We start from the raw sequence: 57,671 nt of genomic DNA on the forward strand, positions 1-57,671 counted from the left end.
GTTGCGGCGGTTGTGCGCGGGCACGCTTCGGCGTGGTCGAGTTTTCCAAAGGCCTCGATACTCCTACCCCGCGCATAACTGCCACCCCAGCCTGTAGGAGGGCTGATGGCAGTTCCTGTTTACTGTCTTTGGAATTTGAAAATGAAAAATCTTCACCCCGATCCACCCTACGAAAAACCAATCCCCCACCCCAAAAACCGCTTCATGGCCCTCACCAGCAACTGCACCGACATGCCCACGCTGTTCGTCGATACCCACGCGCCGCTCGATGTTTTATATGACGCCGCCAGCTATCGAATTCGCGCGGTGACGCAGGTGCTTGAGAACATGTCGATGCGCGGTTCGGTTGAGTGTGAGTCGTTCATTCTTAGTGATTTTGCGTTGCTGTGTGCCATTCCTTTGCGGGATGGGTGTGATGTGCTGGATGTGATTGGGCGGAGGTTGAGGGCCCGGCCTTCGGAATAGCGTCCAGTTGCTTCTGTGGCGATGGGGTTCCCCTCGCCGCAGACGTTAGTTGGAGATAAACCGGTCTTGAGTCTTGATGAAGCGGTCAAATGCCACTGAGTTGTAAACTTCCAAACACCCATAAAACACCATTTTTTGGTTCAAGTGCTTGCTGTTTGAAGATGTCTGGTTGTAGGCCGTTAATATGTAGTCAGTTGTTTCTTTGTAGGGGTCGTGCAGTACCTGAAGCGTGTCTTCATTTTGAAGAATGGTGTGCATTCCTTTGCCCATGAAGGAGAAGGCGCCAGCCCGTCAGGCCGATGTCTTTCTCTAATGCTGACTTTTCATTGAATGGCTTCAAGATGCAGTGACTTAGACCATAGTTCTTTAACGATTGACGCGCTTCTTCGGTGTGTTGTTCGTTAGAAACGACGAAGCCTGAATACAGTAGGCATAAAAAAGAAATGGCTGGAATACGCATTGGTTTTTCGACTTCCTGTCGGACGTTGAGATCAGTGTAGCGCCAGGGCGTTGGTAAGTATCTTCCGTTACCGACCGAGGATTGGGGGGGCAGGAGTCACAGGATGGCAGGTTTTGGATCTGCTTCGCAGCCCAACGGGGGCAAGCGCCCTCACCACAGGGTTTGTGGGGCTGCAAGTGCCCGCTCAGCCGCGAACCCCTGACGTTCGCCTCGGTACAAGGTAAACTTCCCGGCCTTCGCAGGAGCAATCATGAATTATCGTCACGCCTTCCATGCCGGCAATCACGCCGATGTGTTCAAACACCTGACTCTGACCCGCATCATCGCCCTGATGTCGCGCAAGGAGCAGCCGTTTGCCTATCTCGACACTCACGCCGGCATTGGTCTGTATGACCTGCAGGGTGATCAGGCGAGCCGTACCGGTGAGTACCTGGAAGGTATTGCGCGTCTGTGGGATCAGCCGGATCTGCCAGCGCTGACCGCCGACTACATGAAAGTGCTGCACGACATGAACCCGGATGGCCAGTTGCGCTATTACCCGGGGTCGCCGGAGTTGGCGCGGCGGCTGACGCGGCCGCAGGATCGGGTGATGCTCAACGAGAAGCACCCCGAAGATGGTTTGCTGCTCAAGGACAACATGGCCGGTGATCGTCGGGTGAAGGTACATCTGGGCGAAGGCTGGCATGTGCCGCGGGCGATGTTGCCGGTGCAGGAGAAGCGGGCGGTGATGTTGATTGATCCGCCGTTCGAGCAGCTCGATGAGATGCAGCGTTGCGCGGCGTCGCTGAAAGAGGCGATTGGCCGGATGCGGCAGACGGTGGCAGCGATCTGGTACCCGGTGAAGGATCAGCGCATGTTGCGACGTTTTTATCAGGATCTGGCGGGCACGGGCGCGCCGAAGTTGTTGCGTGTGGAGTTGCTGGTGCATCCGCTGGATACGCCGAACAGTTTGAATGGCTCTGGATTGGCGATTGCCAATCCGCCGTGGGGCCTGGAAGAGGAATTGCGTGAGTTGCTGCCGTGGTTGTCCAAGAAGCTTGGGCAGACCCAGGGCGGGTGGCAGATGGATTGGTTGATTGCTGAGAGTTGATGGCTGATCAGATGGATTGATGGCGTCTGATCGGACGCCTTCGCGGGCAAGCCTCGCTCCTACAGGGATCGATATCTGAGCACAATTTTGTGATCGACATAAATCCTGTAGGAGCGAGGCTTGCCCGCGAAGCTTTTCAGAGCCCGAGAGTTAGATCGGGCAGGTAACGCCCGTACCACCAATCCCGCAATACCCTTCAGGGTTCTTCGCAAGGTACTGCTGGTGATACGCTTCGGCGAAGTAGAACGTCGGCGCTTCATCGATTTCAGTGGTGATTTCGCCTTTCCCGGCCTTGGTCAACTCAGCCTGGAACACGTCCTTGCTGTGTTTGGCGGCGGCCAGTTGCGTCGGGTTGGTCGCATAGATCACCGAGCGGTACTGAGTGCCGATGTCGTTGCCCTGACGCATGCCTTGCGTCGGGTTATGCAATTCCCAGAACATTTTCAGCAGTTCTTCGTAGCTGACTTTGGCCGGTTCGTAGACCACCAGCACCACTTCGCTGTGGCCGGTCAGGCCCGAACAAACTTCTTCATAGGTCGGGTTCGGGGTAAAACCGCCGGCATAACCCACCGCCGTGCTGACCACGCCTTCACGTTGCCAGAACTTGCGTTCCGCGCCCCAGAAGCAGCCCAGGCCGAAGATCGCGAAATCCACGTCCATCGCGAACGGACCCAGCAGTGGGGCGTCGTGGACGAAGTGTTTTTCCGGCACGGTCATCGGGGTTTCACGGCCGGGCAGAGCTTGTTCTTTGGTAGGGAGCACGTTTTTGTTCACCAGGATTTCCGAGCGCAAGACCATCATCAGTCCCCTCAGTCAGGTTGAATTTAAATTGTCAGACACGCAGTTTGCCCAATGCCGGCCGGTTACGCACTACCCCTATGCGAGCGTGCCTGCTTGCGATAGCGGCGGGACATTAAACATTGATGGCGACTGACACACCGCTATCGCGAGCAGGCACGCTCCCACCGGGGATTACGGTGTTCCACAGGGATTTTGCGGTGTGCTGTCAGACGAGCGGCCCGCGTGGGTAGCGCTTGAGCTTTTCGATCAGCTCGGCGCCGGGGATGGGGCGGTCGAACAGGTAGCCCTGGCCGACATCGCAGCGGTGGCGACGCAAGAACGCAAGCTGCTCGGCCGTCTCGATCCCTTCCGCCACGACCTTGAGTTTCAGGTTATGGGCCATGGCGATCACCGCGGAGGTGATTTCCATGTCGTCCTGGTTGTCCGGGATTTCGTGGATGAAGCTTCGGTCGATCTTGATGATGTCGATCGGGAATTTTTTCAGGTAGCTGAGCGACGAGTAACCGGTGCCGAAATCGTCCATGGCCAGGGTCAGGCCCAGGCGCTTGAGTTGATCGAGCTGCAAGTGGGTGTCTTCGGTGGCTTCCAGCAGCAGGCCTTCGGTCAGTTCCAGCTCCAGCAGGTTCCCCGGCAGCGCTTCTTCCTTGAGGATGTTGGCGATGGACGCCACCAGGTCCGGGTCGGAGAACTGCTTGGGCGACAAGTTGATCGCCACTTGAAGATTGCCCAGGCCGGCGGCGGTCAGGTCTTTGCTCATGCGGCAGGCCTGGCGGGCGATCCATTTGCCGATCGGGATGATCAGGCCGGTTTCTTCGGCAACGCTGATGAACTGGTCCGGGCGGATCATGCCCTTTTCCGGGTGGTTCCAGCGCAGCAGCGCTTCCATGCCCAGCAGGCGACCACTGCGCAGGCACAGTTTGGGCTGATAGAACACGTCCAGCTCATTCTGGGTCAGGGCGCGGCGCAGGTTGTTTTCCACGAACAGCTTGTAGCTGGCCTCGGCGTTCAGTGCTTCGGTGAACACCTGGACCTGGTGTTTGCCATTGGCCTTGGCCTTGTGCAGCGCCAGGCCGGCGTTGCGCATTAATGTCTGTGGATCGCGACCGTGCAGCGGCGCGCAGGCCAGGCCCACGGAGCCGGTGACGCTGATCAACTGGTTATCGACGAACATCGGCTTGTCGAGGGTCGCCAGCAATTGGTTGGCGACGTGCTGCCCCATCGCGAGGTCGGTGTTGTCCAGCAGCACGGCGAATTCGTTACTGGCGAATCGCGCCAGGCTGCCGCTCGGGCTCAGGCTGTTGCGCAGGCGCCGGGCCAGGCTGATCAGCAGTTTGTCGCCGGTCTGGTGGCCGAGGCTGTCGTTGATGCGCTTGAAGTTGTCGATGTCCACCAGGAGCAGGCTGATCGGCGTATCGCTGTCCCGGGCGAAGCGTTCGTCGAGGTTGCGGATGAACGCCGGGCGGTTGCCAAGGTTGGTCAGGTTGTCGGTGTAGGCCAGGCGCTCGATGCGCTGCTGGGCGAGCTTGGTCTGGGTGATGTCTTCGTAGATGCCGATGTAATGCGTCAGCTCGCGGTTGTCGCCGTAGACCTTGGAAATCGACAACTGGCCCCAGTAGGGTTCGAGGTTTTTACGGCGGCTTTTGAACTCGCCCTGCCAGCTGTTGCTCTTGGCCAGCGCCGAGGGCGCGTCGAACAGCAGTTCGCTGAGGTTCTCCAACGCAGGCAGTTCCGATAGCCGCTGGCCGTGGACTTCCTCGGTGGTGTACTGGGTGATCGCCGTGAAACTTGGGTTTACGTACTCCACCACGCCATCGCAATTGACCAGCAGAAAGGCGTTGGCGCTTTGCTCCACCGCACGCTGGAACAGGTGCAGGGCGCTGGTGGCGGTGCGGCGGTTGTGGTTGTTGATGACTTGGGCGAACTGATCCGCCAGCTCGCCGGCAAAGGCGATTTCATCCGACTGCCAGGCACGGGTCGCGCCAGTCTGTTCCAGGCACAGCACGCCGACCACTTGGCCGTCGACGCGGATACTGGCGTCGAGCATGGCGTTCACATCGCGCGGGCGCAGGTGTTCGGCCATTTCCCGGGTACGCGGATCGCGAATGGCGTTGTGCGCATCGATGGCGCGGCTGCCGTGCAAGGCGTCGAGGTAATCCGGGAAGCCGCTGACGTCGATCGGTTCCGGCAGCTGATATTCCCCGGAGGTGCGGTGATAGGCCGAGATCGGCACCAGCAGCGAGCCTTCGAGGTTCCACAGGCTGGCGCAGTCGATTTCATAGATGTCGCAAGCGCTGCGGGTAATCAGTTCGGCGGCTTCTTGCAGGGAATTGTTGGTGCTGTAGCGCTGGCGGGTCAGCAGCAGGATCAAGTCTTGCTGGGCGCGGACCCGATCCAGATGCTGCAGTTGTTCCAACTGGGCGCGCTGATTGAGCTCCAGGGCGATTTGCAGGCGCGAGTTCTGGGTTTCCAGGTCCAGCGACGGCAGCAGCGGTTCACCCTCGAACAAGCCGTCCACGACCATCAGGTAACCGCGCAGAAGGTGTCGATTGTGTTGTCGGTAGGCTTCGCCCAGTTCGAGCAGGCTCAAGGAGCCTTTGGCGGTGTGCAGGTTGTAGCGGATCAGGTAATGCGGGCTCTCTCTGAGTTGCTGCTGAATCGCGTCGTGCAGTTGATAGCGCGCTTCAGGCTCCATCAGGCTGGCATAAGGCGAGTCGACCAAGGCACAAAGCTCCACGGCCGGCAGACCAAATTGTCGTTCGCAATTGGGATCGAGAAACAGGAGTGCCCAGCTAGCTTCATTCAGCCGTTCGAAACGCAGCATGCCGAGCCGCGAGGGCACAGGCAATTGCGTCACTACCTCGGCCACCATACGGCTGGCGGCATCAGGTTGGCTTTTCATTGAGGGAAACTCGCTTCGAATGTGCTGATCGCGCCGGGCTCTCGCCCTCTTTACTGTTGCCTGCGGCAAGGTTGCATCATTGCGACACTGACTGACAAGAGACATGAAGGCCAAGTGCTATAAGAATATGTCGGCAGGGGCGAGGATTTCTCCAGCCAGGGCCGAAAACTAATGTATTTGGCCTTCATTTTCCTTAGTGCAGCGGGATGTTGATCGATTGCAGGCGCCGGCCGTTCCGGTCGTGGTAACTGACCTGAATCTGCTCCCGATCCACCACCAGATGAGCAAAGTTGTCTTCGCTGACCACCTTGCTGGTCAGTTCATGTCGATAATCTCCCGCTGCGGTACGTGCCAGCGCCTGGTTCAGAATGAAGGTGGACTCGGAGGCATAGGGCAGCAATTTACTGTTGCACAGTGGGGACGAGACGATGGTGTGCACGTCGAAGTCCGGATCCTCGCTGTGGGTCAGGCGGCTGGTCAGTGAGCCGTGGACATCGCCGGAAACGAAGATGACGTTCTTGATGCGATGCGTGCGAATCGTCTCCAGCAACCGCAGGCGTTGTTCCGGGAAGGCTTTCCAGGCGTCATCGCCGTTGAGTTTGCGGTCGGGGTAGAACATCACGCTGGTGACCACGAACTTGACCCGGGCCGGGCTGTGGATCAGCCATTTGCACAGTGCCTGTTCCTGCTCATCGTCGAGGATGCGTCGATCATTGGGCGACAAGTTACGACGGGTTCGGCTGTCGGTGACAAACCATTCAATATCGCCTTCGGCGAACTGATACCAATACTGTTCCAACTTTCGGCTTACTTGACCGTTGGGTAATAAGTCATGCGCCGGACTGTGGCTGGCTTGGTATATCTCATAGGCTGCCATGGCGTTCTTATATAAATAGGCATCGGCCTTGCTTTCGTTGGTGGGCCAGTTGTCTTCTATTTCATGATCGTCGAGGATCATGTAAGTCGAGGTGTTGGACATTAATCGGGCGATGTTCGGTTGGGAAAACGCCGCGCGATATTTACTGAGTATTTCCTTGTATTCCCGGTCGGGAGCAATAACGTTCAGATCATCGACGTAAATTTGATCACCCGTCATTAACATCGCGCTGATGGGCGGCTCGGCCTGCTGCACAAGTTCGGTGATCGAGGCAAAAATACGGTCGCCCAGATGAGGTGCCGAAGGGATGCCTGCGGTCATGCGCAGGTAGCGGCATGAGCCGACGATGTACGCCCTCGGTGTGTTGGCCTTGCTGGACAGGGTGCGAAATCGATAAATCTCCCGTGGCCATTGCAGCGGCAGTTCCTGAACGGTCTCCACGGTGTGCACCGGGCTCATGGGGCTGAACCATCCGGCCTGGTATTCATAGTCGGTATCGGTGGCGAGGTTGTTGAGTGCAATCACATCGGACATATCGCGCAAGATCGACAGTTTGGCCAAGACACCTTGCGACCAACGCTCTTCCCCCGCGCGCCGATAACGAATGCCGGCAAATACCAGCGAGTTGTCTTGACGTTCTCCCCGCAAAAAAATACGTACGTGATTAGTTGTAGTGTGGCCAATAATAGGGCCGACAGTTGGTTTAAACATGTTCGAATCCGTTCGAAATAACGTTAACTAAGCAAATGAGATTTTCAGTATTTAAAAGAAAATGCTGTCGAACTAAGCCTAGTTATTAAACGGCAAAAAATATCGAGCGAAAGCCGCCATGAGTTGTGGGCGGTGTAAGCCACGGCTGTAGGAAATTACTTTGTTCAAGGCAAAAAAAGCCCCGCCAAATTGGCGGGGTTGAGGTACGAGCGTGGCGCTCGGAAAACATGGAACGCGACGGGCCCTCCGATGAAGGAGGGCCGGCCGGTGTTACAGCAGGATGGTACGGATGTCCGCCAGCAGGCTGCTCAGACGCTGGGTGAAGCGTGCAGCAGCAGCGCCGTTGATCACGCGGTGATCGTAGGACAGCGACAGTGGCAGCATCAGTTTCGGCTGGAAGGCTTTGCCGTCCCAGACTGGCTGGATGGTTGCCTTGGAAACACCGAGGATCGCCACTTCCGGCGCGTTGACGATCGGCGTGAAGCCGGTGCCGCCAATGTGGCCGAGGCTGGAAATGGTGAAGCAGGCGCCTTGCATGTCGTCAGCGGTGAGCTTTTTGTCGCGGGCTTTGGCGGCCAGCGCAGCGGCTTCGGCTGCCAGTTGCAACAGGCTCTTCTGGTCGACGTTCTTGATGACCGGTACCAGCAGGCCTTCAGGGGTGTCGACGGCGAAGCCGATGTTCACGTACTTCTTGCGGATGATCGCCTTGCCGCTTGGCGCCAGCGAACTGTTGAAGTCCGGCAGTTCCTTGAGCAGGTGCGCGCACGACTTGAGCAGCAGCGGCAGGATGGTCAGCTTGACGCCGGCCTTCTCTGCGACGGCTTTCTGAGCGATGCGGAACGCTTCCAGGTCGGTGATATCAGCCGAATCGAACTGAGTCACGTGCGGGATGTTCAGCCAGCTGCGGTGCAGGCTCGACGCGCCGATTTGCATCAGGCGAGTCATCGGCACTTCTTCGGTTTCACCGAAGCGGCTGAAGTCCACGACCGGAATCGGCGGGATACCCGCGCCGCCGGTTGCGCCGGCAGCAGCGGCCGGTGCTTCCTTGGCCTTCTGCATCATCGCTTTGACGTAAACCTGCACGTCTTCTTTGAGGATGCGACCGTGCGGGCCACTGGCGCCGACGGCGCTCAGCTCGACGCCGAATTCACGGGCCAGTTGGCGTACAGCCGGGCCAGCGTGAACCTTGGCGCCCGGCTTGGCCGGTGCGGCAGGTGCCGGAGCAGCAGGTGCTGCGGCGGCCGGAGCAGGAGCAGGAGCGCTCGGTGCAGCAGCGGCTGGAGCCGGAGCAGCGGCCGGCGCAGCGCCTTTGACTTTCAGCTTCAGAATCAGGTCGCCAGTACCGACTTCGTCATCCAGCTTGATGGAAACGCTTTCCACCACGCCAGCGGCGGGCGATGGAATTTCCATGCTCGCCTTGTCGGATTCCAGTGTGATCAGCGACTGGTCGGCGGTGACGGTGTCGCCGGCCTTGACCAGTACTTCGATGATCTTGGCCTTGCCCGACGAACCGATGTCCGGGACATGAATGTCCTGGACGCTATCGGCAACCGGTGCGGCCGGGGCCGCAGCGGCTGGCGCCGGAGCAGCGGCAGCAGGCGCAGCAGCCTGGGCTGGCGCGGCAGCAGCAGGGGCCGCAGCACCCGCCACTTCCAGATCCAGAATCAGGTCACCCGTACCGACTTCGTCGTTGAGCTTGACGCTGATGGCCTTGACCACGCCAGCGGCAGGCGATGGGATTTCCATGCTGGCCTTGTCGGATTCCAGGGTGATCAGCGACTGATCAGCCTCGACGGTGTCGCCGACCTTGACCTGGATCTCGATGATCTGGGCCTTGCCCGCCGAACCGATATCCGGCACGTGCACTTGCTGAACCGAAGCGGCAGCAGGCGCGGCTGCTGGCGCTGGAGCAGCGGCGGCGGCAGGCGCAGCAGCCGGTTTCTCTTCAGCTTTTTCAGCCGGCGCAGCGGCAGCCGCAGGGGCCGCAGCAGAGGCACCTTCGACTTCCAGCTCCAGCAGTTCGTCGCCTTCTTTCAGGCGATCGCCCAGCTTCACTTTCAAACTTTTGACGATGCCGGCCTTGGGAGCAGGGACTTCCATGCTCGCCTTGTCCGATTCCAGCGTCAGGATGCTCTGTTCGGCTTCGATACGGTCGCCGACCTTCACAAACAGTTCAATTACTTCACCTTCACCGCTGCCGATGTCAGGTACGCGAATGAGTTCGCTCACAGAGTGTCTCCTCAGCAGTCCAGTGGGTTGCGTTTTTCCGGGTTGATCCCGAACTTGGCGATGGCCTCGGCCACCACTTTAGGTTCGATGTCACCACGGTCAGCCAAGGCTTCCAGGGCTGCCAACACCACGAAATGACGGTCGACTTCGAAGAAGTGACGCAGCTTCTTGCGGCTGTCACTGCGGCCGAAACCGTCGGTGCCCAGGACTTTGAATTCCTTGGACGGGACCCACTGACGAATTTGCTCAGCGAACAGCTTCATGTAGTCGGTAGACGCGATGACCGGACCTTTACGGCCGTTCAGGCACTCTTCGACATAGCTCAGTTTAGGCTTCTGGCCCGGATGCAGACGGTTGGTGCGCTCGACGGCCAGGCCATCGCGACGCAGTTCGTTGAAGCTGGTAACGCTCCAGACGTCGGCGGCAACGTTGAACTCTTCACGCAGAATTTTCGCCGCTTCACGGACTTCACGCAGGATGGTGCCGGAGCCCATCAGCTGAACGTGGTGCGCCGCTTCGCGGGTGTCTTCTTCGAGCAGGTACATGCCCTTGATGATGCCTTCCTCGACACCGGCCGGCATGGCTGGCTGCTGATAGGACTCATTCATCACGGTGATGTAGTAGAAAACGTCCTGCTGCTCTTCGGTCATCTTCTTCATGCCGTCCTGGATGATCACCGCCAGCTCGTAGCCGTAGGTTGGATCAAAGGTGCGGCAGTTCGGGATGGTGGCAGCCAGGATGTGGCTGTGACCGTCTTCGTGTTGCAGGCCTTCGCCGTTCAGCGTGGTCCGGCCGGCGGTGCCGCCGATCAGGAAGCCACGGGTACGGCTGTCGCCTGCAGCCCAAGCCAGGTCGCCGATGCGCTGGAAGCCGAACATCGAATAGAAGATGTAGAACGGCAGCATTGGCTGGTTGTGGCTGGAGTACGAAGTACCGGCTGCAATGAAGGAGCTCATGGCGCCCGCTTCGTTGATGCCTTCTTCGAGGATCTGGCCCTTCTTGTCTTCCTTGTAGAACATCACCTGGTCTTTATCGACTGGCTCGTAGAGCTGGCCGACGGACGAGTAGATGCCCAACTGACGGAACATGCCTTCCATACCGAAGGTACGGGCTTCGTCCGGGATGATCGGGACGATGCGCGGGCCGATTTCCTTGTCCTTGACCAGCTGCGCGAGGATCCGCACGAAGGCCATGGTGGTGGAGATTTCACGGTCGCCCGAGCCATCAAGAATCGCCTTGAGGGTATCGAGTGACGGCGTCGGCACGCTGAAGCTTTGCGCGCGGCGCTGAGGCACGAAACCGCCCAATGCAGTGCGGCGCTCGCTCAGGTAGCGGGCTTCGGCGCTGTTTGGCTCTGGCTTGAAGAACGGCAGGTTTTCCAGCTCTTCGTCGCGAACCGGAATGTCGAAACGATCGCGGAACAGCTTCAGGCTTTCAACATCAACCTTCTTGGTGTTGTGCGCGGTGTTTTTCGCTTCGCCGGCACCGGTGCCATAACCCTTGATGGTCTTGGCGAGGATGACGGTCGGTTGTTCTTTGTGGTTGACCGCTTCGTGGTACGCCGCGTAGACCTTGTACGGGTCGTGGCCGCCACGGTTGAGTTTCCAGATCTCGTCGTCGGACAGATCAGCAACCATCGCCTTGAGTTCTGGCGAGTTGAAGAAGTGTTCACGCACGAACGCGCCGTCTTTGGCTTTGTAGTTCTGGTACTCGCCGTCGATGACTTCGTCCATGCGACGTTGCAGGATACCGTCGACGTCTTTGGCCAGCAGTGGGTCCCAGAAACGGCCCCAGATGACCTTGGTCACGTTCCACTGAGCACCGCGGAACACGCCTTCGAGTTCCTGGATGATCTTGCCGTTGCCGCGAACCGGGCCGTCGAGGCGCTGCAGGTTGCAGTTGATGACAAAGATCAGGTTGTCGAGCTTCTCGCGGCCAGCCAGCGAGATCGCGCCCAGGGATTCTGGCTCGTCGCACTCGCCGTCGCCCAGGAAGCACCAGACTTTCTGCTTGCCTTCAGGGATGAAACCACGTGCTTCCAGGTACTTCATGAAACGTGCCTGGTAGATCGCCTGGATCGGGCCCAGACCCATGGATACGGTCGGGAACTGCCAGAAATCAGGCATCAGCCAAGGGTGCGGATAGGAAGACAGGCCTTGACCATCGACTTCCTGGCGGAAGTTGTTCATCTGGTCTTCGGTGATGCGGCCTTCCATGAACGCACGGGCGTAAACGCCTGGCGAGGTGTGGCCCTGGAAGTAGATCAGGTCGCCGCCGTGTTCATCGGTCGGGGCCTGGAAGAAATAGTTGAAGCCGATGTCATACAGGGTGGCGCTGGAGGCGAAGCTGGAGATGTGACCGCCCAGGTCCGAATCTTTCAGGTTCGTGCGCATTACCATGGCCATCGCGTTCCAGCGTACCAGCGAGCGAATGCGGCGTTCCATGAACAGGTCGCCAGGCATGCGTGCTTCGTGGGTAACGGGAATGGTGTTGCGGTATGGCGTGGTGATGGCGTAAGGCAACTGCGAACCGCTGCGGGTTGCGAGTTCGCCCATACGGGTCATCAGATAGTGAGCGCGGTCTTCGCCTTCTTTGTCGAGAACCGATTCCAGGGCGTCCAGCCATTCCTGGGTTTCGACGGGATCGAGGTCTTGCATGGCTTGCTCCAGGGCGGAAAGGCTTCCAGAATCGGTTGCCTGAGTTTGCGACTGGCCTTGTGGGCAGACGATATAAATTCTTGGATTGCCGAGTGGTAGGTTCCGGCGGCGTGTAGTTTTACTACAAATCATCGGGCATTTCAGCTATCTGGATGTATATACGAGTAGTAAAACTACAGATGAGCGGCTTGTGGCCTCCGGCTGCGTTGTGAGAATAATCGTTAAGGTTGGTCTTTTGCCAACCGAAAAAGGTGAAAGCTTGATGCTGTCTGCCAAAAATAAAGAAATTTCAGCTATTTCTAACCTTTGTTCGACAGTCGATCACGTAGTGCGTTTTGAAAAATCACTACATGCCGCCCTCTACACGCCGATCAAGGATAGACCATGAGCCTCCCTCCGCTTGCCGAACTGCCCGGCATTCTCCTGCCGTTTGTCACCCGCGCCGAGCAGTCGTTCCGTACCGCCGTTGCCGAGTTGGAAGATGACCATGGCTTGTCTGCCTGGACAGCTGAGCGCTGGGCGCAATTCGCCCGCGTCACCGCCGCCAGCGATTTCGTGACCGAACAGAGTGTGCGTGACCCCTTGATGTTGCTGGCGCTGGTGCAGTCCGGCGAACTGGACCGCAGCTTCGCCCCCGGCGAGTTGTGCGGGCAGATCGCGGCAGCGGTGAATGCGGCCGAAACCGATGACGAGCTTGGTCGCGCCTTGCGCCGTCAGCGCACCCGTCAGCAAGTGCGGATCATCTGGCGCGACCTGACTCGTCAGGCTGATCTGGTCCAGACCTGCCGCGACCTCTCGGACATGGCCGATGCGAGTATCGATCAGGCCTATCAGTGGTTGTACTTGCGGCATTGCCAGCAGTTCGGCGTGCCCACCGGCCGGCGCAGCGGCGAGCCGCAGCAGATGGTCATCCTCGGCATGGGCAAGCTCGGCGCGGTGGAGCTCAACCTGTCATCGGACATCGACCTGATCTTCGCCTACCCCGAGGGTGGCGAAACCGTCGGCGTGAAACGCTCGCTGGATAACCAGGAATTCTTCATTCGTCTCGGCCAGCGCCTGATCAAGGCGCTGGACCCGATGACCGTCGACGGTTTTGTATTCCGGGTCGACATGCGTCTGCGGCCTTACGGCTCGGCCGGTGCCCTGGTGTTGAGCTTCAACGCGCTGGAGCAGTATTACCAGGACCAGGGCCGCGACTGGGAACGCTACGCGATGATCAAGTCGCGGGTGGTGGCTGGCGATCAAGTGGCCGGCGCGCAACTGCAAGAGATGCTGCGCCCGTTCGTTTACCGGCGTTACCTCGACTTCTCGGCGATCGAAGCGCTGCGCACCATGAAGCAGCTGATCCAGCAGGAAGTGCGGCGCAAAGGCATGGCCGACAACATCAAGCTCGGCTCGGGCGGCATCCGCGAAGTGGAGTTTATCGCCCAGGCGTTCCAGCTGATCCACGGCGGTCGCGACCTGAGCCTGCAGCAACGCCCTCTATTAAAAGTACTGAGCACCCTGGAAGGTCAGGGTTACCTGCCGCCGGCGGTGATCAGCGAGCTGCGCGAAGGCTATGAATTCCTGCGGTACACCGAGCACGCGATCCAGGCGATTGCCGACCGCCAGACCCAGATGCTGCCGGACGGTGCGCAGGATCAGGCGCGCATTGCCTTTATGTTGGGCTTCGCTGACTGGGAGGCTTTCCATGCGCAGCTTATGTATTGGCGAGGCCGCGTGGCCTGGCACTTTGGACAAGTGATCGCCGATCCCGATGAAGAGGAAGGCACCGAAAGCGAAGTGGTGGTCGGCGGCGAATGGCTGCCGCTGTGGGAAGAGGCCCAGGATGAAGAAGCCGCCTGCCGCCAGTTGGAAGAGGGCGGTTTTGCCGATGCCACCAAGGCACTGAAAGCGTTGGCCGGTTTGCGCAGCAGCCCGCAGTTGCGCGCGATGCAGCGTCTGGGGCGCGAACGCCTCGATGCATTTATTCCGCGTTTGCTGGCTCAGGCGGTCGAGCATGCCAATCCGGATCTGGTACTTGAGCGCGTGCTGCCGCTGGTTGAAGCGGTGGCCCGTCGCTCGGCGTATCTGGTGCTGCTGACCGAGAACCCCGGCGCCCTGCGACGTTTGCTGACCTTGTGCGCGGCAAGCCCATGGATCGCCGAGCAGATCACCCGCTTCCCGCTGCTGCTCGACGAATTGCTCAATGAAGGTCGATTGTTCAAGCCCCCCCTGGCGCCGGAACTGGCCGCCGAGTTGCGCGAGCGCCTGACGCGGATTCCCGAAGACGACCTCGAACAGCAAATGGAAGCCCTGCGCCATTTCAAACTGGCGCACCGCTTGCGGGTCGCCGCTTCGGAAATCGCCGGCAGCCTGCCGTTGATGAAAGTCAGCGATTACCTGACCTGGCTGGCTGAAGCGATCCTCGCACAAGTACTGGCCCTGGCCTGGCGCCAGACCGTGGCCAAATATGGCACGCCACTGCGCACCGACGGCACGTTGTGCGATCCGGGCTTCATTATTGTCGGTTATGGGAAAGTCGGCGGACTGGAATTGGGGCATGGTTCGGACCTTGACCTGGTGTTCATCCATGACGGTGATCCGCAGGCGGAAACCGACGGAGCGAAACCTATCGACGGCGCGCAGTTTTTCACCCGGTTGGGGCAGCGGATCATTCATTTGATTACCACCCAGACCAACTCCGGCCAGCTGTATGAAGTCGATATGCGCCTGCGACCTTCCGGCGCCTCGGGGTTGCTGGTGAGTTCGGTCGGGGCGTTTGCCCGCTACCAGGAAAACGAAGCCTGGACCTGGGAACATCAGGCACTGGTGCGGGCCCGGGTGCTGGTGGGCAGCCAGGATGTCGGCCAGGCATTCGAGAAGGTGCGCGCGACGATATTGGGCAAACACCGGGACCTGGCGACCTTGCGTCAGGAGGTGAGCGAGATGCGCGCCAAGATGCGCGATAACCTCGGTAGCAAGAGCACCGCAGCCGGCACGGCGGCAAATGCCTTCGAGGCCACGGCGCCATTCGATCTCAAGCAGGACGCCGGAGGTATCGTCGATATTGAATTTATGGTGCAATACGCGGCCCTGGCGTGGTCCGAAACACACCCGCCATTGCTGCGCTGGACGGATAACATCCGCATTCTGGAAGAGCTGGAACACGAAGGGCTGATGCCTGCCGAAGACGCCAGCCTGCTACGCGAGGCCTACAAGGCCTACCGTTCCGCCGCCCACCGGCAGGCCTTGCAGAAGGACCCCGGGGTGATACCGGGTGACCAGTTTGTCGATGAGCGTCGGCAGGTATTGCGGATCTGGCGTGAACTAGGGTTAAGCTGAAACGCGCGAGTTGAAGCAACAAGATTCAAATGTGGGAGCGAGCCTGCTCGCGAAGGCGGGGTGTCAGTCGCCATCGATGCTGGATGTGACGGCCCCTTCGCGAGCAGGCTCGCTCCCACAGTAGATCTGCTTTGTATCGCAGAACGATGCACACCAAATCCCAATGTGGGAGCGAGCCTGCTCGCGATAGCGGAGTGACAGTCGACAGCAATGTTGAAGGTGATGACCCATCGCAAGCCGACAGGCTCCCGCAGTGATTCTCGAGGCGGGGAGGCGTATGCCTCCCCGGTTCGTTTATGGAAACCACATGAAAATTCTGATCGTTGGGCCCAGTTGGGTCGGTGACATGGTGATGGCGCAGACACTGTTTCAGTGTCTCAAGCAACGCCACCCGCAATGCGAAATCGACGTCCTGGCCCCCGAATGGAGCCGGCCGATCCTGGAGCGCATGCCCGAAGTCCGTCAGGCCTTGAGCTTTCCGCTCGGCCATGGCGCCTTGGAGCTGGCGACGCGTCGGCGCATCGGCAAATCCCTGGCCGGCCAGTACGATCAGGCGATCCTGCTGCCGAACTCCTTGAAGTCGGCGCTGGTGCCGTTCTTCGCCGGCATCCCGAAACGCACCGGCTGGCGCGGCGAGTTCCGCTACGGCCTGCTTAATGACGTGCGCACGCTGGATAAAGAACGTTATCCGCTGATGATCGAGCGCTTCATGGCGCTGGCATTTGAGCGCGGTGCCGAACTGCCGACACCGTATCCACGGCCAAGCCTGCAGATCGACCCGGTCACCCGCGAGGCGGCGCTGGCCAAGTTCGGCCTGACCCTCGACCGCCCGGTGTTGGCCCTGTGCCCAGGTGCAGAGTTCGGCGAATCCAAGCGCTGGCCGTCCGAGCATTACGCCAAGGTCGCCGAAGCGAAGATCCGCGAAGGCTGGCAAGTCTGGCTGTTCGGTTCGAAAAACGATCACGCGGTCGGCGAGGACATCCGCGCGCGGCTGATTCCCGGCCTGCGCGAAGAGTCGGTCAACCTCAGCGGCGGCACCTCCCTGGCCGAAGCCATCGACCTGATGTCCTGCGCCGATTCGGTGGTGTCCAACGACTCCGGCCTGATGCACGTCGCCGCTGCGCTCAACCGCCCGCTGGTGGCCGTCTACGGTTCGACATCGCCGGGCTTCACGCCACCCTTGGCCGAGCACGTCGAGATTGTGCGCCTGGGCCTCGAATGCAGCCCGTGCTTCGATCGCACCTGCCGCTTCGGTCATTACAACTGCCTGCGCCAGCTCATGCCGCAAGCGGTGAACGAAGCCTTGCAGCGGTTGCAGGGCACTGTGGTCGAGGTCAAATAGCTTGCGCGTTCTGTTGATCAAGACATCTTCGCTGGGCGACGTGATTCACGCGTTGCCCGCGTTGACCGACGCGGCGCGGGCGATCCCCGGCATCACGTTCGACTGGGTGGTGGAAGAAGGCTTCGCCGAGATCCCGACCTGGCACCCGGCCGTGGGCAAGGTGATCCCGGTGGCGATCCGTCGCTGGCGCAAGAACCTCTGGCAAACCCTCAAGAGTGGCGAGTGGAAGCGCTTCAAACAAAGCGTTCGCGCCACCCGATACGATCTGGTGATTGATGCCCAGGGCCTGCTCAAAAGCGCCTGGTTGACGCGCTATGTCAAAGCGCCGGTCGCCGGGCTCGACAAGGACTCGGCGCGCGAGCCCATCGCCGCACGTTTCTATTCCCGTCGCCTGGCCGTGGGCCGTGGACAACACGCGGTAGAACGGGTGCGTCAATTGTTCGCTCTGGCCTTGGGCTACGACCTGCCCAAAGGCCTGGGCGATTACGGCTTGAACGTCGAGCGCCTGGTGGAACTGCCGCGCAAGAACCCCTATGTGCTGTTCCTGCACGGCACCACGTGGGACACCAAGCACTGGCCGGAAGCCTATTGGCGCGAACTGGCCGAGCGCGTTGGCTATCTCGGTGTTGCCGTGAAGCTGCCGTGGGGCAATCCGGTCGAGAAGGCCCGGGCCGAACGCATCGCCACCGGGTTCCGGCATGTCGAAGTGCTGCCCAAACTGAACCTGGCCGGTGTCGGCAAAGTGTTGGCTGGTGCTCAAGCCTGCGTGGCCGTGGACACCGGCCTCGGTCATCTGGCCGCCGCGCTCGACGTACCGACCCTGTCGCTGTTCGGTCCGACCAACCCGGGCCTGACCGGTGCCTACGGCAAGGCGCAGATTCACATCGCCAGCGATTTCCCCTGCGCGCCGTGCCTGCAAAAGAAATGTACGTATCAACCGACGGCCGAAGATGCCCGTCAGTTCGACCTGAAACGCGAGTGGCCCCTGTGCTTCACGCGTCTGAATCCCGAGCGTGTCGCGACCCGACTGAGCACGTTGTTACTGGCTGAGGAGCTGCGCTGATGCAATTGGCATTCGTCTTGTACAAGTACTTTCCGTTCGGGGGGTTGCAGCGCGATTTCATGCGCATCGCCCTGGAGTGCCAACAGCGCGGCCATCAGATTCGCGTCTACACGCTGATCTGGGAAGGCGATGTCCCGCCGGGTTTCGAAGTGCTGGTGGCGCCGGTCAAGGCGTTCTTCAATCATCGCCGTAATGAAAAGCTCAGCGAGTGGATGGAAGCGGACCTGGCCAAGCGTCCTGTGGACCGTCTGATCGGCTTCAACAAGATGCCGGGCCTGGACGTTTACTACGCCGCCGATGGTTGCTTTGAAGACAAGGCGCAGAACCTGCGCAACTCGCTGTACCGTCGTTGGGGCCGCTACCGGCACTTCGCCGAGTACGAGCGCGCGGTGTTCGCCAAGGACGCCAAGACGGAAGTGCTGATGATTTCCGAAGTCCAGCAGCCGCTGTTCATCAAACATTACGACACACCGCTGGAACGCTTCCATTTGCTGCCGCCGGGGATCTCCCAGGACCGGCGCGCACCCGCCAATGCCGCCGAAATCCGAGCCGATTTCCGTCGCGAATTCAACCTCAAGGACGATGAGCTGCTGCTGGTGCAGATCGGCTCCGGGTTCAAGACCAAGGGGGTGGATCGCAGCCTCAAGGCGCTGGCCGCGTTGCCCGCTGATCTGAAGAAACGCACCCGGCTGTTTGTAATTGGCCAGGATGACCCCAAATTATTCCAGATGCAGAGCGCCACTTTGGGGCTCGGCGACAACGTGACGTTCCTCAAGGGGCGCAGCGATATCCCACGTTTCCTGCTGGGTGCCGACCTGCTGATTCATCCGGCGTATAACGAAAACACCGGGACTGTGTTGCTCGAAGCCCTGGTGGCCGGGTTGCCGGTATTGGTGAGCGCGGTCTGTGGTTACGCCCATTACATCGCCGAGGCCGACGCCGGCCTGGTGTTGGACGAACCGTTCGATCAGGCGCAGCTGACCCAGTACCTGACCGGCATGTTGAACGACGCTCAAGCACGGGCGGCCTGGAGCCGCAACGGTCTGGCCTTCGCTGAGACGGCCGACCTCTACAGCATGCCGCAGCACGCGGCCGATGTGATTCTGGCGGAGCACGCTTAATGAAGTTGATGCTGGCTGAACCGTTCAAGAGCCTTTGGGCCGGACGCGATGCGTTCACCGAAGTGGAAGGCTTGCAGGGCGAGGTTTACCGTGAACTGGAAGCGCGCCGGACCTTGCGCACTGAAGTGAACGGCAATGGCTTTTTCGTGAAGATCCACCGTGGCATCGGCTGGGGCGAGATCTTCAAGAACCTGCTGACGGCCAAGCTGCCGGTACTCGGCGCGGGTCAGGAGTGGAAGGCCATTCAGCGCCTCAAAGAAGTCGGCGTACCGACTATGACCGCCGTCGCTTATGGCGAAAAGGGCAGCAACCCGGCGGATCAACACTCGTTTATCGTCACCGAAGAACTGGCGCCCACCGTCAGCCTCGAAGACTTCAGCATCGACTGGATCAAGAACCCGCCCGAGCCCAGACTCAAACGCGCGCTGATCGCCGAAGTCGCGCGCATGACCGGCATGATGCACCGCGCCGGGGTCAACCACCGCGACTGCTACATCTGCCACTTCCTGCTGCACACCGATAAACCGGTGACGGCTGAAGACTTCAAGCTCTCGGTGATCGACCTGCACCGCGCCCAGACCCGGCCGGCCATTACCCAGCGCTGGCGCAACAAGGATCTGGCGGCGTTGTACTTTTCGGCCCTGGACATCGGCCTGACCCAACGCGACAAATTGCGATTCCTCAAAGGCTACTTCCAGCAGCCATTGCGCCAGATTCTGGCTGAAGAAGCGTCGCTGCTCGCCTGGCTTGAAGGCAAAGCCAACAAACTTTACGACCGTAAACAGCGATACGGGGATGCGCTCTGATGCCCGGTTGGAAGCTGGAACCTGCTTACAGCGATCTGACGGAAGATTTTGGCAGCCTGGAAGCAGTGTTTGCGCTTCAGGGTGAACGCCTGACCCGCGACCCGTTGTCCGAGGTCATCCGCGTCAATCGCAACGGCGTCAATTATTACGTCAAGCGCTACGTGGGTGCCGGCAAAGGCCTGCGCCGCTACCTGGGCAAACCCCGGGTCAAGGCCGAATGGCAGAACCTCAAGCGCTTCGCCAAGTGGGGCATTCCGACCGCTGAAGTGGTTGCCTGGGGGCTGGAGCGGCGAGGCGCGGCGTATGCTCGTGGCGCGATGATCACCCGCGAACTGCCCAACACCGAAGACTTGTCGGCCCTCGCCGACCGCCACGATCCCAAGCTGGCGGACCGCGCCTGGGTCGATTCCGTCAGCCGTCAGTTGGCCGGTTACACCCGGACCATGCACGACAACCGTTTCACCCATAACGATTTGAAGTGGCGTAATCTGCTGATCGACGATGAGGCCAAGCTGTTCCTGATCGATTGCCCCAACGGCGATTTCTGGCGCGGCTTCTGGCTCAAATACCGGATCACCAAAGACCTGGCCTGCCTCGACAAGGTGGCGAAATATCACCTGTCGGCCACCCAGCGCCTGCGCTTTTACCTGCAATACCGCCAGCGTGACCGGCTGAATGCCGACGACAAAAAACGCATCCGGCACGTGGTGAGATTTTTCGAGGGGCGCGAATGACTGATTTCCTGGCCGCTGAAGACCGTGCGCTGCTTGAGCGCCATGGCCTCGGCACGTTCGATGCACTCTGGGACAAGCAACTTGAGGCGGTGGATGAGCCCAACACCGTCAGTGGCGGCTGGAGCAGCGTGTTTCGGCTGGATCTGGAAGGTCATGGCTACTACCTCAAGCGCCAGAGCAACTACCTGACGCGCACCTTCCATGCGCCGTTCGGCGAACCGAGTTTTGCCCGCGAGTTTCGCAACATCAGTCGTTATCAGAAGCTGGGTATTCCGGCGCTGAAAGCGGCGTTTTTTGGTGAGCGCAAAGTCGATGGGGAAGTGCGGGCGGTTCTGCTGACCCGGGCGTTGGACGGTTGGGATGACCTGGATTCGCTGTTACAGCGCTGGTCGGACCTGAGCGAAGCGCAACACACGGCCATCATGAAAGCCTGTGGCGAGCTGGCGCGGCGCCTGCACGGCGTGCGCCAGCTTCACGGCTGTTTCTACCCCAAGCACATTTTCCTCCAGGCCACGGGTGAGGGTTATCAGGCGCAGTTGATCGACCTGGAAAAAACCCGGCCGTTGCTGTTCGGCCAGCGTGACCGGGTCAAGGACCTGGAACCGTTGCTGCGCCGCGCGCCGGAGTGGACCGAAGCGCAGTTGCGCGAATTGCTGGCGGTTTATGTGGATCAGCCACGGGACAGTTCGCTGGTGGACAGTTGGGTTTCGCGCCTCACCGCGCGACGCAGTCACAAGGAGGCGCGCTGATGCGTTTGTCCGAATTGAAAGGCGCGGGCCGCAGCCCGAGCCTGCCGATGAGCATTTCACTGGCCGATGCTGCCGGTCCCGCCGAGTTGCAGTTGCTGAGCTTGTTGCGCGTATTGCCGGGGCAGCGTTATGTCGGCGCCGGCGTGTGGCGCGGCCGGCCGGTGCTGGCCAAGTTGTTGGTCGGCGGCAAGGCGGCGCGGCATTTTCAGCGTGAACTGGACGGCGTGCGTTTGCTCGCCGATCAAGGGCTGACCACTCCGCAGTTGCTGGTGGACGGCCTGAAAGAGGGCGAGGGCGGCTGGCTACTGTTCGATTTCCTCGAAGGCGCCGAGAGCCTGGGGGAGACCTGGAAAAAAGTCGAACACTTGCCGGTGCTGGCTGATATGCAAGGGGCCGTGTTGGCCGAGGCGTTAGGCGCTATCGGCCAAATGCATCGCAAGGGGCTCTGGCAGGAAGACCTTCATCTGGACAATCTCCTGCGTCAGCGAGGTCGGCTGTACCTGATCGATGGCGGCGGAGTCTGTGCTGAAACCCCGGGCCAGCCGCTGTCACGGCAGAAAGTCCTGGAAAACCTCGGCGTATTTTTCGCCCAGTTGCCCAAGTCTTTGGAACCGTTCACCGAAGAATTGCTGGTGTATTACCTGCTGAGTAACGGCGAACACGCCTTGCCGATGGAAGCGTTGCAGAAGCAGATCGACAAGGTTCGCAGCTGGCGCTTGAAGGACTACCTGATCAAGGTGGGGCGCGAGTGTTCGTTGTTCAGCGTCCAGCGCGGGCCTTTTGGCTTGCGGGCTATTCGTCGTGAAGAAGAGGCGGCGATGCTGCCGGTGCTGGAACAGGCCGATGCCTTGCTCGATCAGGGCCATCTGTACAAGACTGGCGGTGCAGCGAGTGTAGGAAAAGTCGAGGTTGGTGGTCGGACGCTGGTGATCAAGCGCTACAACATCAAAGGCTTTGCCCACTGGCTCAAACGCTTCTGGCGTCCGAGCCGTGCCTGGCACTCGTGGCGCGAAGGCAATCGCCTCGCGTTCCTCGGCATCGCCACGCCCAAACCGCTGGCGTTGCTGGAGAAGCGTTTTCTCTGGCTGCGCAGCCGGGCGTACTTGATCACTGAGTATCTGCCGGGGCCGGACATCATCGAGCGCTTTGCGCCGTACGTTGAAAAGGGTGATGCGCCCGAGGCTGAATTGGTGGCGCTGGATCATTTGTTTGCCGAGCTGATCCGCGAGCGCATCAGTCATGGGGATTTCAAGGGGCATAACCTGTTCTGGCAGCAGGATCGCTGGGCGCTGATCGATCTGGATTCGATGTGTCAGCATGGCTCTGTAGGGAGCTTTGCCCCGGCGTATGCGCGGGACCGGGCGCGGTTCATGCGTAACTGGCCCGAGAGCAGTGCGCTGTATCAGGTCATTGACCAGCGTCTGCCCAAAGACATCTCTGGCGCGGCCTGAATCGGGTCTTCGACCCTATCGTCGGAACGCCGCCCGGAGCCGGCTCGCTCCCACAGGGGCTCTGTGTTCACCGCAGATCAAATGTAGGAGCGAGCCTGCTCGCGATGGGGCCAGAACAGACACCCGAGATTAAGAGGACAAGTTCTTGTGAACCGTCCTACATGATCCCCAGACCCCGTGAACTGTGCGCTGAAGAGCCGCGATGCTAGTTTCGCCTGACGTTCACGGAGGGCAAACCTTGACCATAAAAACGGCTGTTGCAATCGGTACATTCTCACTGGCTTTATCGGGATGCGGGACCGCGCTGACGGTGCTGCAAGATGACGAAGACGCCGCTCGCGGCCTGCGAAAACAAAAAACCTACTGCCAGTCCATCCCCCGCATCTACAGCGGCCTGGCCTACGACTTCTGCATCCTGAATGCCCCGCCAGATCCCACCGGCTTCCTCGTCCCCTTTGTGTTGCTGGACCTGACCCTGTCAGGGGTCATGGACACCGTTTCCTTGCCCTATACGATTTACCGCCAGGCTATCGACGGCAATCTGAGTATTTACTGGCGAGCAGGCCGCGGGTAGCGCTTTTGTAATCCGGCGGGTGATGTGTCTAGTCCTGAAACAGGTTTTCCCTGTTTCAGAAAGCGAAAAGCCCCGATGAACTCACCGAGGCTATAGCGCCGACCGGGATCTCCCAGTCCATTTGAGCAGGAGCCTATGTCGACGTCTTTCTGCTGTCAACGCGTGAGCTTGCTGCTTGCCACTTCCCGCTAGAGGCTTGCCGTCGCTTTTAAGCTATAATCCCGCCCTTTAGCTGTCTCTCGCCCCTTGCGAGGGGCACATCAATTTTTGAGGCGCTTGTCGCCTGAATGCAGACTAAAGAGGCTAGACCCCTGTGGCATTGACGATTCTTGGCCTGTCCGGCGCCCTTAGCCATGATCCTTCAGCAGCCTTGTACATCGACGGCAAGCTGGTCGCGGCGGCTGAGGAAGAGCGCTTCGTACGCGATAAACATGCAAAGAACCGCATGCCTTACGAATCGGCGAAGTTCTGCCTGGAGCAGGCAGGCATCAAGCCGTCCGACGTTGACGTGGTCGCGATTCCGTTCGCCCCGATCAGCATTTTCGGCAAGGCTCGCTGGCAGTACGCCAAGCGTTACTGGTACGCCCCGGACCGCGCACTCGACGCGATCCTGATGGGCAACCGTCGCTACAAGCGCTATCGCAACAAGATCGTCTGGTGCCTGGAGCAACTGGGCTTCGATCCGAAGAAAATCAAGATCGAGCCGGTTGAACACCACTTGGCCCACGCTTCCAGCGCTTATCACTGCTCGGGTTTCAAAGAGAAAACCGCGATCCTCGGCATCGACGGCAAGGGCGAGTACGCCACGACCTTCTTCGGTTATGGCGAAAACGGCAAGATCCACAAGATCAAGGAATTCTTTGATCCGGACTCCCTCGGCGGCCTGTACGGCGCGATCACCGAGTTCCTCGGTTTCGACATGCTGGACGGTGAGTTCAAGGTCATGGGCATGGCGCCGTACGGCGATGCCAGCAAATACGATTTCTCGCGTCTGGCCTCGTTCGAGAACGGCGAACTGGTGATCAACACCGACTACGCCAACGTGATCGGCCTGCGCCGTTATAAAGAGAAGGGCAAGGGTTACTACTTCTCGCCGAAGCTGATCGAGTGGCTGGGGCCGAAGCGCGAAGGCGACATCGCCGACGAGCCGTACATCCACTACGCCGCCAGCATTCAGGCGCTGTTCGAAAAAATTGCGCTGCAGATGATCGACTACTACCTGGGCGACGTGCTCAAGGAAACCGGCAAACTGGCCTACGCCGGTGGCTGTGCGTTGAACGTCAAGCTCAACCAGAAAATCATCGCCCGTGACGACGTCAAGGAGCTGTTCGTACAGCCTGCTTCCGGCGATGCCGGCACCGCAGTCGGCGCAGCAGCCTACGTGTCCAATGCCCGTGGCGTGCCGGTCGAGAAGATGGAACACGTCTACCTCGGCCCGTCGTACAGCAACGAAGACGTGGTCGCCGCGTGCGCCCGTCATCCGAGCAAGCCGGTCTGGCGCAAACTCGAAAACATGCCGGAAAACATCGCCAAAATCATGGTCGACGGTAACCCGGTAGCCTGGTTCCAGGGCCGCATGGAGTTCGGTCCGCGGGCCTTGGGCGGTCGTTCGATCATCGGTTGCCCGAGCGCTGTCGGCGTGGCTGACCGCATCAACCACCAGATCAAGTTCCGCGAGCGCTGGAGGCCTTTCTGCCCGTCGATGCTCGACACCGTGGCCCCGCAGATGATCAAGATCGATCACCCGGCGCCGTTCATGACCTTCACTTTCGAAGTGGCTGAAGAATGGAAGACCCGCGTGCCGGAAGTCGTCCACGAAGACGGCACGTCCCGGGCCCAGGTGCTCAAGCGCGAATACAACCCGCGTTATTACGACATGATGAAGGCGCTGGAAGTGCTGACCGGCAACGGCGTGTCGCTGAACACCTCGCTCAACCGTCGTGGCGAGCCGATGATCTGCTCGCCGACCGACGCGCTGAACATGTTCTTCGGTTCCGATCTACAGTATCTGATCATGGAAGACATCCTGGTGGTCAAAGAGGGCGCCAACGCTTATGACACGCTCGGCTGAACGCCATGTGTTGCAGTTCTGCCACGGCTATGACGGGCCGTTCCTGGACTGCGCCCGGCAGTACGCCAGCCTGTTCGCGGGGACCGGTTATCGGGTGACCACGGTCTTTTTGACCGGGGCCGCCGATAGCGAAGTCGCCGCGAACTGCGCTTCCGATGAAGTGCTGTTCATGGAATACAGCTCCAAGGCCATTCGTGGCCTGAAGCTGGGCGCCATCAGCGATCTGCGCAAGATCGCCGCCTCGCGCAATTTCAGTTTCTGCATTGCTCACCGCTTCAAGCCGATCTACATCGCCTTGCTCGGCACCTCGCTGCCGGTGATTGGTGTGCATCACGCGTTTGGCGATTACAAACGCGGCACCCGCAAACTGTTCGCGCATATTTTCCGCAAGCGCCTGAGCCTGCTCGGGGTCTCCGATGCGGTGCGTGACGACATGCGCCGTTGCCTGCCGAAATGGCCGGCCGGGCGGATTCAGACGCTGTATAACCGTGTCGATGTGCCGGCGTTGCAAACCAGCCAGGTGTCGGTGCGCGAGGCCCGGGAAACCCTCGGCCTGTCGGCGGATGCCTGGATTGTCGGCAACGTCGGACGGCTGCACCCAGACAAAGACCAGACCACGCTGCTGCACGGATTTGCCGAGGCATTGCCGGGCTTGCCGGGCAACAGTCAACTGGTGATCCTCGGCAGTGGTCGCCTGGAGGAGGACCTCAAGGCCCTGGCCCGGGAGCTGGGTATCGGCGACCGCGTGCTGTTCCTCGGCCAGGTGCCGGATGCCCGTCGTTACTTCCGAGCCTTCGATGTGTTTGCCTTGAGTTCTGATCATGAGCCGTTCGGCATGGTGCTGCTCGAAGCCATGGCCGCCGGTGTACCGTTGCTCGCCACCGCGTGCGGTGGGGCCAAGGAGGTCGTCGAAGGCGTGGGCATTCTGTTTCCGTTGGGCGATGCCGAACACCTGGCCCAAGGGCTGCAACACCTGGCCGCGATGGACGACCAGCAACGTCACCAGTGTGCCGAGCTGATGCTCGATCGCCTGCGTGAGCGTTTCTCCGACCGCGCGGTACGCGATGCTTTCTGGCATTTGCCGCACGTCACTGAACTGGCACCGAGGGGCTGATGCTCAACCGATTTCAAGGCTGGCGCGAACGGGGCTGGGCGGTGGTCGACGCCTCGACTTATGCACAGGCCTGGCAACGTTTTGGCGGCAGCGTCGCGACCCATCCTCTGGTAGTTGAACGTCTGGCAAAGTTGGCCGGGATCCCGGTGCGTTACCTGGCCTGGGAAAAAAACGGTGAAGTTAAAGCCGCTATCCCGACCTGGGGCCGTGACCTGGCGCTGTCCAAAGACGTACTCAAGCGCCGTGGTAAAAAAGGCTTGTTCGACCTCGGCAATGCCGAGTTGATCCTGCCGGCCGCCGCCGATGCGCAGGCGCCGCTGCGCCATCGCGGACGTTATTTGTCGGCGCTCAATGAAGGCCGTTTCACCGGCATCAAGCTGCAGACTGAGCAACTGGCGATGGCCCGCACGCCCGAAGAGTTGTCGAAGAAGTTTCGCTACAACCAGCGCCGTGAATTGCGTCTGCTGGAAGAGGCGGGCGGGGTGGTGCGGCCGGTCGCCGAGTTCTCCAGCGCTGAGCTGGGCGCGATCTATTGCGACCTGTTCCAGCGTCGCTGGGGCTTCCCGGCCACCGGCGCCGAGCGCATGGGCGAGGTGATCGAGCTGCTGCGGGACTTGCTGATCGGCTCGGTGATTTTCCTCAACGATGCGCCGATTGCGATTCAACTGGTGTACCGCGTCGAGGCGCCGGAGTGGATCAGCGTCGAGTACATCAATGGCGGTGTCGATCCCGAAACGCGCGAGTTCAGCCCCGGCAGCGTGCTGAGTTTTCTCAATACCCAAAGTGCCTGGGAACACGCCCGCGCCCTGGGTAAACCCTTGCGGTTCTCCTTCGGCCGCGCCGACCGGGAATACAAGGACCGCTGGTGCAATCCCGTGCCGGTCTTCACCGTGTGAGTGAACCCATGAGCCGCAAACAGCAACTGCTCAAGCGCCATCGGCGCAACAAACGCATCGGCCTGTTGATCGCGCTGGTGCTGTTGATTGCCATCGGCGTGCTGGTGGCGTGGTGGTTGCCGCTGGTACTCGCGGTGCTGGGCTGGATTGCCCACGAGGCATGGTTCGCCGACCATTTGTTCTATTCGCCCAAAGACGATTACCAATACAGCTTCCCGCCCTACACCCCGCAGCCCAAGGTGCATCTGGACGGTGAGCGGTTACGCCTGGACGAAGGCGTGATGCTGGTCGACGACGCAACGCTGGTGTTGGCGCTGCGGGTAAAAAGCACGTGGCTGGGGCGCTTTATCGACCCGGTGGTCGAGTTGTTGGGTGGCGACAATCCGGACCGGCAAACCTTTGAGCGCGGTGTGAATGGCCTGCGTTACCTGAACCTCAGTGGTCAGGCGCAAGTATTGTCGCGGGGCGAGTTGCGCCTGCACGGACGCTTCTGCCGCTTGCTCGGTGAGCCTGTGCTGTGGGCGCTGGAACAACCGGATTACCGCTGCCAGCGCGTAATGGTGATCGCCCCTCATGCCGATGACGCCGAACTGGCCGCCTATGGTTTATACAGCCAGGCCGATGAAGCCTGGATCGTGACCCTCACCGCCGGTGAAATCGAAGCCGAGCATTATCAGCAGATCGGCCTGAACAAGGTCGAGGCGGCGCGGCTCAAGGGCCGTTTGCGCGCCTGGGACAGCATCGCTGTGCCGCGTTGGGCTGGCGTGCCTGAAGCGCATTGCGTGCAACTGGGTTATTTCTGCCTGCAACTGGCTGCGATGCAGGCCGCACCGGCGAAGCCGATGGGTTCCCGTGAAGCCGAATTGAGCGACACCCGCGTGTATCGCCAGTTGAATCCATTTGCCCTGCCGGGCGACGTCGACGGTGCTCCGACCTGGAACAACCTGCTGGCCGATCTGCGTGAACTGATACTGCGCGCGCGCCCTGAAGTGATCGTGCTGCCGCACCCGACGCTCGACCCGCATCCCGATCATCTCTGTGCCCAGCAAGCGGTCCTCGAAGCCTTGCGAGGCCTGGAATGGCAACCGACCACCTTGCTCGGCTACGCCAATCATCTGCACGATAACGATCGCTGGCCGATGGGCGATGCGGGGCATGGCATCGCGCTGCCGCCGGCCTTCGACTCGACCACACCGATGCAGCCTTGCTGCCTGCCGCTGTCGCTGGACCTTCAGCGTGATAAAGCCATGGCACTGGGCATGATGCATGACCTGCAACCGCCCATGCCGTTCAAGCGACGTTTGCGTCGGTTGATACAGCGTCTGCTGGCCCTTAGAGTGCCGCCCCTTTATGGCGAAAACGAATTTTTTCGCAAGGCGGTCAGACGTCATGAATTGTTATGGCTTTTGAATCATGATGAAACATCTCGACAGCAGAAATGAAGCACTTCGCTGTCTAGCATGGCCGCGTCTTAAACCACTGCAGTGATTCTTCTGTGATCAACCCACGCCCGCGCATTGTTTTTCTGATTCCGTATTTCGGCCAATGGCCGTTCTGGATGCCGTTTTTCCTGGAAAGTTGTCGTCGCAATGCCGATATCGACTGGTTGCTGTTCAGCGATTGCGGCACGCCCGATAACCTGCCACCCAACGTCACCGTCGAGTTCATGACGTTCAGCGAATACTGCGGGTTGGTGTCAAAACGGCTGGGCATCGATTTTGCACCGGATACAGCTTACAAGCTTTGCGACATCAAGCCGGCGCTGGGGCATATTCATGCCGACCGCTTGCAAGGCTATGACTTCTGGGGGTTCGGCGATATTGATCTGGTGTATGGTGACCTGCGAAGTTACTTCACCCCTGATCGTCTGGCCGGTTATGACCTGTTCTCGACTCACGAGCGGCGGGTAGCAGGGCATCTCTGCCTGATGCGCAACAACGCCCGCAAACGTGAGTTGTTCATGCAGATGAAGGACTGGCGAAAGCGCTTCACCGATCAGGAGCATCATGCGCTGGACGAGGGCGCATTCAGTCGGATCTTTCTCTGGCGCAAGAATTTCCCCGAGCCTTTGTTCACTTTGGTGGGCAAGTTCAATCCGTGGCGTCGGCGCAGCGAATTCACCGAGGCGTTCAGCACGCCGGGTGGCTGTATCAAGTGGCACGACGGCACGGATGATTTTCCGCAACGCTGGTATTGGCGTAATGGCTGTTTGAGTAATGATCGCGATGGCGATCGCCGGTTTCCGTACTTCCATTTTGTTTGCTGGAAACGCAACGAGTGGTCACGGTTACCTCCACCCGATCCAGCCGAGGTCAGGCGTATTGCCGCCGAACCGGCCTGGGTCATCGATGCGACAGGTTTTCACCGGGGAGAGTTATGAGTCAACGGTCAAAGGTTCTGCAATTGCAGCCTGACTACAACGTCAAAGCCCATGATTTTGCCGACCTCGCGGAGCAGATCGTCAAGGCGCTGCCGAGTGATCGCTATGAAGTCACGGCGGCATTCCTGCGTGGCAAACCCGGGCCGGGCGAGGCTGTGAGCCGGGCCGACCGTTCGGTGTACTTCGAGTTTTCCGACAAGTCCCTCAAGGGCATGCGCCTGCGGGCGATGTGGCAGCTGTACAAGTTTTGCCGCGCAGAAAAATTCGACGTGGTGATTTGTAACCGCTTCAAGCCGGTAAACATGATGCTGACGCTCAACCGCTGGTTGAAGGTCCCGCTGTGCATCGGCATTTCCCACGGATTTGGCGAGTACGACCGGTTTTACCGGCGTCGCCAGACCCAGCGCCTGATCGATCGTCACTGGCGTTTCGTCGGTGTGTCGCCGGCGGTCAAGCAGTACCTGTTGGACTGTGACTGCGGTTTCACCGACCAGAATACCTACGCCATTACCAACGCCATCGACATCGAGCAGGCCGAAGGCTTGCAGCACAGCCGCGAGCGTGCCCGTGAACTGCTGGGCATCGATCCGTCGGTGCGCTTGATCGGGGCGCTGGGTCGCCTGGTGCCGGTCAAGGGTCACACCTATCTGTTGCAGGCGTTTGCTGCCCTCAAAGACAAATACCCCAATACCCAGTTGGCGATCATCGGTGCCGGCCGCGAAGAGTCGCGCCTGAAATCCGAAATCGAAAGCCTGGGCCTGACCGGTCGCGCGCACCTGCTGGGCTTCAAGGAAATCGCCTTGCAGTACATTCGCGCGTTCGACATTTGGACCATGCCGTCCCTGGCTGAAGGCTTGGGACTGGCGCTGCTCGAAGGCATGAGCGGGCATCTGCCGGTGATCGCCTCCAACGTGCCGGCCATGCTGCCGCTGATCGAAGGTGCCGGCGGGTTGGCGATTACGCCAAAAGACGTGCCGAGCCTGATCACGGCACTGGATAACTACCTCGGGCTGTCGGATGACGAGCTCAAGGTCAAGGGCGAGCAGTCCTTCCGTTATCTCCAGGAACAACATGACATCGAGGTGTTCCGCCAGGAATACCTGAACCTGATCGACTCCGGCCTGGAACAGGCCCGCAAGGAACAACCATGAGCGACGCGCAACCTCTCGTAACCGTCATCATCGCGTCGTACAACCACGCTCGCTACATCGAGGAAAGCATTCTCAGCGTCCTCAACCAGACCTATAAGAACATCGAGCTGCTGGTGGTCGACGACGGCTCCAAGGATGACAGCGTCGAGCGGATCAAGGTGTTGCAGGCGCAGTACGGTTTCGATTTCCAGGTTCAGCAGAACCAGGGGCTGACCAACACGCTCAATGGCGCCATTGCCCGTTCAAAGGGCAGCCTGATCGTGCCATTCGGTTCCGACGACATCATGCTGCCGGAGCGCATCGCGACTCAGGTGGCGTACATGGATGGCAAGCCCGAGGTCGGTATCTGCGCCGGCAACATCGAGCTGATCGACGCCGACGGCAATCTGTATCCCGAGAAGCGTCAGCGCCGTGATGTGCCGTTCCGTCGTCTGGATTTCGATGACATGTTCCTGGAGCGCAAACCCTATCCGCCCGCGCCAACCCTGATGATCCGCCGGGAAGCGCTGGACAAGGTGGGTGGGTTCGATCCGAACATCCGACTGGAAGACTTGCTGATCGAGCTGAAGGTGACCCGTGCCGGTTACTTTATCGATGGCCTGAATGTGCTGATGGCGCGCTATCGCAAGCACGCCACCAACTCCTATAAGAACCACCGCTTCATGGTCGACAACATCCTGCGCTCCTACGCGCTGTTCAGCGATCATCCGCTGTACGACGAGGTGCGTTACAAGTTCCTCAGTTCTATGTTCCTCAAGACCGCCAACCGTGACCGCAAGCTCGCCCGCGAGCTGCTGGCGCAGATCCCGTTCAGGGCCTGGAACAAGAAGACCTGGCGCGGTCTGGGGCGGCTGTATTTCTCGCCGTTGGAAAAAAGACTAAGGTCGTATCGCGATCTGTGCAGCAGCTGGCGAAACCTGCGTCCGGTTGTGCCAGCTGCTACAGAGGATGCGTTATCAGCTTTGGAAAGGGGGCTGATCGCTTCAGCGAGCGACCTTCTCCGTTAGGCTCTTTTCGGCCTTTTTGCCTTGGCGCAGCCACTGCAAGAGTTTGCGGCCGGCCGACATGCCTGGCTTTTCTATGTACAAGAACGTCAGGCTACTGATGACAATCAGCAGGCACGTGCATACGGCCAGCAGCGACAGATAGGTCCAGGTGTCACGAGCGTCCAGGTCCATCACGAGCGGCAGGCGTTGCACCATCACCCAAAGCACGAACCCGTGCAGCAAATAGGTGCTGTAGCTGATTTCCCCGAGCCAGCGGATGCTGCGCGGCTTGAGAGCGCCGAACAGGGTGTTTCCAGAGGCCACGATGACAAAAAACAGGGAAAGCAGCAGCAGTGGCAGCAGGTTGAACGCGCGGTTGAATGCCGTAAAGGCAATCGCCAGCGCCAGCAACGCGATAATCCCCGCCTGTCGCGTCTGACCCCAGGCCATCAAGTGTGGGCGGCGTATCCAGTACGCCGCACCAATGCCGCCCAGGAAACTCGCCAGAAAGTGCTTCTTCAGTGAGTGCTCCCACCCGACCAATTGGTACAGAGCGTAAATGCCGATCAGGCACAGCACCACTTGCAGCCAGCTGCCGCGATAAATGAAGACCATGCCGGCCAATGGCAGCGCCAGATAGAAAAACACCTCGTAGCCCAGGGTCCAGGTGACGTTGGAGATCAGCATGCCGGTTTGGTGGTACTGGTTGACGTCCGGTCGGTCGAACGTCAGCCAGGCCAGTATCTGTCTGGCCAGTCGGATGCCGGGGTCCTTGAGTTCCCAGTTCTGCAGATAGAACACCGTGACAAATACAATCAGCATCAACGGCAGGTACAACGGGTAGAGGCGAAACACCCGAGAGACTGCGAAGGCCAGCCAGTCGTGTTGACGTCCCTGAGTGAGCAATCGGTTCCAGAACAGAAAACCGGTGATCATGAAAAACAGCGCGACGCTTCCCTGGCCCAGCTGCGAGTAGAAGTTGCTTGGCGGAAATTCGATAACGCCGGTGCGCAGGAAGATCCAGGTGATGACCGAATGGTGCACGAACACACCAAACGCCAGATAGCCGCGTAGTCCGTCGATGCTGGCATAGCGGCTTTCGCCGGAATGCTCCAGGTGACGGGTGATTTTCGGAACGGCGCGCAACAACAGGGCGGCGGTCACGATGGCCAGCAGGTAGGCTACCAGCGCAATGAACGGATTGGTTTCAGTCATCATTGAGTCCGAGCCGGGGAACTCCCGGCCAGCACTTGCCTGTGCAGGTTATCGACAGCGGATTTCGACGCCATCATGGCGTATCCCTGGAGCAGTGCTTCGAAATGGTCTTCAAACAGCCAGCGCTTATCCACCGTGTAGCGCTGCATATGGCGCAGATTACGCTGACGCAGGGACAGGCTCAGCGACGAAGGATAGATGCGCATGTCGGCGACATCGATCAGGCCGAACTCGCCATCTTCCAACACCAGCACGTTACCCAGATGCAGCGAGCGGAAATAGACGCCCTGTTCATGCAGTTGCGCCATGAACTTGCCGAACCGCTCCACCAGCGCCTGACGTACCGCCGGTGCGGTAATGCCTTGCAGCACCTGACGCAACGTATTGCCCGGCAGTGGCGAGTAGTGCACGGCGCTGCTGCCATCGTCGAGCCGATACAGGTCAAGGATTTGCGGGGTGGGAATGCCGAGGTTGCGCAATTGCTCACTGTTGACCGCAAAGCGTTCGGAATAGGGGTTGAAGTTACCCGAGGTGTACCAGCGGCGGCGCCGGAACAGCTTGAGGAAGCTGCCATCGACCAGACGCAGCACTTTGGGGCCCAGACCATCTTCTTCAATCACCTGCGCATTGGCAGTCATCGTTTGCATGACGGTCGATTTCAGTGACTTGACCGGCATCGCCAATAAACGTTTGGCGCGCTGGTTAATGCTCAGCGCAGCGATCAGCGCCAACGGAATCCACAGCAGGAACCAGTGTTCCTTCGGTCGGGAAATGATCCCGCCACCTTCGGTCAAACCCGCGCCGATGCCGAATACCAGCCAGGTGGACGCAATGATGAACAGCGGTTGCACGCGATGGCGCCAGCTGTTCAGCAAACCCCAGGCTTGAAAGAACAACCACGGCAGAAGGCCGAGAATGCCGACGTAATAGAGCACGCCCAATACAAAGCTGTGAGGCTCCTGAAAATTCGTACCAACCCCAGGGTCGATGGCCAGGTCCGCGTTATAGCCATGCCCGATCCACGGGTGATCAGCAATTTTGTTCAGGGCCAACTGCCAGATTTCAAAGCGATAGGAGTCGCCGCGTTCGATGATCATCTGCGAGAACAGTACGGTCACCGTTGCCCCACTGATGAGCAGCGCGCCGAGCAAGACCACGGACCTGCGACCCCAACAAATGAAACTCAGCCACAGTGACGCCAACGTCAGTGCAACCAGAGGCGTTCTTGACCCCGTTTCAAGCACCGCAGCGAACATGATGGCCATCGCCGGGATGCTCAGCCAGAGCACTTTCCGGCGCTTGCAGGTCATGCTCAAACTCAGCCAGTACGCGCAAAAAAAGCCGAAGATGTGAGAACTGAGCAAAGGATTGTCGAACGCGCCGCCACCTATCAGCCGCAGCCCGGGCTCGTAGACTCGAGCAAAGAGGCATAAGTAGTAAGCCGTGCCGATCAGGGCGACCATCGAGGCGCTGAACAACAGCGGCTGAACGATTTCACTGCGATAACGCACCAGCAAGTAACAGCCTGCAAACAACAACAATGTATGCAGTGGCGGCTTGAACTGACCGATGCTTTTGTTTTCAGGACCCCAGCACAAACTCACCAGCGCCCAGGCTGCGAACACCAGCACTGCGACGAAGATCGGTTCGCGCAGCAATTCCTTGAATTCACGGGGCCGCAAGCAAAGGGCAATCAGCGCTGGAATGCTGAACAGGCCATAAAAAAGCTTGTGATGCAGACTTCGTCCCGGCAGGAAAAACAGCGCGCACAAAAGCAAAAAGTAGCCGACCGGAAGAATCCAGAGGCAAATGAAATCGAAGACTCGATTGGATACGCTATTGAAACCGCTGAGTTGCATGCTGAGAGATTCAATCCTGAAGTTGATCGGCCATTTTGGAGCGATGGCTATTTGATGCTTAATCTGACGCGTAACAATAACAGCCTTTATGCGATTGCCAGAACCCTGAGGAAGCTGTGCTAAAGTCAGCGTCCTTTTTATCGACATTCGCGTGATATGACCGACTCCAGTCTCTCCGCAAGCCCTTCGAGCTTGAAAATCTACTTCCGCCTGCTCGGCTATGTCCGGCCGTATATCAGCCTGTTTCTGATCAGCATCGTCGGTTTTCTGATTTTCGCTTCGACGCAGCCAATGCTCGGCTACATCCTAAAGTACTTCGTCGACGGCCTGTCCAACCCCGAGGCAGTGCTGTTTCCAACCGTGCCTTACCTGCGAGACCTGCAACTGCTGCAGGCGGTGCCGTTGCTGATCATCCTGATCGCCGCATGGCAGGGGCTGGGATCTTATCTGGGCAACTACTTTCTGGCCAAGGTTTCCCTCGGGCTGGTCCATGATTTACGTGTGCAGTTGTTTAATAACCTGCTGGTTTTGCCCAATCGGTATTTCGACAAGCATAACTCGGGTCATCTGATTTCACGTATCACCTTCAACGTGACGATGGTCACCGGGGCGGCAACAGATGCGATCAAGGTCGTAATCCGAGAAGGCATGACGGTCATCTTCCTGTTCGCCTCGCTGCTGTTCATGAACTGGAAGCTGACGCTGGTGATGGTTGCGATCCTGCCGTTGATCGCGGTGATGGTGCGCACAGCAAGCAAGAAATTCCGCAAGCAAAGCAAGAAAATCCAGTTGGCCATGGGCGACGTGACGCATGTGGCTTCGGAAACCATCCAGGGCTATCGCGTGGTGCGCAGCTTCGGCGGCGAAGTCTACGAAGAAAAGCGCTTTTACGAGGCCAGCCAGGGCAATACTGACAAACAACTGCGCATGACCCGTACCGGCGCCATCTATACGCCGTTGCTGCAACTGGTGATCTACAGCGCCATGGCGGTGCTGATGTTCCTGGTGCTGTACCTGCGCGGCGATGCGTCGGCCGGTGACATGGTCGCCTACATCACCCTGGCCGGCCTGCTTCCCAAGCCGATCCGTCAATTGTCCGAAGTCAGCTCGACCATCCAGAAAGGTGTGGCTGGTGCCGAGAGCATCTTCGAGCAGCTGGACGTCGCGCCGGAAATCGATACCGGCACGGTCGAGCGTGATGCCGTCAGCGGTCGTCTGGACGTGCGCCACTTGAGCTTCACTTATCCGGACACCGATCGCCAGGTACTCGACGACATCAGTTTCTCGGTCGAGCCGGGGCAAATGGTGGCACTGGTCGGGCGTTCGGGCAGCGGCAAGTCGACCCTGGCCAACCTGATTCCGCGTTTCTATCACCACGACAAAGGCGAGATCCTGATCGATGGCGTTGAAGTGGAGCAGTACAAATTGCTGAACCTGCGCAAGCACATCGCCCAGGTGACCCAGCACGTGACCCTGTTCAGCGACACCGTGGCCAACAACATTGCCTATGGCGATCTGGCGGGGGCGCCCCGTGAAGACATCGAAAAAGCGGCAAGAGACGCCTATGCGATGGACTTTATCGCGCAGTTGCCCGAAGGCCTGGACACTCAGGTCGGCGAGAACGGCGTGTTGCTGTCCGGCGGTCAGCGCCAGCGCCTGGCGATTGCCCGTGCGTTGTTGAAGAACGCTCCGTTGCTGATTCTCGACGAAGCCACTTCGGCCCTCGATACCGAGTCCGAGCGGCATATTCAGGCGGCACTGGACCAGGTCATGAAAGGCCGGACCACCCTGGTGATCGCTCACCGCTTGTCGACCATCGAGAAGGCGGACCTGATTCTGGTCATGGACCAGGGCCGGATCGTCGAGCGCGGCACCCATGCCGAACTCCTGGCGCACAATGGCTACTACGCCCGACTGAATGCCATGGGCCTCGACGCCCCGGCGGAAGACATCGCCTGACCCTTGTTCACCGGGCGTGCAATGCGCCCGGTGATTTGTATCAGTTATCAGTATTTCTGCTCAATAAATGATCAGATTTGCCTGTCGAATCATCCCGTTGCAGCCGTCGCGCAAGCCTGCGCCAACCCTGTGGTAATATCGCGCCCCTGTTCATTTTGTATGTGGGTTGCTCCATGAAGTTGTCCATGCCGCGATTCGATCAAGCCCCTGTCTTGGTGGTCGGCGATGTCATGCTCGACCGTTACTGGCATGGTGGTACCTCACGGATTTCCCCTGAGGCGCCGGTGCCGGTAGTCAAGGTCGAGCAAATCGAGGACCGCCCGGGCGGTGCCGCCAACGTTGCGTTGAACATTGCCGCCCTCGGCGCACCGGCCTCGCTGGTCGGCGTGACCGGCGACGATGAAGCTGCCGACAGCCTGGCCAATAGCCTCAAGGGCGCTGGCGTGCGGGCATTGTTCCAGCGCATTGCGCACCAGCCGACCATCGTCAAGCTGCGGGTCATGAGCCGTCACCAGCAATTGCTGCGTATCGACTTCGAAGAACCCTTCGCCACCGACGCCCTGGCGCTGGGCGAGCAGGTCGACGAACTGCTCGAAGGCATCAAGGTGCTGGTGCTGTCCGACTACGGCAAAGGCGCACTGAAAAACCATCAGGTGCTGATCCAGGCCGCCCGTGCCCGTGGCATTCCGGTATTGGCCGATCCCAAGGGCAAGGACTTCTCGATCTACCGTGGCGCGAGTTTGATCACGCCGAACCTCAGCGAATTCGAAACCATCGTCGGCGGTTGCGCCGATGAGCACGAGCTGGTCAGCAAGGGCGCGCAGTTGATGCACGACCTGGACCTCGGCGCGTTGCTGGTGACCCGTGGCGAGCACGGCATGACCTTGTTGCGCCCGGACCATCCGGCGCTGCACCTGCCGGCTCGTGCGCGTGAAGTGTTCGACGTGACCGGTGCCGGCGACACGGTGATTTCCACGCTGGCGGCCGCGATTGCTGCAGGCGAAGAGCTGCCACATGCGGTGGCCCTGGCCAATCTGGCGGCGGGCATCGTTGTCGGCAAGCTCGGTACGGCGGCGATCAGTGCCCCGGAACTGCGTCGTGCCATCCAGCGCGAAGAAGGTTCCGAGCGCGGTGTGCTGGGCCTTGAGCAGTTGCTGCTGGCGGTCGACGATGCGCGAGCACATAAAGAGAAGATTGTTTTCACCAACGGCTGCTTCGACATCCTGCACGCCGGCCACGTGACCTACCTCGAGCAGGCACGCGCCCAAGGCGATCGTCTGATCGTTGCGGTCAACGACGATGCCTCGGTCAGCCGCCTGAAAGGGCCGGGTCGTCCGATCAATAGCGTCGACCGTCGCATGGCCGTACTGGCCGGTCTGGGCGCCGTGGATTGGGTGATCAGCTTCCCTGAAGGCACCCCTGAAAACCTGCTGCGCGAGGTCAAGCCGGACGTGTTGGTCAAGGGCGGGGATTACGGGATCGACCAGGTGGTCGGCGCGGACATCGTGACCGCTTACGGCGGAACCGTGAAAGTACTGGGGCTGGTGGCAAACAGTTCGACTACCGCAATAGTCGAAAAAATCCGCAATAACTGAAGACGACGCGGTCACTGTGGTGAGGGAGCTTGCTCCCGCTGGGCTGCGAAGCGGCCCCAAAACCATACACCGCGTGATTTCAGGGAATACTCGTTAGCCGGTGCGGCTACTGCGTAGCCGAGCGGGAGCAAGCTCCCTCGCCACACAAGCACTCTTGTTCCTATCGCACTGCCTTACGCGGCACAATCTTCTTCAGCAATTGCTTCGCCTTCCCGCGTAACCGGGCCAGACCCGAATCCTTCCCCGGCGGGCTCAACCCCTGCTGCCGTACCCAATCCTTCCAGCGAATCCGCTCATCGCGCACCAGCCAGCCTTCCTGCTGGGCAAAACTCTCTGCCAGGTACAGCCCGCGCGTACTCGCCGGGTACAGCTGATCCTTTTTCAAGGTATACAGCTCGGCCATCGGCTGGCCGTCCTGCAGCGGCATCAAATACAAATCGGGGCGCTTGCGATCGAGCCGGGCCACCAGCTGATCGCCCTCCAGTCGCTCATCGACATGAAACAGGCTCAGGGACTTGGCTTCCTTGGGTACGTCCAGGCGCAAGTCATAAATCAATTGCAGCGAAGCCGTCGGCAAATGCACGTAAGCCCGCGGACGTTCGATCAACTGCATCTTGGCACAACGCACGGGCCGTGCGGAGCCGGACAACGGCGTCAGGCGAAAGGGTAATGCCTCGCGATAATGCAGCGCCGAGGAGTAGGGCGCCGGCAGCCAGGTGTCATTGAAGCGTCCACCGAGCCAGCCTTCCGGGGTTTCCAGCAGGCACTCTTCGGCGATCTCCTGGATCGCCGTATGCAGTGGCAGGTTCAGCTCGTGGGCTGGCACGTAACCGGAGATTAACTTGAGCACCACATCGCCGCGGTCTTGCCGGCGTTGACGCACCAAGACCCAGTAATCGCGATTCTGCCAATGCAGGGTCAGGCGCACCGAGACCCCAAGGTTGGCCAGTTCCAGCGCGAAGCGCTCAGTGTCGGGCACCGTCACCGGGCGGCGACGTTGCAGGGTCTGGGAGAAATTGAGCGGCATCCCGACGCTCTGATAGCTCAAGCCTTCGGGAGTCGCTTCGACGTACAACGGCAGGGTCTTGAAGTTGCTCGGGTTCTTTCTTATGAGCGTGCGCGGCATGTCGGCTCCTGCTTAAGGCCGCGTGGGCGGCATCAGTTTCTACGTAGGACCTGGGCAACGGTCGCGACGTTGTGGGCGAGGTGCAGCGGATTGATGGTCCCGACAATAGCACTGGCAACACCCGGATGTTCAAACAACAACTCGAAGCTGGCGCGCACCGGGTCCACGCCCGGACTCAGGCAGACGTGACCGCTGGCGAGGGCTTTTTTGACCAGAATGGCTTTGCCGTGAGCAGCAGCATAGTCAATGACCGGCTTCTCGCTCTGTTCGTTCAGATTGTAGGTGACCATGGCGCAATCACCCTGTTCCAGAGCCTTCAAACCCCCTTCGACGGTTTTGCCGGAAAAACCGAAGCCGCGAATCTTGCCTTCGGCCTTGAGCGCGGCGAGGGTCGCGTAGACCTCGCTGTCGTTGAGAATTGCCAGGTCGTTGCCGTCGGAGTGCACCAGCACCAGATCGATAACATCTGTTTCCAGGCGTTGCAGGCTGCGCTCCACTGAACGTCGAGTATGGGCGGCGCTGAAGTCGTGACTCGACTGGCCGTCGGCAAATTCTTCGCCGACCTTGCTGACGATTACCCAGTCCTCACGCTGACCACGCAACAGCGGGCCGAGGCGCTCTTCACTGCAGCCATAAGCCGGGGCGGTGTCGATCAGGTTGATGCCCATATCGCGCGCGAGTTTGAGCAGCATGCGCGCTTCGTCATCGCCGGGAATCTGGAAACCGTTGGGGTATTTGACGCCTTGGTCGCGGCCCAGTTTTACCGTGCCCAGGCCCAGGGGCGAAACCATCAGGCCAGTGCTGCCCAGGGGGCGGTGCAGGTCGTGCAGGGTCTTTATGCTCATGGCAGCAGTTGCTCCCAGGCTGGAACGCAAATCGGTGGTTTTGGCAAGTCGGGCAGCGGCGCTGGATGGCTTGGCTGGATGCCGTCACGCTGTAAAGACGCGATGACCCGGTCGGCGAAGTCCGGCGCCAGTGCCAGTTTGGTCGGCCAACCGACCAGCAGCCGGCCTTCTTCGGCAAGGAAGGCATTGTCTGGGCGCGTCAGTCCCGATTGCAGCGGTTCGGCGCGATCCACACGCAAGGTGGCCCATTGCGCGGTGCTCAGGTCGATCCATGGCAGCAACTGGCCGAGTTCTTTCTGCGCTGTGGCGATTTGCTCGGCGGGTTCACGGGCAACCCCTTCGGCTTCAGCGATATCGCCGCCCATGTACCAGACCCATTGGCCATCGGCGGCAGGATGGGTGGTCACGGTCAGGCGCGGTTTGGTGCCGCCGCCCAGGCAGTGCGCATACAGCGGTTTGAGGCTCGGGCCTTTGGCGATGATCATGTGCAACGGCCGGCGTTGCATGGCGGGCTGGCTCAGCCCCAGGGCGTCGAGCAACGCCGCTGTGCCGGCACCGGCGCTGAGCACGATGCGCTGGGCGCGGATCTCACGTCCGTCGACCTTCAGGCCCACCAGAACCCCGGCCTCCAGCAACGGTTCGATCTTCTGACCGGCGAGCAGGCCATCACCGGCCAAGTCGGCCAGGCGCTGAATCAGGCTTGGCACGTCGATGACCAGTTCCGCCAATCGGTAAACCTTGCCCTTGAAGCGCTTGTCTTGCAGGGCCGGCGGCAGTTGGTCGCCCTTGACCTGATCGACACGGCCACGCACGGCTTTGCTGGCGAAGAAACTGGTGAGGTTGCCAGCGAGGGTGCCAGGGGACCAGAGGTAATGGGCTTCGGACAGCAAGCGCACGCCGGTCAGATCCAGCTCGCCGTCGCCGGCAAGGGCTTCACGCCAGCGGCGTGGCATGTCGGCGATGGCTTCCGAGGCACCGGTCAGGGCGCCATGCAGCGCGTACTTGGCGCCGCCGTGGATGATGCCCTGGGACTTCACACTCTGCCCGCCGCCGAGGCTGGCGCTTTCCACCAGCACGGTCGAAAAACCCTGGCGGCGCAGGCGCGCATTCAGCCAGAGGCCGGCGACACCAGCGCCGACAATCAGAACGTCGGTGGAAATAACGGATGGCATGCAGCGACCTCAGTGTTCAAGACGAGGGCGCAGTATACAGACTCGAAGATTGGAGGTTTTATTGCTGATCAACAGAGGCTATACGCAGGACCTGTGGCGAGGGAGCTTGCTCCCGTTGGGTCGCGAAGCGGCCCCCAAATCTAACGATGCGGTTATTCAGATAAACCGCATCAGGCTATTTACGACTGCTTCGCAGCCGAGCGGGAGCAAGCTCCCTCGCCACAGGGGATTGGGGTGACAGTCAGTGGCCAGCGGTTTTGGAGAAGAGCTGGATGACGACGACGCCCAATACGATCAACGCCATCCCCAGCATCGCCGGTACATCCAGTTTCTGCCCGTAGATAAACAGCGCCGCGATGCTGACCATCACGATGCCCAAACCGGCCCACACCGCATAAGCGACGCCCACCGGAACGCTGCGCACCACCAAGGTCAGCATCCAGAAGGCAATGCCGTAACCGACAATCACCAGAATCAGCGGCAGCGGGGTGCTGAAGCCTTTGACGGCTTTCATTGAAACGGTCGCGATCACTTCGGCGCAGATGGCAATGGCCAGGTAGTAGTAAGCGGTCATAGGTGCATCCTCGTGTGAAGTGTTGCTGTCTGAGTTCGGCATTCTAGAGATTCTCCAGATGCGGTAAAGTCATTACCTATCTGTTCTGAAGATGGGTTGACTCATGAGCATGCAATGGAATCTGGAGCAGCTGCGCCTGTTTGTCAGCGTAGCGGAGCAGCGTTCGTTTTCTGCCGTAGCACGGGTTCAGCGCAAGGCGCAGTCGGCGGTCAGCAGTTCGATTGCGCTGCTGGAGGAAGACCTCGGCGTCAGCCTGTTCGACCGCAGCAGCGGCCGGCAGCCGAAACTCACCGAGGCCGGCAATGCCTTGCTGGAGGAGGCGCGGGAAGTCTTGCGTCAGTGCGAGCGCCTGAACGGCCGGGCGCTGGCGATGATGCGCGGACAGGAAGCGCGTTTGCGCGTGGCTCAGGATGAGGCGATGCCCTATCAGCCGATCATCGAAAGCTTTGCAGCCCTGGCCGACAAATTTCCCAGCCTTGAAGTGCAGCTGACCAGTGCCGCTCAAGGTGATGTGGCGCGCAAACTGGTCGAGCGTCGGGCCGATCTGGGACTGTTGTTTTATCACGACCAGATCCCCGAAGCGCTTGAGCGCCGGGTGCTCGGCAGCGTCGAAATGCTCACCGTATGCGGCGTCGGTCATCCATTGGCGAAACAGGCGCAGGTTGATTGTCAGCAACTGGCGCAGCACCGTCAGTTGCTGATGTCCACCCAGTCCAGTATCTATCCCGGCAGTGAGCCGGCCAGCCCGCAGGTCTGGCGGGCCGACAGCTTCTATGTGATGGCCGAATGGCTGGTGCGCGGCCTCGGCTGGGCCTGGCTGCCACGGCACGTGGTGCAGTACCCGGCGTATCAGGACCTGATGGTCGAACTGGACAGCGAATGGACCCCGCCGGCGCTGGTTGTTGAGCTGGTCTGGCGCCGCGATGAACCCCTCGGCCCGGCGGCTCGTTGGCTGGCAGAACGTTTTGCCGTGCATTTGCGGGCGATCGGCGAAAAAAACGATAAACTCCGCCGCCATGAATAGAACTCTCTACACCGCGCTGTTTTACTTGGGGCTGCCATTGGTAGCGATTCGGCTGTGGCTGCGTTCGCGCAAGGCGCCGGCGTATGCCAAACGCATTGGCGAACGCTTCTCCCTCGGCCTGCCGACGATGAAGCCGGGCGGCATCTGGGTGCACGCGGTGTCCGTGGGCGAGAGCATTGCCGCAGCGCCGATGATTCGCGCCCTGCTGCAACGTTATCCACAGCTGCCGATTACCGTGACCTGCATGACCCCGACCGGTTCGGAGCGCATCCATGCCCTGTTTGCCAACGAGCCGCGCATCCAGCACTGCTATTTGCCTTACGACTTGCCGTGCGCGGCAGCACGGTTTCTCGATCGGGTCCAGCCGAAACTGGCGGTAATCATGGAGACCGAACTCTGGCCGAACCACATCCATCAGTGCGCCAAGCGCGGGATTGCGGTGGCGTTGGCCAATGCGCGATTGTCCGAACGTTCGGCCAAGGGCTATGGCCGCTTCCGGAAACTCACCCAGCCGATGCTCGCCGAGATGAGCCTGTTCGCGGTGCAGACCGAAGCCGAAGCTCAGCGCTTCCTTAACCTGGGTGCGCGTGCGGACACTGTCGAAGTGACCGGCTCGATCAAGTTTGACCTGACCATCGATCCGCAATTGCTTCTGCGCGCCACCGAATTGCGCGCGCAATGGCAGGCGCAGGAACGCCCGGTGTGGATCGCCGCGAGTACTCACGAAGGAGAAGACGAAGTGGTGCTGGCGGCCCATCGTCAGTTGCTGGCCAATCATCCCGATGCGTTGCTGATTCTGGTGCCGCGTCATCCAGAGCGTTTCAACTCAGTGTTCGCCTTGTGCCAGCAGCAGGGATTCGCCACGGTGCGTCGTTCCTCCGGCGAGCCGGTCACGGCTAATACGTCGGTGTTGCTGGGCGACACCATGGGTGAGTTGCTGTTTCTTTATGCCTTGGCGGACAGCGCGTTTGTCGGCGGCAGCCTGGTGCCGAACGGCGGGCATAACCTGCTGGAACCGGCGGCGCTGGCCAAACCGGTGCTGTGCGGCCCGCACCTGTTCAACTTCCTCGAAATCGCCGCACAATTGCGCAGCGCCGGGGCGTTGCAGGAAGTGGAGGATGCCGAAGGCCTGGCGCTGGCGGTGCAGCGGCTGTTCGAATTGCCGCGCGATGCGCAGCGAATGGCGGAGGCTGGGTTGAAAGTGATGCGCACCAATCAAGGCGCGTTGCAGCGGCTACTGGATGGGTTGGGGCGGTTGATCGACTTGACTTGATACCTGTGGCGAGGGAGCTTGCTCCCGTTCGGCTGCGAAGCAGTCGTCAGTCCGGCTTTCTCGGTGTGTCAGGAAACTGCGAGTTGCAGGAGTTGGGGCCGCTTCGCAGCCCAGCGGGAGCAAGCTCCCTCGCCACAGAACCGGTTTTTACTGCGTTGGATTTGCCTTCAACTGCGCCGCCGCAGCCTTCGCCAGATCCGGTGGCAGGAAGTCCTTGTCCGGGTTGTAGTCGGCCTTGAGATAACGCGCCAGGTCCTGCAAATCCCCCGGGTTCAACGTGCCGGCAGCCTGCTTCAAACGCAGGTTGTCGAGGATGTAGTCGTAGCGGGTGTTGTTGTAGTTGCGCACCGAGGTGTACAGCTGACGCTGGGCATCCAGCACGTCAACGATATTTCGCGTGCCGACCTGATAACCGATTTCAGTCGCTTCCACCGCACTCTGGTTGGAGATGATCGACTGTTTGCGTGCCTGCACCTGCTCGACGTCGGTGTTCACCGCCCGGTGCAGGTTGCGGGTGCTTTCCACGATTTGCCGGCGCAGGGATTCACGTTGCTGCTCGGACTGGTCCAGTTGCGCATACGATTGGCGCACCTGGGAGTTGATCAGGCCGCCACTGTAGATCGGGATGTTCACTTGCAGGCCCACCGTCGTTTGTTCGACGTTGCCGCCATACGGCTGGCCAAAGGCGTTCGGGTTGCCGAAGCCCAAGGCGTCGTTATCACCTTTTTCGTACTTCGCCACGGCATCGAGGGTCGGTGCATGACCCGCCTTGCGCTGCTTGAGTGTTTCTTCGGCAGCACTGACGGCGTAATTGCTGGCCAGCAAATTAAGGTTCTGCTTCGCCGCGGTATCGACCCAGGCCTTGGCATCATTCGGTGATGGCGGCAGGATCGGCAGTGTGTGGACAATGCCCTGGATCGAGTTGTATTGGCGGTTGGTCAGGGTGATCAACGCTTCGAACGCATCATCCACCTGGCGCTGGGCGAGGATCCGGTTGGCCCGTGCCGTGTCGTAGCTGGCTTGCGACTGCAGCACGTCGGTCTTGTCCGACAGGCCGACATCGAAGCGCTCGTTGGACTGGTCGAGCTGGCGTTTGAACGCCGCTTCCTCGGCCTTGGTCGAGGCCAGGTTGTCCTGGGTGCGCAGAACGTTGAAGTAGCTTTCGGCTGTCTGCAGGATCAGGTTCTGTTCAGTTGCCGAGAGTTGCAGCGCGGCCTGTTCGTTGACGTCCTTGGCGGCCTGGAACTGGAACCAGCGATCGGCACGGAACAGCGGTTGTGCCAACGTCGCTTGATAGGAATGAGCGTTACGGTTGGCGGTGGCCGAAGGCTGATCGATCGCGGTGCGCACGTTGGCGAGCTCGGCGCCGCCCGAGAGATTGGGCAGCAGCCCGGCGCGGGCCTGGGGCACCACTTCTTTCTGGGCACCGTATTGGGCGCGGGCGGCAGCCAGGTCGGCGTTGTTGTCCACCGCTTCCTGGTAGACGCTGACCAGATCGGTTTTGGTCGATAAGGGCGCTTCTGCTGCCCAGGCCATTCCATTGGACGCACAAGACACGGCAAGGGCCAGTGATAGGTTGCGCAGCATGAGGCCATCCCTAAAATTACGCTGATAATTTGAGCGCCAAGGCTACGGCGCGGCCCATACAGCGTCAAGGCGCAGCATGGCTTGGCGAGTGTAATTGTCGCCAAGCACGGCAACAATCCGGTAATTGCGCCATTCATCATGGTGTTTACCGCGGTGTTGGCGTTCTTTGCCAGTTGTGTCTAGACTGGCCGGGTTCTTGTCGGGGTGCCTTGCTATGAGGCTGAGATCGAATAATTTCGGATCCCGTTGAACCTGATCAGGTTAGCGCCTGCGTAGGGAACAAGATTTCTCGTCACCCGGCGAGTCCTCTTGTGCTTCGTCCGGGATGTTGTTCGACAATCGAACACCCCTCGAGCACTGAGCACAGCACCAACGGCTTCGTTATGGCTGATTGGTCGCGTCCATTCGTTACAGGTTCGCTCCGACAAAATTCCACTGCCTGGATGCTGTCTGGAGAGCCCGTGATGACGATAAAACTAAAAAACACTACGAACCTGAGTGACTCGGCCCAAGTCGATCAACAATCGGTTCAGCCGTTTACCCGCTCGCAAAAAATCTATGTCCAGGGTTCCCGCCCGGACATCCTTGTGCCGATGCGCGAAATCAGCCTCGACGTGACCCCGACCGACTTCGGCGGCGAGATCAACGCGCCTGTCGTTGTGTACGACACCTCGGGCCCGTACACCGACCCCAACGTCATCATCGACGTGCGCAAGGGCCTGGCTGATGTGCGCTCGCCTTGGATTGAATCCCGTGGCGACACCGAGCGCCTGCCCGGCCTGAGCTCGAACTTCGGCCAGGAACGCCTCGCCGACGCCGAACTCACCAAGCTGCGTTTCGCCCACGTCAACAACCCGCGCCGCGCCAAGGCCGGGGCCAACGTCAGCCAGATGCACTACGCCCGCAAAGGCATCATTACCGCCGAGATGGAATACGTCGCCATCCGCGAAAACATGAAGCTCGAAGTGGCTCGCGCCGCCGGGCTGCTGGACCAGCAACATGCCGGTCACAGCTTCGGTGCCAGCGTGCCGAAAATCATCACCCCTGAATTTGTCCGTGACGAGATCGCCCGCGGTCGTGCGATCATCCCGGCCAACATCAACCACACCGAACTGGAACCGATGATCATCGGCCGTAACTTCCTGGTGAAGATCAACGGCAACATCGGCAACAGCGCCTTGGGTTCGTCCATCGAAGAAGAAGTGGCGAAACTGACCTGGGGCATTCGCTGGGGTTCGGACACGGTCATGGACCTGTCCACCGGCAAGCACATTCACGAAACTCGCGAGTGGATCATCCGTAACTCGCCGGTGCCTATCGGTACCGTGCCGATCTATCAAGCGTTGGAAAAAGTCGGCGGCGCCGCCGAAGACCTGACCTGGGAGCTGTTCCGCGACACGCTGATCGAACAGGCCGAGCAGGGCGTCGACTACTTCACCATCCACGCCGGCGTGTTGCTGCGCTACGTGCCGCTGACCGCCAAACGCGTCACCGGGATCGTTTCCCGTGGCGGCTCGATCATGGCCAAGTGGTGCCTGGCACACCACAAAGAGAACTTCCTCTACACCCATTTCGAAGACATCTGCGAAATCATGAAGGCCTACGACGTCAGCTTCTCGCTGGGCGATGGCCTGCGTCCGGGCTCGATTGCCGACGCCAACGACGCCGCGCAATTCGGTGAGCTGGAAACCCTCGGCGAGCTGACCAAGATCGCCTGGAAGCACGATGTGCAATGCATGATCGAAGGCCCTGGCCACGTGCCGATGCAGTTGATCAAGGAAAACATGGACAAGCAGCTCGAGTGCTGCGACGAGGCGCCGTTCTACACCCTTGGTCCGCTGACCACGGACATCGCACCGGGATACGACCACATCACCTCGGGTATCGGTGCGGCGATGATCGGCTGGTTCGGTTGCGCCATGCTGTGCTACGTCACGCCGAAGGAACACTTGGGCCTGCCGAACAAGGATGACGTGAAGACCGGGATTATCACCTACAAGATCGCCGCGCATGCCGCCGATCTGGCCAAAGGGCATCCGGGCGCGCAGATCCGCGACAATGCCTTGAGCAAGGCGCGATTCGAATTTCGTTGGGAAGACCAGTTCAACCTGGGCCTTGATCCCGACACCGCTCGTTCCTATCACGATGAGACCTTGCCGAAAGATTCGGCCAAGGTCGCGCATTTCTGCTCCATGTGCGGGCCGAAATTCTGTTCGATGAAGATCACCCAGGAAGTCCGCGAATACGCGGCTAACCAACGGATCGAAACCGTCGACGCCGAAGTCGCCCAGGGATTGGCGGACCAGGCTGAGCGGTTCAAGCAGGAAGGCAGTCAGCTGTACAAGAAAATCTAGCCACGAGCGACAAGCGACAAGCTGCAAGAAGAAGCGGATTGCTTCTAACTTGTAGCTTGCAGCTTGAAACTTGTCTCTGCTCTTATTTGAGATAACACCCTTGAGCATTCAACCCGGCACTTATTCCCCCGACATCGCGGTGCCCATGGACAAACGTGTCTTTGGCGGTCGCGATCTGTTTTCCCTGTGGTTCTCCCTCGGCATCGGCCTGATGGTGCTGCAGACCGGTGCCTTGCTCGCGCCAGGTCTGGGCCTGTCCGGCTCGTTGCTGGCGATCTTCCTCGGCACCCTGGTCGGCGTTCTGCTGCTGGCCGCCGTCGGCGTGATCGGCAGCGACACCGGCCTGTCGTCGATGGCCGCGCTCAAGCTCAGCCTCGGCAAACGTGGCGCGAGCCTGCCGGCCGTGCTGAACCTGCTGCAACTGATCGGTTGGGGTTCGTTCGAAATCATTGTGATGCGCGACGCTGCCAGTTTGCTGGGTGCGCGGGCGTTCAGCGAAGGCAGCCTGCTGTCGAATCCGCTGCTCTGGACCGTGTTCTTTGGTGGTTTGGCGACCTTGCTGGCCGTCAGCGGTCCGTTGACGTTCGTGCGACAAATCCTGCGCAAGTGGGGTATCTGGCTGCTGCTGGCCGCGTGCATCTGGCTGACCTGGAACCTGTTCGCCAAGGCCGATCTGACCGCGTTGTGGGCACAGGTCGGTGACGGTTCGATGCCCTTCGCCGTGGGCTTCGACATTGCCATTGCGATGCCGCTGTCGTGGCTGCCGCTGATTGCCGACTACTCACGCTTCGGAAAGCGTGCGAAAAACGTGTTCGGCGGTACAGCGATTGGCTTCTTTATCGGCAACTTCTGGCTGATGAGCCTCGGCGTGGCCTACACCCTGGCGTTCGCGCCGAGCGGTGAAGTGAATGCCTTGCTGTTGGCACTGGCGGGTGCAGGCCTGGGCATTCCGCTGTTGCTGATCCTGTTGGACGAGTCGGAAAACGCCTTCGCCGACATTCACTCGGCGGCTGTCTCCAGCGGGATTCTGTTGCGCTTGAAAGTCGAGCACTTGGCGTTGGCCATCGGCGTGATTTGCACACTGATCGCGTGCCTGGCGCCACTGGCGCAGTACCAGAACTTCCTGCTGTTGATCGGTTCGGTGTTTGCGCCGCTGTTCGGCGTGGTGCTGGTGGATCACTTCATTCTGCGCAAACGCAGTGCTCAGGTGGCGTCAGCCGCGTTGCGCTGGCCGGCGCTGCTCGCCTGGTTGGGCGGGGTGAGCACCTATCATTTGTTGGCCAATCTGTATCCGGACATCGGCGCAACCCTGCCGTCGTTGATTCTGGCAGGGTTGCTCCAGCTAGTGCTGGGCCGGGCCTTCAGTTACGGCCGGGAAACAGCTCGGGCTTGAGAATACCGTTCAGGCGCGGGTAGGGGATCTTCAGTTCGACGTGGCCCAGCGCGTAAGGCGCGATGGTGCTCACTTCGTACTTGAGGATCACCCCGCCGTAGGTCAGCGCCACATTCTGGGTTTTCTGGAACGGCCACTGCTTCACGAACTCCGGTTCCTGATCGAGCTTGGTGCTGATCAGCCAGCTGTTGTGCGCCACTTGCGCGGCTTTCCAGAACGCCTCTTCCTGACCCGGCACCAACATGTCGGACAAGGTCAGCACTTTATGCTGCTGGCGCGAATAGTTGATGAAGCCGCGGCCTGGTGTGCCATGTGCGCCGCCGGTGTCCAGGTAGCTGGAAAACTCGACGATCACCAAGCCGTCATGCTGCTCACGTACCTTGGCTTGCAGGTAGCTGCTGTTACGCGGGCCAGCGGTGCGCAAAAACTCATCGCGATAGGCCGCCAGCGTCGGTGCCGCAGGGGCTTCGGGCGAGGTGCGGGTCATTTGCAGCAGGCGCTTTTCGACAATACCGTCAAGCTGAGGCTCGGCCGGGAAGCGCAGCGTATCGATGTTCACTAGCGGGCAGTCAGGCGTCGTGCAACCCGGTTTCAGCGTTTCGGTGGCGTCGCGGGTAGTTTCCAGCGGAGCTCGGTAGTTGGGTTGGAACAAACTCTGGCAGGCACCCAGGGTCAGGGCAATTGCGGCCACGGAGGCGATTTTAAAAAGCGACATGGGCGTCCTTCGTAAAACAGGGAAAGGCAAAAAGTTATCCGCTTCGACTCTCAACGAAGCAGTCAGTTCGCCACTAAGCTAATTAGAGTTGGTTTCGCCCTCACCGTCTATCTCGCTGACGGGAAAGGGGCTGCATCAAACGGCGCGGGCGCGTTAGGATGGCGCGAAGTCGAGGTTGGAGCCTCTTCATGGATTTGCAGTAAACGAGGATTGTCATGACTGATTTTGCCAACGCCATTCCGACCGCCGTTGATATCGTTCGGCGCGAAAAGTGCTACGAGGGCTTCTACAAGCTCGATCGTGTGCACTTGCGCCATGAGTTGTTTGCCGGTGGCATGAGTCGCGAGATCAATCGTGAAGTGTTTGTTCGCCATGATGCCGTGTGCGTGTTGCCATACGATCCGCAGCGCGATGAAGTGGTGCTGATCGAGCAGTTTCGCGTGGGCGCCATGGGCAAGACCGACAACCCGTGGCTGATCGAGCTGGTCGCCGGTCTGATCGACAAGGATGAAGTGCCGGAAGAAGTTGCTCACCGCGAGGCGCAGGAGGAAGCTGGGCTTGTGTTCGGGGCGCTCTGGCCGATGACCAAATACTTTCCATCGCCGGGCGGCAGCAACGAATTTGTGCACTTGTACCTGGGGCGTTGCGACAGCACCGGAGTCGGCGGTCTGCATGGGCTGGAGGAAGAAGCAGAAGATATCCGCGTTACGGTCTGGGCGTTCGAAGATGCCTTGCAGGCCGTCCGCGACGGACGTATTGCCAACGCGCCAAGCATCATTGCCTTGCAATGGTTGGCCTTGAACCGCGCTGAAGTGAGGGGGCTATGGTCGTAAACAAGCTGCGCGATCGTTACAGGGTGGACCTCGTGGGGCTGCAAGCCTCCTGCGAGGCCAACTACGCGCGCCTCATGCGACTGCTGCCGGACATGCGCAACGAACCCGAGGCACGGCGCATTGCCGTGACCCACGGCGACCAGATGCTCGGCGTACTGGCTCTCGAAGTGCTGCAGGTCTGTCCGTACACCACGACCCTGCAAGTGCGCCAGGAACACAGCCTGCCGTGGCTGCCGGTGCCGCAACTGGAAGTGCAGGTCTACCACGATGCGTGCATGGCCGAAGTGGTCAGCGCCGAACATGCACGACGCTTTCGCGGCATCTATCCTTACCCGAATGCCTCAATGCATCAGCCGGATGAAAAGGCCCAGTTGAATATGTTCCTGGGTGAATGGCTGAGCCATTGTCTGGCGTGTGGGCATGAGTACGCCGTTGTGCGCTGAGTGTGAACTGCGTCAGATTCACAGGTTTCCTCTTTTGATCGTCCCCCAGCATAATTGCGGCACTCATCCAATCCCGTGATTCAGCCTGGGAGAACGCCTTGCCGAGCGTATCCACATTGACCACCGCCGATTCGGCGTTGCTGGTGCAACTGTCCGACAGTCATCTGTTTGCCGAAGCGGACGGGAAGTTGCTGGGCATGAATACCCGGGACAGCCTGCAAAAGGTCATTGAGCTGGTGCGCCTGCAGCAGCCGCAGATTGACCTGATCGTTGCCAGCGGTGATCTGTCTCAGGACGGGACGCTGGAGTCTTATCAGCTGTTTCGCGACCTGACCCGGCAGCTCGATGCGCCGGCGCGCTGGATTCCTGGCAATCATGATGAACCGCGGATCATGGCCGAGGCGGCGGTGCAAAGCGCGTTGCTGGAGCCGGTGGTGGATGTCGGTAACTGGCGGGTGACTTTGCTGGATTCGGCGGTGCCGGGGTCGGTGCCGGGCTATTTGCAGGATGAGCAGTTGCAGTTGCTGGCGCGTTCGTTGAGTGAGGCGCCGGAGCGGCATCATCTGGTCTGCTTTCACCATCATCCGGTGTTGATCGGCTGTTTGTGGATGGAGCCTATCGGCTTGCGTAATCCTGAGGCCTTGTTCGCGGTGCTGGATCGCTTTCCGCAGGTGCGTGCTGTTTTGTGGGGGCATGTGCATCAGGAGGTTGATCAGGAGCGCAAAGGGGTGCGGTTGATTGCTTCGCCTTCGACTTGCATTCAGTTTGAGCCTGGGAGTGATGATTTCAAGGTTGGAGAGCAGGCACCGGGGTATCGCTGGTTGCGGTTGTTGCCGGATGGGCAGATTGAAACGGGTGTTGAGCGGGTCACCGGGTTTGATTTTCAGGTTGATTTCGGGTCGAACGGGTACTGACTTTTCATCTTGGTCTTGGCGGCCTGATAGCCGACCAGGTTCTTGTTTACCGGGTACATATCCGTTTCTGCGGTAACGGCGGCTGGCGGTTTCGCCCTTACGGCGAGTCCCTTTTGTCAAACGCCCGGAGTGCCGGCCCAGCCAAAAGGAACCAAAAAGTCTCGCCCCAAGCGTCCGGCCCCTCGCTAAGGCTCGGCGTTCCTTCGCTCCGGTATCCATCCGGGGACACTGCCCTCCGGTCTGCTTCGCGACGACCTACATGCAGCGTGTTCGACTGCGTCGAACGGCGCTGCGCGCCACTCCCCGGATGAACACCTCCACTCAGCCTCCCGAAAGGGGCGGGTGGATCAAGATCAAGAGCTGCAGGCGAGCTAACGCTCGGCCTGATGAGTGGTGAAGAGCGAAGCGTGTACAGCGAACCCCTTGTAGGAGCGAGGCTTGCCCGCGAAGACGACCTGACAGCCGACCAATCTCTTTTACAGGTACCCACATTCCCCTGTAGGAGCGAGGCTTGCCCGCGAAGACGGCCTGACAGCCGACCAATCTCTTTTACAGGTACCCCCATTCCACTGTAGGAGCGAGGCTTGCCCGCGAAGGCGGCCTGACAGCCGACCAATCTCTTTTACAGGTACCCCCATTCCACTGTAGGAGCGAGGCTTGCCCGCGAAGACGGCCTGACAGCCGACCAATCTCTTTTACAGGTACCCCCATTCCACTGTAGGAGCGAGGCTTGCCCGCGAAGACGGCCTGACAGCCGACCAATCTCTTGCAGGTACCGACATTCCCCAGTAGGAGCAAGACTGCCCGCAATGGCGTCTACCCAGCCCCTCATGCCCGCCATGCATATCCCGATCCCCCCGACTCCCTGTAAACTCCGCGTTCTTTACCGACGCACAGGGAGCTCAAATGTCCGGTTCGATCCTTTATATCCACGGCTTCAACAGCGCGCCTTCGTCAAAAAAGGCCACGCAGTTGGTGCAAGTGATGGACCGCCTGGGTTTGAGCGATCAGTTGCGCGTTCCTGCCTTGCATCACCACCCGCGCGAAGCCATCGGTCAGCTGAACAAGGCGATTGAAGAGCTTGGGCGGCCACTGCTGGTAGGCAGCTCACTCGGCGGCTACTATGCGACTCACTTGGCCGAGCGCCATGGCCTCAAGGCCCTGTTGATCAACCCTGCCGTCAGTCCGCACCGGATGTTTGACGGGTATCTGGGGACGCAGAAAAACCTGTATACCGATGAGGCCTGGGAATTGACCCACGACCACGTGACGGCCCTGGCCGAGCTGGAAGTGCCGGCGCCCCAGGATCCGCAGCGGTATCAGGTGTGGTTGCAGACCGGCGACGAAACGCTGGACTATCGCCTCGCCCAGCAGTATTACCGCGCCTGTGCCTTGCGCATCCAGGCCGGCGGCGACCATAGTTTCCAGGGTTTTGCCGCGCAACTGCCGGCAATGCTGAGTTTTGCCGGTATCGGCGCAGATTTGTATCAGGCGATCGATTTCACAGCACTGTGAGTCGTCGTCTCTTTTTCACAGAACACTTTTTTGACAGGCGGACGACGAGACCCCATGGCCACTCCCAGCGCTAGCTCTTATAACGCAGACGCCATCGAAGTCCTCTCGGGCCTCGACCCGGTGCGCAAACGCCCCGGCATGTACACCGACACCAGTCGGCCGAACCACCTCGCCCAGGAAGTCATCGACAATAGCGTCGACGAAGCCTTGGCCGGGCACGCAACCTCGGTGCAGGTCATCCTGCACGCCGATCACTCCCTGGAAGTCAGCGATGACGGCCGTGGCATGCCGGTGGACATTCACCCGGAAGAAGGTGTGTCGGGCGTCGAGCTGATCCTCACCAAGCTTCATGCGGGTGGCAAGTTTTCCAACAAGAACTACCAGTTCTCCGGCGGTCTGCACGGGGTGGGTATTTCGGTGGTCAACGCTTTGTCGACCGAAGTCCGGGTGCGCGTGAAGCGCGACGGCAACGAATACCAGATGACTTTCGCCGACGGTTACAAGAAAACCGAGCTGGAAGTGATCGGCACCGTCGGCAAGCGCAACACTGGCACCAGCGTGTTCTTCGCCCCGGACCCGAAGTACTTCGATTCACCGAAATTCTCCATCAGCCGCCTCAAGCACGTGCTCAAGGCCAAGGCCGTTCTGTGCCCGGGGCTACTGGTCAGTTTTGAAGACAAGGCCACCGGCGAGAAAGTCGAATGGCATTACGAAGACGGCTTGCGCTCCTACCTGGTTGACGCCGTCAGCGAATTCGAACGCCTGCCGGACGAGCCGTTCTGCGGCAGCCTGGCCGGTAACAAGGAAGCGGTCGATTGGGCGCTGCTGTGGTTACCGGAAGGTGGCGACAGCGTGCAGGAAAGCTACGTCAACCTGATCCCGACGGCGCAGGGCGGCACTCACGTCAACGGTCTGCGTCAGGGCTTGCTCGATGCGATGCGCGAGTTCTGCGAATTCCGCAGCCTGTTGCCGCGCGGTGTGAAGCTGGCGCCGGAAGACGTCTGGGAACGCATTGCGTTCGTGCTGTCGATGAAAATGCAGGAACCGCAGTTCTCCGGCCAGACCAAGGAACGTCTGTCGTCCCGTGAAGCGGCGGCGTTCGTTTCCGGTGTGGTCAAGGATGCGTTCAGCCTGTGGCTCAACGCTCATCCGGAAACCGGCATGCTGCTGGCGGAACTGGCGATCAACAACGCCGGCCGTCGTCTCAAGGCCAGCAAGAAGGTCGAGCGCAAGCGCATCACCGCCGGGCCGGCATTGCCGGGCAAACTCGCCGACTGCGCCGGGCAAGACCCGATGCGTTCCGAGCTGTTCCTGGTGGAAGGTGATTCCGCCGGCGGTTCGGCCAAACAAGCGCGGGACAAGGAATTCCAGGCGATCCTGCCGTTGCGCGGCAAGATTCTGAACACCTGGGAAGTCGACGGCAGCGAAGTGCTGGCCAGTCAGGAAGTGCACAACATCGCCGTGGCCATCGGTGTCGATCCGGGCGCGGCGGACATGAGCCAGCTGCGTTACGGCAAGATCTGCATTCTCGCCGACGCCGACTCCGACGGCCTGCACATCGCCACCTTGCTTTGCGCTTTGTTCGTCCAGCATTTCCGCCCGCTGGTGGATGCCGGTCACGTTTACGTCGCGATGCCGCCGCTGTACCGCATCGACCTGGGCAAAGAGATTTACTACGCCCTCGACGAAGCCGAGCGCGATGGCATTCTCGATCGCCTGGTGGCCGAGAAGAAACGCGGCAAGCCGCAGGTCACCCGATTCAAAGGCCTGGGTGAAATGAACCCGCCGCAACTGCGCGAAACCACCATGGACCCGAACACGCGGCGTCTGGTGCAGTTGACGCTGGACGATTTCGAAGCGACCTCGGAAATGATGGATATGCTGCTGGCGAAGAAACGCGCCGGTGACCGCAAATCCTGGCTGGAATCCAAAGGCAACCTCGCCGAGGTTCTTGGCTGATGCGGGCTGGCTTTGCCCTGGCGTGTGCGTTACTTCTGACCTCCGTTTCGGCGCTTTCCGAACCGGCACCGCAGTTGCGCCTGTTGTCCGAGCATCCCGTCGACGGCATGCGCGGCGGCAATCTGTCGGGGCTGGCCCAGTGCGGCAAAGACTTGTGGACGGTCTCCGATCGCGACGATGACCAGATCTACCGTCTCGATACCCGCGACACGGTCTGGCAGGCCGAAACCGTGGGCATCGGCGTGCCGGCGGTGCCGGACAGCGGTTTGCCCTGGGGGTTGCGTTCGCGGGCCTGGGTCGCGGCGTTTGTACGGGGCGGGGACCTGGATTTTGAAGGCATCACTTGCGACAGCGCCGGTAATCGCTACATCGTCAGCGAGTCCCATGCCGCGATCCTGCAAGTGCCGCCCGTTGGGCCGTCGTCCTGGCTGAAGATCTCGCCGATGCTGGTTCGCGAAGCTCGGGCCAGTGGCATGCTGTTGCAGTTCAATGCGCTGTTCGAGGGGCTGGCGATCAATCCGGCGGGCGATCAATTGTGGCTCGCCGCCGAGCGTCAAAGCCGTGGCTTGTTGCTGATCAAGCGCAAACAGACGGTGTGGGATTGCGACGGTGGTTGCGTGCTGCTGAGCGAGGCGGGGAAAGAAATGCAGCCGGCACAGTTTCCACGGGCCAAAGCCGTGACTCGGGACTTTGCCGATGTATCGCTGTTCAACGGCAAGCTGTTTACCCTTGAACGCAACGCTTACCAGATCTGCCGCCGCGACCCGGAGACGGCCAAGGTCGAGCGCTGCTGGTCATTTGCCGATGAAGCCTTGCAGGAACACCGCCGCTATCAAAATCCGTTTGGTCTGACTGAAGCGTTGATTGTCGACGCCGAGGGTGCCTGGGTCGGCACCGACAACAACAACGATGCCCGCGCCGATGGCGAGGTTCGCCCGGTCGTTTGGCGCTTCGCCGCGCCTGAAGGTGGCTGGAGTGCCAAGCCGTGAGCCAGCAAACGCCGGGAAAGCGTGCCGGTCGGGTGTTCATGCTGCTGGCCTGGTGCGCGGCGCTGTTCCTGGCGACGCGGTTTTTCGGCCAGTGGGAGGATCGGCAGCAAAATCCCAATGTGGTCGTCAGCTCGGAGCAGGGCGAAGGTTTTATTGAAGTGAAACTGGCCAGCAACACCCAGGGGCACTTCGTCGCCAGCGGCCAGATCAATGGCCAGCCGGTGGATTTCATGCTGGATACCGGGGCAACCGATGTGGCAATCCCGGCGCAAATGGCCGAACGGCTGAAACTGGAACAAGGCTTCGGGGTGACCCTGAGCACCGCCAACGGTCGTACCGAGGGTTATCGAACCCGCGTCGACCGGCTGCAACTGGG

General features: G+C 60.2%; 45 protein-coding genes, 1 pseudogene and 1 riboswitch (1 of these 47 cut by a window edge). Of the genes and pseudogenes, 33 read left to right on the plus strand and 13 right to left on the minus strand.

What is annotated here, in order from left to right; translation table 11 throughout:
* Window positions 1-141: 141 nt before the first annotated feature.
* Together JIO00_RS02280 and JIO00_RS02285 are read left to right on the plus strand one after the other, a co-directional pair.
* On the plus strand, window positions 142-465 hold the full coding sequence (locus JIO00_RS02280) for a hypothetical protein (protein ID WP_154912020.1): 324 nt from the start codon (window positions 142-144) through the stop codon (window positions 463-465).
* A gap of 710 nt (window positions 466-1,175) precedes the next feature.
* The gene (locus JIO00_RS02285; protein WP_010464314.1) at window positions 1,176-2,015 is read left to right on the plus strand and encodes a 23S rRNA (adenine(2030)-N(6))-methyltransferase RlmJ; all 840 of its coding nucleotides are present in this window, start codon (window positions 1,176-1,178) and stop codon (window positions 2,013-2,015) included.
* 150 nt (window positions 2,016-2,165) lie between these two features.
* On the opposite strand, the gene msrA is transcribed toward JIO00_RS02285, so the two are convergent.
* The 5 genes from msrA to aceE all read right to left on the minus strand — a co-directional run bounded on the left by msrA (window position 2,166) and on the right by aceE (window position 12,189).
* The gene (gene msrA, locus JIO00_RS02290; protein WP_077747678.1) at window positions 2,166-2,813 is read right to left on the minus strand and encodes a peptide-methionine (S)-S-oxide reductase MsrA; all 648 of its coding nucleotides are present in this window, start codon (window positions 2,811-2,813) and stop codon (window positions 2,166-2,168) included.
* 208 nt (window positions 2,814-3,021) lie between these two features.
* A complete protein-coding gene (locus JIO00_RS02295; RefSeq protein ID WP_083375203.1) occupies window positions 3,022-5,715 on the minus strand; it encodes a sensor domain-containing phosphodiesterase in 2,694 nt (897 codons plus the stop codon).
* Window positions 5,716-5,908: 193 nt separating this feature from the next.
* Window positions 5,909-7,303 carry an alkaline phosphatase D family protein gene (locus JIO00_RS02300; RefSeq protein WP_200667541.1) on the minus strand — a complete coding sequence of 465 codons (1,395 nt, stop codon included), beginning with the start codon at window positions 7,301-7,303 and terminating at the stop codon, window positions 5,909-5,911.
* 270 nt (window positions 7,304-7,573) lie between these two features.
* On the minus strand, window positions 7,574-9,532 hold the full coding sequence (aceF, locus tag JIO00_RS02305; RefSeq protein ID WP_200667542.1) for a dihydrolipoyllysine-residue acetyltransferase: 1,959 nt from the start codon (window positions 9,530-9,532) through the stop codon (window positions 7,574-7,576).
* An 11-nt stretch (window positions 9,533-9,543) separates the two neighbouring features.
* Window positions 9,544-12,189, minus strand: coding sequence for a pyruvate dehydrogenase (acetyl-transferring), homodimeric type (gene aceE, locus JIO00_RS02310; protein WP_010464306.1), 2,646 nt, complete (start codon window positions 12,187-12,189; stop codon window positions 9,544-9,546).
* A 235-nt stretch (window positions 12,190-12,424) separates the two neighbouring features.
* Between aceE and JIO00_RS02315 the strand changes: the two genes are divergently transcribed.
* The 17 genes and pseudogenes from JIO00_RS02315 to JIO00_RS02395 all read left to right on the plus strand — a co-directional run.
* Complete coding sequence (locus tag JIO00_RS02315) at window positions 12,425-12,577, plus strand: hypothetical protein (RefSeq protein WP_200667543.1); 153 nt, start codon at window positions 12,425-12,427, stop codon at window positions 12,575-12,577.
* Entirely contained in the window at window positions 12,574-15,513 is a 2,940-nt protein-coding gene (glnE, locus tag JIO00_RS02320) for a bifunctional [glutamate--ammonia ligase]-adenylyl-L-tyrosine phosphorylase/[glutamate--ammonia-ligase] adenylyltransferase (RefSeq protein WP_200667544.1), read from the plus strand. Before JIO00_RS02315 ends, glnE begins: the two co-directional genes overlap by 4 nt.
* Before the next feature lie 307 nt (window positions 15,514-15,820).
* On the plus strand, window positions 15,821-16,855 hold the full coding sequence (waaF, locus tag JIO00_RS02325) for a lipopolysaccharide heptosyltransferase II (protein WP_010464302.1): 1,035 nt from the start codon (window positions 15,821-15,823) through the stop codon (window positions 16,853-16,855).
* Window position 16,856: 1 nt separating this feature from the next.
* Complete coding sequence (waaC, locus tag JIO00_RS02330) at window positions 16,857-17,918, plus strand: lipopolysaccharide heptosyltransferase I (RefSeq protein ID WP_172792080.1); 1,062 nt, start codon at window positions 16,857-16,859, stop codon at window positions 17,916-17,918.
* Window positions 17,918-19,039 carry a glycosyltransferase family 4 protein gene (locus JIO00_RS02335; RefSeq protein WP_077747649.1) on the plus strand — a complete coding sequence of 374 codons (1,122 nt, stop codon included), beginning with the start codon at window positions 17,918-17,920 and terminating at the stop codon, window positions 19,037-19,039. Before waaC ends, JIO00_RS02335 begins: the two co-directional genes overlap by 1 nt.
* Window positions 19,039-19,845 carry a lipopolysaccharide core heptose(I) kinase RfaP gene (gene rfaP, locus JIO00_RS02340; protein ID WP_154502775.1) on the plus strand — a complete coding sequence of 269 codons (807 nt, stop codon included), beginning with the start codon at window positions 19,039-19,041 and terminating at the stop codon, window positions 19,843-19,845. Before JIO00_RS02335 ends, rfaP begins: the two co-directional genes overlap by 1 nt.
* On the plus strand, window positions 19,845-20,579 hold the full coding sequence (locus tag JIO00_RS02345) for a lipopolysaccharide kinase InaA family protein (RefSeq protein WP_010464295.1): 735 nt from the start codon (window positions 19,845-19,847) through the stop codon (window positions 20,577-20,579). Before rfaP ends, JIO00_RS02345 begins: the two co-directional genes overlap by 1 nt.
* Complete coding sequence (locus JIO00_RS02350) at window positions 20,576-21,328, plus strand: lipopolysaccharide kinase InaA family protein (RefSeq protein WP_077747651.1); 753 nt, start codon at window positions 20,576-20,578, stop codon at window positions 21,326-21,328. The genes JIO00_RS02345 and JIO00_RS02350 overlap by 4 nt, the downstream gene beginning before the upstream one ends.
* On the plus strand, window positions 21,328-22,779 hold the full coding sequence (locus JIO00_RS02355) for a lipopolysaccharide kinase InaA family protein (protein ID WP_154502778.1): 1,452 nt from the start codon (window positions 21,328-21,330) through the stop codon (window positions 22,777-22,779). Before JIO00_RS02350 ends, JIO00_RS02355 begins: the two co-directional genes overlap by 1 nt.
* Window positions 22,780-23,017: 238 nt before the next feature.
* Window positions 23,018-23,353 (plus strand): YceK/YidQ family lipoprotein, encoded by a 336-nt coding sequence (locus tag JIO00_RS02360; RefSeq protein WP_083375197.1) that lies wholly within the window; start codon window positions 23,018-23,020, stop codon window positions 23,351-23,353.
* Between the two features lie 313 nt (window positions 23,354-23,666).
* Complete coding sequence (locus JIO00_RS02365; RefSeq protein WP_010464288.1) at window positions 23,667-25,424, plus strand: carbamoyltransferase family protein; 1,758 nt, start codon at window positions 23,667-23,669, stop codon at window positions 25,422-25,424.
* Window positions 25,408-26,538, plus strand: coding sequence for a glycosyltransferase (locus JIO00_RS02370; protein WP_077747654.1), 1,131 nt, complete (start codon window positions 25,408-25,410; stop codon window positions 26,536-26,538). Before JIO00_RS02365 ends, JIO00_RS02370 begins: the two co-directional genes overlap by 17 nt.
* The gene (locus JIO00_RS02375) at window positions 26,538-27,434 is read left to right on the plus strand and encodes an antimicrobial resistance protein Mig-14 (protein ID WP_077747655.1); all 897 of its coding nucleotides are present in this window, start codon (window positions 26,538-26,540) and stop codon (window positions 27,432-27,434) included. The genes JIO00_RS02370 and JIO00_RS02375 overlap by 1 nt, the downstream gene beginning before the upstream one ends.
* Before the next feature lie 8 nt (window positions 27,435-27,442).
* On the plus strand, window positions 27,443-28,876 hold the full coding sequence (locus tag JIO00_RS02380; protein ID WP_200667546.1) for a PIG-L deacetylase family protein: 1,434 nt from the start codon (window positions 27,443-27,445) through the stop codon (window positions 28,874-28,876).
* A gap of 53 nt (window positions 28,877-28,929) precedes the next feature.
* Window positions 28,930-29,814 carry a DUF6625 family protein gene (locus JIO00_RS02385; RefSeq protein ID WP_010464281.1) on the plus strand — a complete coding sequence of 295 codons (885 nt, stop codon included), beginning with the start codon at window positions 28,930-28,932 and terminating at the stop codon, window positions 29,812-29,814.
* Window positions 29,811-30,965: a glycosyltransferase family 4 protein gene (locus JIO00_RS02390; protein ID WP_172792083.1), complete on the plus strand. Its 1,155-nt coding sequence runs from the start codon at window positions 29,811-29,813 to the stop codon at window positions 30,963-30,965. Before JIO00_RS02385 ends, JIO00_RS02390 begins: the two co-directional genes overlap by 4 nt.
* A pseudogene (locus JIO00_RS02395) lies at window positions 30,962-31,840 on the plus strand (glycosyltransferase); the annotation flags it as partial. The gene JIO00_RS02390 and the pseudogene JIO00_RS02395, both read left to right, overlap by 4 nt.
* 108 nt (window positions 31,841-31,948) lie before the next feature.
* On the opposite strand, the gene JIO00_RS02400 reads toward JIO00_RS02395, so the two are convergent.
* Together JIO00_RS02400 and JIO00_RS02405 are read right to left on the minus strand one after the other, a co-directional pair.
* Entirely contained in the window at window positions 31,949-33,166 is a 1,218-nt protein-coding gene (locus JIO00_RS02400; protein ID WP_200667548.1) for an acyltransferase family protein, read from the minus strand.
* The gene (locus tag JIO00_RS02405; RefSeq protein ID WP_234452924.1) at window positions 33,166-34,848 is read right to left on the minus strand and encodes a bifunctional O-antigen ligase/aminoglycoside phosphotransferase family protein; all 1,683 of its coding nucleotides are present in this window, start codon (window positions 34,846-34,848) and stop codon (window positions 33,166-33,168) included. The genes JIO00_RS02400 and JIO00_RS02405 overlap by 1 nt, the downstream gene beginning before the upstream one ends.
* Window positions 34,849-34,899: 51 nt before the next feature.
* Here JIO00_RS02405 and JIO00_RS29710 point away from each other — a divergent pair, with 51 nt between their 5' ends.
* The 3 genes from JIO00_RS29710 to hldE all read left to right on the plus strand — a co-directional run bounded on the left by JIO00_RS29710 (window position 34,900) and on the right by hldE (window position 38,579).
* Window positions 34,900-35,148, plus strand: coding sequence for a hypothetical protein (locus JIO00_RS29710; protein ID WP_224795494.1), 249 nt, complete (start codon window positions 34,900-34,902; stop codon window positions 35,146-35,148).
* Window positions 35,149-35,181: 33 nt separating this feature from the next.
* Window positions 35,182-36,984: a lipid A export permease/ATP-binding protein MsbA gene (msbA, locus tag JIO00_RS02410; RefSeq protein WP_083375191.1), complete on the plus strand. Its 1,803-nt coding sequence runs from the start codon at window positions 35,182-35,184 to the stop codon at window positions 36,982-36,984.
* A gap of 173 nt (window positions 36,985-37,157) precedes the next feature.
* Window positions 37,158-38,579, plus strand: a complete 1,422-nt coding sequence (gene hldE / locus JIO00_RS02415) for a bifunctional D-glycero-beta-D-manno-heptose-7-phosphate kinase/D-glycero-beta-D-manno-heptose 1-phosphate adenylyltransferase HldE (RefSeq protein WP_010464267.1) — start codon at window positions 37,158-37,160, stop codon at window positions 38,577-38,579.
* Between the two features lie 160 nt (window positions 38,580-38,739).
* On the opposite strand, the gene JIO00_RS02420 is transcribed toward hldE, so the two are convergent.
* The 4 genes from JIO00_RS02420 to JIO00_RS02435 form a co-directional block, all read right to left on the minus strand.
* Entirely contained in the window at window positions 38,740-39,705 is a 966-nt protein-coding gene (locus tag JIO00_RS02420) for a metal ABC transporter ATPase (protein ID WP_145310719.1), read from the minus strand.
* Window positions 39,706-39,737: 32 nt separating this feature from the next.
* Window positions 39,738-40,550, minus strand: a complete 813-nt coding sequence (locus JIO00_RS02425) for an aldo/keto reductase (protein ID WP_083375189.1) — start codon at window positions 40,548-40,550, stop codon at window positions 39,738-39,740.
* Window positions 40,547-41,722, minus strand: a complete 1,176-nt coding sequence (locus tag JIO00_RS02430; protein WP_200667552.1) for an NAD(P)/FAD-dependent oxidoreductase — start codon at window positions 41,720-41,722, stop codon at window positions 40,547-40,549. The genes JIO00_RS02425 and JIO00_RS02430 overlap by 4 nt, the downstream gene beginning before the upstream one ends.
* A gap of 241 nt (window positions 41,723-41,963) precedes the next feature.
* Window positions 41,964-42,296, minus strand: coding sequence for a DMT family transporter (locus JIO00_RS02435; protein ID WP_010464258.1), 333 nt, complete (start codon window positions 42,294-42,296; stop codon window positions 41,964-41,966).
* A gap of 103 nt (window positions 42,297-42,399) precedes the next feature.
* Between JIO00_RS02435 and JIO00_RS02440 the strand changes: the two genes are divergently transcribed.
* Both JIO00_RS02440 and waaA read left to right on the plus strand, forming a co-directional pair.
* Window positions 42,400-43,320, plus strand: coding sequence for a LysR family transcriptional regulator (locus tag JIO00_RS02440; protein WP_200667554.1), 921 nt, complete (start codon window positions 42,400-42,402; stop codon window positions 43,318-43,320).
* Window positions 43,313-44,593 (plus strand): lipid IV(A) 3-deoxy-D-manno-octulosonic acid transferase, encoded by a 1,281-nt coding sequence (waaA, locus tag JIO00_RS02445; protein WP_010464254.1) that lies wholly within the window; start codon window positions 43,313-43,315, stop codon window positions 44,591-44,593. Before JIO00_RS02440 ends, waaA begins: the two co-directional genes overlap by 8 nt.
* A gap of 147 nt (window positions 44,594-44,740) precedes the next feature.
* Here the strand turns inward: waaA and JIO00_RS02450 are convergent, their stop codons facing one another.
* Window positions 44,741-46,180 carry a TolC family outer membrane protein gene (locus JIO00_RS02450; protein WP_083375188.1) on the minus strand — a complete coding sequence of 480 codons (1,440 nt, stop codon included), beginning with the start codon at window positions 46,178-46,180 and terminating at the stop codon, window positions 44,741-44,743.
* A gap of 190 nt (window positions 46,181-46,370) precedes the next feature.
* A riboswitch (TPP riboswitch) is annotated at window positions 46,371-46,476 on the plus strand.
* A gap of 168 nt (window positions 46,477-46,644) precedes the next feature.
* Between JIO00_RS02450 and thiC the strand changes: the two genes are divergently transcribed.
* The gene (gene thiC, locus JIO00_RS02455; protein WP_010464250.1) at window positions 46,645-48,534 is read left to right on the plus strand and encodes a phosphomethylpyrimidine synthase ThiC; all 1,890 of its coding nucleotides are present in this window, start codon (window positions 46,645-46,647) and stop codon (window positions 48,532-48,534) included.
* 100 nt (window positions 48,535-48,634) lie between these two features.
* Window positions 48,635-49,927 carry a putative hydroxymethylpyrimidine transporter CytX gene (gene cytX / locus JIO00_RS02460; RefSeq protein WP_200667556.1) on the plus strand — a complete coding sequence of 431 codons (1,293 nt, stop codon included), beginning with the start codon at window positions 48,635-48,637 and terminating at the stop codon, window positions 49,925-49,927.
* Here the strand turns inward: cytX and JIO00_RS02465 are convergent.
* Complete coding sequence (locus JIO00_RS02465; RefSeq protein WP_010464245.1) at window positions 49,896-50,642, minus strand: RsiV family protein; 747 nt, start codon at window positions 50,640-50,642, stop codon at window positions 49,896-49,898. The two genes, cytX and JIO00_RS02465, sit on opposite strands and share 32 nt — an antisense overlap.
* A gap of 215 nt (window positions 50,643-50,857) precedes the next feature.
* Between JIO00_RS02465 and JIO00_RS02470 the strand changes: the two genes are divergently transcribed.
* The 7 genes from JIO00_RS02470 to JIO00_RS02500 form a co-directional block, all read left to right on the plus strand.
* On the plus strand, window positions 50,858-51,475 hold the full coding sequence (locus tag JIO00_RS02470; RefSeq protein WP_010464243.1) for an NUDIX domain-containing protein: 618 nt from the start codon (window positions 50,858-50,860) through the stop codon (window positions 51,473-51,475).
* Window positions 51,466-51,918 (plus strand): DUF1249 domain-containing protein, encoded by a 453-nt coding sequence (locus tag JIO00_RS02475; RefSeq protein WP_008153350.1) that lies wholly within the window; start codon window positions 51,466-51,468, stop codon window positions 51,916-51,918. Before JIO00_RS02470 ends, JIO00_RS02475 begins: the two co-directional genes overlap by 10 nt.
* 98 nt (window positions 51,919-52,016) lie before the next feature.
* Window positions 52,017-52,832, plus strand: coding sequence for a 3',5'-cyclic-AMP phosphodiesterase (gene cpdA / locus JIO00_RS02480; protein ID WP_200667557.1), 816 nt, complete (start codon window positions 52,017-52,019; stop codon window positions 52,830-52,832).
* 906 nt (window positions 52,833-53,738) lie between these two features.
* The gene (locus tag JIO00_RS02485) at window positions 53,739-54,347 is read left to right on the plus strand and encodes a YqiA/YcfP family alpha/beta fold hydrolase (RefSeq protein WP_083375184.1); all 609 of its coding nucleotides are present in this window, start codon (window positions 53,739-53,741) and stop codon (window positions 54,345-54,347) included.
* A gap of 54 nt (window positions 54,348-54,401) precedes the next feature.
* On the plus strand, window positions 54,402-56,306 hold the full coding sequence (gene parE / locus JIO00_RS02490; protein WP_010464236.1) for a DNA topoisomerase IV subunit B: 1,905 nt from the start codon (window positions 54,402-54,404) through the stop codon (window positions 56,304-56,306).
* Window positions 56,306-57,295, plus strand: coding sequence for an esterase-like activity of phytase family protein (locus JIO00_RS02495; protein ID WP_083375183.1), 990 nt, complete (start codon window positions 56,306-56,308; stop codon window positions 57,293-57,295). The genes parE and JIO00_RS02495 overlap by 1 nt, the downstream gene beginning before the upstream one ends.
* Window positions 57,292-57,671, plus strand: the 5' portion of a protein-coding gene (locus tag JIO00_RS02500; RefSeq protein WP_200667558.1) for a retropepsin-like aspartic protease family protein. The gene runs 145 nt beyond the window's last position; only the first 380 of its 525 coding nucleotides appear in the window; its start codon is at window positions 57,292-57,294; its stop codon lies beyond the right edge, outside the window. The genes JIO00_RS02495 and JIO00_RS02500 overlap by 4 nt, the downstream gene beginning before the upstream one ends.

This window comes from Pseudomonas sp. SW-3 (assembly GCF_016615645.1).
Classification (GTDB): Bacteria; Pseudomonadota; Gammaproteobacteria; order Pseudomonadales; family Pseudomonadaceae; genus Aquipseudomonas; species Aquipseudomonas mandelii.

Bases quoted from the DNA above. Each gene is read 5' to 3' on its own strand.
- JIO00_RS02280 (WP_154912020.1), top strand. From the start codon at position 142: ATGAAAAATCTTCACCCCGATCCACCCTACGAAAAACCAATCCCCCAC.
- JIO00_RS02285 (WP_010464314.1), top strand. From the start codon at position 1,176: ATGAATTATCGTCACGCCTTCCATGCCGGCAATCACGCCGATGTGTTC.
- msrA (WP_077747678.1), bottom strand. From the start codon at position 2,813: ATGGTCTTGCGCTCGGAAATCCTGGTGAACAAAAACGTGCTCCCTACC.
- JIO00_RS02295 (WP_083375203.1), bottom strand. From the start codon at position 5,715: ATGAAAAGCCAACCTGATGCCGCCAGCCGTATGGTGGCCGAGGTAGTG.
- JIO00_RS02300 (WP_200667541.1), bottom strand. From the start codon at position 7,303: ATGTTTAAACCAACTGTCGGCCCTATTATTGGCCACACTACAACTAAT.
- aceE (WP_010464306.1), bottom strand. From the start codon at position 12,189: ATGCAAGACCTCGATCCCGTCGAAACCCAGGAATGGCTGGACGCCCTG.
- glnE (WP_200667544.1), top strand. From the start codon at position 12,574: ATGAGCCTCCCTCCGCTTGCCGAACTGCCCGGCATTCTCCTGCCGTTT.
- waaF (WP_010464302.1), top strand. From the start codon at position 15,821: ATGAAAATTCTGATCGTTGGGCCCAGTTGGGTCGGTGACATGGTGATG.
- JIO00_RS02335 (WP_077747649.1), top strand. From the start codon at position 17,918: ATGCAATTGGCATTCGTCTTGTACAAGTACTTTCCGTTCGGGGGGTTG.
- rfaP (WP_154502775.1), top strand. From the start codon at position 19,039: ATGAAGTTGATGCTGGCTGAACCGTTCAAGAGCCTTTGGGCCGGACGC.
- JIO00_RS02345 (WP_010464295.1), top strand. From the start codon at position 19,845: ATGCCCGGTTGGAAGCTGGAACCTGCTTACAGCGATCTGACGGAAGAT.
- JIO00_RS02350 (WP_077747651.1), top strand. From the start codon at position 20,576: ATGACTGATTTCCTGGCCGCTGAAGACCGTGCGCTGCTTGAGCGCCAT.
- JIO00_RS02355 (WP_154502778.1), top strand. From the start codon at position 21,328: ATGCGTTTGTCCGAATTGAAAGGCGCGGGCCGCAGCCCGAGCCTGCCG.
- JIO00_RS02370 (WP_077747654.1), top strand. From the start codon at position 25,408: ATGACACGCTCGGCTGAACGCCATGTGTTGCAGTTCTGCCACGGCTAT.
- JIO00_RS02375 (WP_077747655.1), top strand. From the start codon at position 26,538: ATGCTCAACCGATTTCAAGGCTGGCGCGAACGGGGCTGGGCGGTGGTC.
- JIO00_RS02380 (WP_200667546.1), top strand. From the start codon at position 27,443: ATGAGCCGCAAACAGCAACTGCTCAAGCGCCATCGGCGCAACAAACGC.
- JIO00_RS02390 (WP_172792083.1), top strand. From the start codon at position 29,811: ATGAGTCAACGGTCAAAGGTTCTGCAATTGCAGCCTGACTACAACGTC.
- JIO00_RS02400 (WP_200667548.1), bottom strand. From the start codon at position 33,166: ATGACTGAAACCAATCCGTTCATTGCGCTGGTAGCCTACCTGCTGGCC.
- JIO00_RS29710 (WP_224795494.1), top strand. From the start codon at position 34,900: ATGCAGACTTCGTCCCGGCAGGAAAAACAGCGCGCACAAAAGCAAAAA.
- msbA (WP_083375191.1), top strand. From the start codon at position 35,182: ATGACCGACTCCAGTCTCTCCGCAAGCCCTTCGAGCTTGAAAATCTAC.
- hldE (WP_010464267.1), top strand. From the start codon at position 37,158: ATGAAGTTGTCCATGCCGCGATTCGATCAAGCCCCTGTCTTGGTGGTC.
- JIO00_RS02420 (WP_145310719.1), bottom strand. From the start codon at position 39,705: ATGCCGCGCACGCTCATAAGAAAGAACCCGAGCAACTTCAAGACCCTG.
- JIO00_RS02425 (WP_083375189.1), bottom strand. From the start codon at position 40,550: ATGAGCATAAAGACCCTGCACGACCTGCACCGCCCCCTGGGCAGCACT.
- JIO00_RS02430 (WP_200667552.1), bottom strand. From the start codon at position 41,722: ATGCCATCCGTTATTTCCACCGACGTTCTGATTGTCGGCGCTGGTGTC.
- JIO00_RS02435 (WP_010464258.1), bottom strand. From the start codon at position 42,296: ATGACCGCTTACTACTACCTGGCCATTGCCATCTGCGCCGAAGTGATC.
- JIO00_RS02440 (WP_200667554.1), top strand. From the start codon at position 42,400: ATGAGCATGCAATGGAATCTGGAGCAGCTGCGCCTGTTTGTCAGCGTA.
- waaA (WP_010464254.1), top strand. From the start codon at position 43,313: ATGAATAGAACTCTCTACACCGCGCTGTTTTACTTGGGGCTGCCATTG.
- JIO00_RS02450 (WP_083375188.1), bottom strand. From the start codon at position 46,180: ATGCTGCGCAACCTATCACTGGCCCTTGCCGTGTCTTGTGCGTCCAAT.
- thiC (WP_010464250.1), top strand. From the start codon at position 46,645: ATGACGATAAAACTAAAAAACACTACGAACCTGAGTGACTCGGCCCAA.
- JIO00_RS02465 (WP_010464245.1), bottom strand. From the start codon at position 50,642: ATGTCGCTTTTTAAAATCGCCTCCGTGGCCGCAATTGCCCTGACCCTG.
- JIO00_RS02470 (WP_010464243.1), top strand. From the start codon at position 50,858: ATGACTGATTTTGCCAACGCCATTCCGACCGCCGTTGATATCGTTCGG.
- JIO00_RS02475 (WP_008153350.1), top strand. From the start codon at position 51,466: ATGGTCGTAAACAAGCTGCGCGATCGTTACAGGGTGGACCTCGTGGGG.
- JIO00_RS02485 (WP_083375184.1), top strand. From the start codon at position 53,739: ATGTCCGGTTCGATCCTTTATATCCACGGCTTCAACAGCGCGCCTTCG.
- parE (WP_010464236.1), top strand. From the start codon at position 54,402: ATGGCCACTCCCAGCGCTAGCTCTTATAACGCAGACGCCATCGAAGTC.
- JIO00_RS02495 (WP_083375183.1), top strand. From the start codon at position 56,306: ATGCGGGCTGGCTTTGCCCTGGCGTGTGCGTTACTTCTGACCTCCGTT.